This window comes from Janthinobacterium sp. BHSEK (assembly GCF_056174685.1).
On record NZ_JBWBYV010000096.1, the window covers coordinates 1 to 57433 of the forward strand.

The window sequence follows — 57433 nt, forward strand, 5'->3', positions numbered from 1 at the left end:
GAGGCAAGAGTTAGGGCTTACTCATCATATACACTTTTTTACACCTGCCCAAAATCATAGACACCAGCGTATCCACTTTTCCTTTGTAATGCATTGCAATCTTTCGCAACATCCAGAAATGAAAATGCCCTCATAACAGAGGGCACATGTGGCATTTCCGGGCGAATCAGCAACGTCCTGAAATCGCCGGCAATCGCTGAAACAGCTTAGACGTTGAACAGGAAGTTCAGCACGTCGCCATCCTTGACCACGTATTCCTTGCCCTCGGCGCGCATCTTGCCCGCTTCCTTCGCGCCCGCCTCGCCCTTGTAGGCGATGAAGTCGTCATAGGCGATGGTTTGGGCACGGATGAAGCCGCGTTCGAAGTCGGTGTGGATCACGCCGGCCGCCTGTGGCGCCGTGGCGCCCACGGGGATGGTCCAGGCGCGCACTTCCTTCACGCCCGCGGTGAAGTAGGTTTGCAGGCCCAGCAGCTTGTAGCCGGCGCGGATCAGACGGTCCAGGCCCGGCTCTTCCATGCCCATGTCGGCCAGGAAGGCGCCCTTGTCGGCGTCGTCCAGGTCGGCGATTTCCGCTTCCAGCGCCGCGCAGATGGCGACGATGGGGGCGTTCTGCGATTGCGCATAGGCCGTCAGCTGGTCCAGCAGCGGGTTATTCGTGAAGCCCGAGTCGGAGACGTTGGCCACGAACATGGCCGGCTTGGCCGTGATCAGGCACAAAGGCTTGATCAGTTCCATTTCGTCGGCGTCCAGGCCCATGGCGCGCACCGGCTTGGCGTCGTTCAGGTACGGCATCATGCGTTCCATGATGGCCAGCAGCTTGGCCGCATCCTTGTCGCCCGAGCGGGCTTTCTTGTTTTCGCGGTGGATGGCTTTTTCCACGGTGCCCATGTCGGCCAGCGCCAGTTCGGTCTGGATGACTTCGATATCGTCGAGCGGGTTGATCTTGCCGGCCACGTGGATGACGTTGTCATCTTCGAAGCAGCGCACGACGTTGACGATGGCGTCCGTTTCGCGGATGTGCGACAGGAACTGGTTGCCCAGGCCCTCGCCCTTCGATGCGCCAGCCACCAGACCGGCGATGTCGACGAATTCCACGATGGCGTTGACCATGCGTTCCGGTTTGACGATGGCGGCCAGCGCATCCATGCGCGGATCCGGCACTTCGACGACGCCGACGTTCGGCTCGATGGTGCAGAACGGATAGTTTTCAGCCGGGATGCCGGCTTTCGTCAGTGCATTGAACAGGGTGGACTTGCCGACGTTCGGCAAGCCGACGATACCGCATTGGAGACTCATGGAAAACCTTTAAATAATCAATATTGCCGGCAAGCGGCTGGTGCAAAACGGCCGTTGCGGGCGTTTTCTGGATAATCTTGCTGTATTCATGCTCTAAGGGTCAATTGTACCTCTATGCACCCTACTCTTCAAAAAAACCGCCCCGGCGACGCTAACTGTCGCCATCCCCGTCGTCCGGCTGCGACGCATCGAATTCCAGGATGTCGCCGGGCTGGCATTCGAGCATCTCGCAAATTTTCGACAAGGTATCGAAACGCACGCCGCGCACCTTGCCCGATTTTAAGAGGGACAGGTTCTGCTCCGTGATGCCGATAAAGGCGGCCAGTTCCTTGGATTTCACTTTTTTCCTGGCCAGTACCAGATCGAGGCGCACGACGATACCCATCAGATGAACCCGCTGTTTTCATCGGCCAATCTCTGGCCTTCATGCAGGATTTGCGCCAGCGCAAAGAAAACCGAGCACAGCAGCAAAGTCCACAGGTCGCCGCCCGTGATGTCGATAACCAGGCGCAACTGGCGCGTTCCCTCGTCCAGCAAGCCAAACAGCATGCCGCGCACTGTCGGTTCCAGCAAAGTCAGCACCGTTCCCAGCAGCAAGCCGCCGGCGAAGCGGCGAAAGTGCCGCGCCACCTGCGGCGTGAAATATACGCCCTGTTCGAACTGGCGCAAGACCAGGGCCAGCTGGCGCACGGCATCGCCCAGCACGCACAAGGCTGGCAAGGCCAGCGCCAGACCCAGTCCCCGCTGCCACAGGGGCATGGCGGCCAGGCGCTCGAATGGCTGGCTCTGCAATTGCAGCAACAGTTCATACATGCCAGCGCCGCCCAGGCTGCCTTGCGCGGCCGGCGCGGGCGCCAGCCAGCCCAGCACCGTCAGCAGCAGGTACAGCAAAAAGAATCCCGAAACGCCGTAGCGCACGCGCCGGCTCAGTAGGGCCGGTCCCGTCTGATTTTTTTTCATATTTAAAAGTATACGAAAGCGTCAAGTGTCGTTAGAATAAATTATCGTAAAACAATAATTAAATCATGTTTTGCGACCATTTTAACATGTTCGCCCTACCCTATCGACTGGAGACACCATGAAAACCCTGCTTGCCGCACTCGTTTGCAGCACCGCCTTTTTGCTCAGCGGCGCCGCCCGCGCCCATGACTTGAACGCCATGCTGCAACAGGCGCTGGCCGACAAGAGCGTGCCGGCCATGGCGATCCTTGTCATTCGCGACGGCAAGATCGAGGCGCAGGCGCAGGCGGGCGTACGGGCCAATGACGGCCACGACGCCGTGCGTGCCGACGACGTGTGGAATATCGGCTCCGACGGCAAGGCCATGACGGTGACCCTGATCGCGCGGCTGGTGGAACGGGGCCTGCTGGCGTGGGACGCGCCGCTGTCAAGCATGCTGCCCGCGCTGAGTGCCGGCATGCGCGCCGAGTACCGCGACGTCAACCTGATGGATCTGCTGTCGCACCGCGCCGGCCTGCCGCCCAATCCGGACGAGACATGGATCAATGCCACCTACACGGACACGCGCCCCTTGCCGCTGCTGCGGCTGGAGTACGCGCAGCGCGCGCTGGCGGACGCGCCCGTGGCCGCGCCGCGCGGCGAATCGCATTACTCGAACAGCGGCGCCATGATCGCCGCCGCCATCGCGGAGCGTGTCACGGGCAAGACGTACGAGGAGTTGATGCAGGCGGAAGTGTTCGGCCCGCTGGGCATGCGGGCCGCCTTCGGCCCCACCGTGCGCGGACAGAACCTGGGCCACAAGGAAGGCAAGCCGATCGCCGGCTTGATGGCCAGCAATCCGCTGATGATGGCGCCCGATGGAGAAATTCACCTGAGCATGCAAGACTGGGCCAAGTTTGCGCTCGATCAACTGCATGGCGAGCAGGGCAAGGGCAGGCTGCTGAAACAGGAAACGTATGTCTTGCTGCACACGGCGCAGGGCGACACGCATGCGGCCTTGGGCTGGGGCGTGATGCACTTTCCACCGCAAGCGCCGCAGCGAGTGCTCACTCACCTTGGCTCGAACGGCTACTGGCACGCACTGATCGCGCTGGCGCCCGGCAGCGGCGACGGCCTGCTGATCGCCGCCAACGCGGGCGACGGCAGCAGCGCCCAGGCCAGCCAGCAGCAGATGGCGAAAACCATCATGGCCGGCTTCGGCAAGGCGGGGAAATAATTACGCGGTGTGCAGCTTCATCGTCGCCGCCTCGAACTTGCCGTCGACGATCAGCGGCATGACCTGCAAGGATTTGTCGATCGCCTGCTCGATCAGTTCCTGGTCTTCGCGGCGCGGGCGGTGCAGCACGAAATCGGCCACCTGCTGCTGCAGGCTCAGGGTGCGCGGGTGGCCGATGCCCAGGCGCAAGCGCCAGTAATCCTGCGTGCCCAGCGCGGCCGTGATGTCTTTCAAGCCATTGTGGCCGCCGGCCGAGCCGCCCTTTTTCAGGCGCGCGATACCGGGCATCAAGTCGAGTTCGTCGTGCACGACGAGCACTTCATCGGCGGCGATCTTGAAAAAGCGCGCCAGCGCGCCCACGGACTGGCCCGAGCGGTTCATGAAGGTCAGCGGTTCAAGCAGCCAGACTTCGTTGCCGCCGATGGAGGTCTTGGCCAGCATGGCGTTGTAGCGCGAATCGCGCTGCAGGCGCGTGCCGGGCAAGCTGTTGGCAAGGTTGTCCACCAGCCAGAAGCCGGCATTGTGGCGGGTTTGTTCGTATTCGGGTCCCGGGTTGCCGAGGCCGACGATCAGGCGTATGGGCATGGCTGTGTCTGCAATGTAAAAGAAAGCATTATCGGTGAAAACAGGCGGAAAAAAACCCGCGCGGCGAACCTGGCGGGTTTTTCCTTGCGACTACCGCATTGCTGCGGCGGCAGAATTACTTCTTGTCAGCAACAACTTCAGCAGCAGCGGCTTCAGCAGCAACGTGGCCAGCCGGTACCGAAGCGGTAGCGATGGTCAGGTTGGCGCCGTGGGTGACAGCGGTCACGCCAGCTGGCAGGACCAGGTCGCCAACGTGCAGCGAGTGGCCGACGTCGATGTTCGACAGGTCAACGTTGATGAATTCTGGCAGTTGGCCTGGCAGGCACGAAACTTCGATTTCGTTGGCTACGTGGCTGATGGTCGCGCCGTGCAGTTTGACTGCCGGGGAAACGTCAGCGTTGATGAAGTGCAGCGCCACTTTCACGTGGATAGCTTGCTTAGCGTCAACGCGCTGGAAGTCAGCGTGCAGAACCAGTTGTTTGTATGCGTGGACTTGGAAGTCGCGCAGCAGAACTTGCTGGGAAACGCCGTCGATTTCCAGATCCAGGATCGACGAGTGGAACACTTCTTTTTTCAACGCGTGGTACAGGGCGTTGTGATCCAGCGAGATCAGCACAGGGGCTTCAGCGCCGCCGTAGACGATACCAGGGGTTTGGCCGGAAATGCGCAGGCGGCGGCTCGCTCCGGAACCTTGCAATTCGCGTTTAAATGCGATAACTTTCATGTGAAACTCCAAGAAGAACAAGGCTTGCGCCTTGTGTTATGAGGACTCCCGCGACCAGGAACCCTCGAAAATGGGTGCAAAACACCCCGAAAACTAAAACACTGCGGCGCAACAGGCAAAAGCCGGTCGCGCCGCAGGCATTACGTCTATTGCTGCTCTTGCCGAATTAATCGATGAACAGCGAGATGACCGAGTCACCCTTGATGATGCGTTTGAACGTCTCGGCCAGCAGCGGCGCGCACGTCAATTGACGGATCTTGCCGCAGGCCAGGGCCGCTTCGGACAGGGGGATCGTGTCGGTCACGACCAACTCATCGAGCGGCGAGGCCGAAATACGGTCGATCGCCGGGCCCGACAGCACCGCGTGCGTGCAATACGCCACGACTTTTTTCGCGCCGCGTTCCTTGAGCACTTCGGCGGCCTTGGTCAGGGTGCCTGCCGTGTCTACCATGTCATCCATGATCACGCAGTTGCGGCCTTCGACTTCACCGATGATGTTCATCACTTCGGACACGTTCGCTTTTGGACGACGTTTGTCGATGATGGCCAGGTCGCAGCCCAGGCGTTTTGCCAGGGCGCGCGCACGTACCACACCGCCGACGTCCGGCGACACCACCAGCAGATCCTGGTAGTTTTTCTTTTGCAGGTCGCCCAGCAAAATTGGCGAAGCGTAGATATTGTCGACTGGGATATCGAAGAAACCTTGAATCTGGTCAGCGTGCAAGTCCATGATCAGGACGCGCTCGACACCGGCTTCTTCCAACATGTTCGCCACCACCTTGGCCGAAATCGCCACACGCGCGGAGCGCGGACGACGGTCTTGGCGGGCGTAGCCGAAGTAAGGAATCGCGGCGGTGATGCGGCCAGCGGAAGCACGTTTCAAGGCATCAACCATCAGCATGATTTCCATCAGGCTGTCGTTGGTTGGAGCACAGGTGGATTGCAAAACAAAAACATCCTTGCCGCGTACGTTTTCGTTAATCTCGACCATTACTTCGCCGTCGGAGAATTTCGAAACGTTTGCTTTACCGAGAGGGATGCCGAGGTTTTTTGCGACCCCCTCTGCCAACGCTGGATTCGCGTTGCCGGTAAAAACCATCAGGTTTTCGTAAGCCATGGGAGTCCCAAGAGGTGATATAGAAGTCTTGAAAAGCACTAACCGGGCATAGGCCCGGTCAGTCATTGTTTAGAATATGCCGCGTGGCGGCACATCTGCTTTTTCCCGTACTGGACGCCAACTTCGCATCGACAGACTACGGTGAAATGGTGGCAGGGGAAGAAGGATTCGAACCTTCGCATGCTGGAATCAAAATCCAGTGCCTTAACCAGCTTGGCGATTCCCCTACGTTACTGACTGCTTGCCGTCATGTTGGCCAGTATTATACCGACTATTTGACGCTAAGCAAAATATTTTTTTGCTCTCTACAACATGGTGAGCATCGGGTGGCGATTCAGCGCTTTTGCCTTCCAGGCGTTCCAGACTGGTGGCACATTGCTGAGCACCGCATCCGCTTCTTCCTGACTGCCAAACGCACTAAACACACAAGCACCGGAACCAGTCATCCTGGCTTCACCGTAAGCACCCAGCCATTCTACCGCATCTGCTACCGGCTTGAAAAGACTGCATGCCACTTGCTGTAAATCATTCTTTCCAAACCCGCCCGCATCGTTTCCTTCTGCGAGGTACCTGGAAAAGTCCGCTATTGTGACGGGTTCGGTATTTCTCGTCAAGCCTTCCGCGCAAAAAATTGCGGCGGTCGGCACTTGCACGCCCGGCTCGATCACCACATACCAGCATGCGGGCGTGGCGACGGGCTGCAAGGCTTCGCCCACGCCTTCGGCAAAGGCGTTTTCGCCAAAGATGAAAAACGGGATATCGGCGCCCAGCGGCAAGCCCAGCGCCATCAATTCCTCGCGCGTCAAGCCGGCCTGCCACAGGCGATTGAGCGCCATCAGCGCCGTGGCCGCGTCGGACGAGCCGCCGCCGAGGCCGCCGCCCATGGGCAGCACCTTGTCGATGGCGATATCGACGCCGCGCGGCAAGGCGCCCGTGCGGCGCAGCACTTCGGCCTGCAGCAGCCTGGCGGCGCGGATGATCAAGTCCTGCTCCTGCGGCACGCCGGCCAGCTCCGTCACGCGGACAATCGCCGTGTCGTCGCGCAGCGCGAAGTGCAGGGTGTCGCCATGGTCGAGCAACTGGAACACCGTCTGCAGCAGATGGTAGCCATCGGCGCGGCGGCCGTTGACGTGCAAAAAGAGGTTCAGCTTGGCGGGAGCCGGGCAGTTATTCAGGGTCGTCAACGTCATTGTGCTTGAGCCGATTGGGCGGGATCGAGGACGATGCGCAGCGAGACGGCATCGGCCTGCGCGCTGGCATTGCGTTCGGCATCGATACGCCGCGGTTGGGGCAAGGCGCCCGGTGTGTTGTCGGCCGCATTTTGCCCTATTTCTTGCCACGACACATAGCGCAAGCGCCAGCCATCTTTGGTCGTCACGCTGTCGTTGGCCGGCGAAGCGATGAAACGCTTGCCGTCGGCGCCCACGGCATAGCCTTGCAGCCAGTCGCGCAAGCCCGACACGGGCAGGGACCAGCCCAGCAGCTGCGCGCTCAGGGTGTCGACGTCGGGCGCGCTGCGCGGCGCCTTGCCGCTTTGCGTCAACACGGCCTCTTGCGGCGTGACGGCGATCGTCGCCAGCGTGCTGCCGACGGGAGAATACAGGGTCACGTCCGTGCGCTGCGCCGTCTGCTGCCAGTTGAAATTGACGGTGGCCGATTCGGGCTTGTCATCCTTCTGGTACACGACGTTCAGGCGGCCCGTCAGCTCCACCTGTTCGCGGTAGGGCGCGACGGTGTTGGCGGATGGCGCGGCGCCGGACGAGAATGGGGAACTCAGGGTCGAGCAGGCCGAGAGGGACAGGCAGACGAGAGCGAGGGGAAGCAGTTTTTTTAACATGGGCACAAGGAAAAACCAGCGCCATGGCGCTGGTTTTTTATAGTTGAGTTAATCGATTCAATCACAGACTGACATTCAGGCGCGCCAGCGTGCTTTTCAGCGCATCGTTTTTCGGGTCCTTGCCTTGCGCCTCGCGCCACAGCTTCTGCGCTTCGGCCTTGTCGCCCTTCTGCCACAGCACTTCGCCCAGGTGGACGGCGATTTCCGGATCGCTGCGCACGGCATAGGCGCGGCGCAGCGCGTTTTCCGCGGCGGCCAGGTTGCCCATGCGGAATTGCACCCAGCCCATGCTGTCCATGATGAACGGGTCGCCCGGCGCCATCTGCAGGGCTTTGTCGATCAGCGCATGGGCTTCCTCGAGGCGCAGACCCCGTTCGGCCAGAGAATAACCGAGCGCGTTGTACGCATGCTGGTTGTCGGGCGCCAGCGCCATCACGCGGCGCAGGCTCGCTTCCATCAGCTCGAATTTGTCCAGGCGCTCGGCCAGCAAGGCGTAGTCGTACAGCAGTTCCGGATTGTCGGGGAAGCGCAGCAAGGCGTTTTCCAGCACCGTGTACGCGCTTTGCACATAGCCGGCGTCGCGCAGGAATTGCGCGTCGACCAGCAGCACCTGCGCCTGGCTTGCCGGATCGTCCGTTTCGATTTCCGTCAGCGCCTTGCGCGCCGCATCGAGATTGCCGCCGCGGGCGATCAGCTGGGCGCGGCGCAAGCGCGCCTCGACATAGCCGGCCGACGCGCTGTTGTCGACCTTGTCCAGCCAGGCGATGGCGCCCGCCGTGTCGCCGCGCGTCTCGGCGATCTGCGACAGGATCATCAGGGCCTTGAACGGATCGCGCGTGTCGCCGGGGGATTTTTCGAGCACGGCCAGGAAGCGCTTGAAGTACTGCTCCGCACCCTTGGTGTCTTCCAGCTGCAGCGCCACGATGCCAAGCGCATACAGGGCGCCCACGTTATCGGGCGCGCTTTTCAGCAGCAGCAGGAACTGCTCGCGCGCCGGTTCCAGCTGCTTCTGCTCGACCAGCAGGCGCGCGTATGCGCCGCGCACTTCGACGGCGTCCGGGTTCTTTTGCAGGAACGCGGCCAGCACCTTGCCCGCCGCCTCCGGTTCGCCCGTCACCTGCGCCAGGGTCAGCACGGCCAGCTCGGAATTCGGCTTGATGGCCAGCGCCTTGTTCGCTTCGCCGATGGCGCGCTCACGCTCGCCGATCGACAGGGCGCCCTGCGCCAGCACCAGGTGCGCTTCGAACATGTCCAGGTAGGGCTGCACCAGGCGCGTCACCATCGAATAGGCGTACAGCTTGTCATTCGAGCGCGACAAAATCTGCTGCATCTGGAACAGGGCCACGCCCCGTGCGCCTTGCGGCGCATTGGCCAGGCGTTCGGCGAAGATCGGTTCCGCTTCCTCGATCTTGTCCGTCAATACGACAAAGCCGAGGAAGAACTGCGTCGCCTCGTCCGAGTCGGGCGCCAGCTCGCGCCACAGCCGGATGGCCGCCAGCGCCTCGCTGCCCTGCTTGGCGGCCAGCGCCATTTCGGAAGCGCGGCGCGCCAGGCGCGGATCGCGCGTCTGCTGCGCCGCCACCATCATCGTCACGTACGGCCCCTGCCACTGGCCGCTCTTGAATTCCATTTCGGCCTTGGTCAGCTTGTACAGCAAATCGCTGCTCAACTCGACCTTGGGCAAACCGTCCGCCTTGGCGTCCGCGCCCTCTTCCTGCGGCGCGGGCGCGGACGCAGGGGGGCTGGCCGCGGCATCGGCGGGGACGGCAGGCGTCTGTGCCATGGCATGCGTGGCCATCAGGGCGGACAAGGTTACAATGGCGAAAGCGTTTTTCAAAGGCTGATCCTGGCTAAACGGCAAAGTTTGATTCTACGCCCAACGCGGCTATCGCGTACTTCACGTATGTAACGAAATATATACGTCGCGGCGGCGTGGCCTGCCAAAGCCAGCCCTCGGCCCGCAAGCCGCCTGTTTTTTACCCGGTTTTCAACCATTCGAGCCCTATGCCAGAATTGCCAGAAGTCGAAGTCACACGGCGCGGTGTCGCGCCCCACCTCGAAGGGCGCGCCGTGCGCTCCGTCGTGCTGCGCCGCGACGGCCTGCGCTGGCCCTTCCCCCCTGCCCTGGGCGAACAATTGTCGGGGCAAACCATCGGCCTGACGGGGCGGCGCGGCAAATACCTGCTGATCCACTTCCGCCACGGCACCCTGATCATCCACCTGGGCATGTCCGGCCATTTGCGCGTGCTGCCGACGGGGACGGAAGCGCAAAAGCACGACCATTTCGACCTCGTCGTGGAGGATGAGGACGGCGGCAGCCAGGTGCTGCGCATGACGGACCCGCGCCGCTTCGGCGCCGTGCTGTGGCACGACGAGGCCGACGGCCCGCTGGACGGCCACGCGCTGCTGCGCGGCCTGGGCACGGAGCCGCTCGAAGGCGGCTTCACGGGCCAGTTGCTGTTCGAGAAAACGCGCAACAAGGGCACCAATATCAAGCAGGTGCTGATGGCGGGCGACATCGTCGTCGGCGTGGGCAATATCTATTGTTCCGAAAGCCTGTTCCGCGCGGGGATCAACCCGAAGACGCCGGCCCGGCGCATCGGTCTGGCCCGCTATGAAAAACTGGCGCAGGCGATCCGCGACGTGCTGGCCGAAGCCATCGTGCAGGGCGGCAGCACCCTGCGCGACTTCATCGGAGTGAACGGTCAGTCCGGCTACTTCCAGCAGACGTATTTCACGTACAACCGCGCGGGCAAGCCCTGCCGCGTCTGCGGCGCGCCTATCCGGCAAATCGTGCAGGGACAGCGTTCCACGTTCTACTGCGTGCATTGTCAAAAGTAAGCACACTCACAGAGGGAGCCAGATGGTCAGAGACCTGGAACAATACAGCGCATGGCGCCAGGACGTGCAGGCCGCCTTGCAGGCATACCGGCAAGCCGCCGGCGCGGCGGGCCTGGTCGACGGCGCCTCCGCGCTGCGCCTGGCGCGCTGTGGCTCCCGTCTGCTCGATGACCGTCTATCCGTCGCCTTCGTGGCGGAATTCTCGCGCGGCAAATCCGAGCTGATCAACGCCATCTTCTTTGCCGGCTACGGCCAGCGCATCCTGCCCTCGGGCGCGGGCCGCACCACCATGTGCCCCACCGAACTGCTGTACGACGCGGCCTGGCCGCCATCGATCCGCCTGCTGCCCATCGAGACGCGCGCGCAGAACCTGTCGACCAGCGACTACCGCGAACTCCCCGCCGCCTGGACCGTCCTGCCCCTGAATATCGAGGCGGGCGGCGACATGCAGGAAGCCATCCGCCAGGTCAGCCTGACGAAAAAAGTCGGCGTGGAAGAAGCGGCGCGCTACGGCCTGTACGACGCTGAGGATGCGGACGCGCCCGCCATGCTCGACGAGCACGGCCAGGTGGAAATCTCGATGTGGCGCCACGCCATCATCAACTTCCCCCATCCGCTGCTGAAACAGGGCCTGGTCATCCTCGATACACCAGGGCTGAACGCCATCGGCACGGAGCCGGAACTGACCCTGAACCTGATCCCGAATGCGCACGCGGTGCTGTTCATCCTGGCGGCCGACACGGGCGTCACGCGCAGCGACATCGAGGTCTGGCGCAACCATATCGGCGCCGGCGCGGGACGCCTGGTGGTGCTCAACAAGATCGACAGCATGTGGGATGAATTGCGCGGCGATGCCGAGGTGGCGCAGGCGATCGAACGCCAGCAGGCCAGCGTGGCGCATCTGCTGACGCTGGATGCTGGCCAGGTGTTTCCCGTCTCGGCGCAGAAGGCCCTGGTGGGCAAGATCAACCACGATGCGGCGCTGCTGGAAAAGAGCCGCCTGCAGGCGCTGGAGACGGCCCTGTTCGAGGAGCTGATCCCCGCGCGCAAGGACATCATCCGGCGCCAGCTGGCGTTCGACCTGGACGCCATCGAAGCGGCGCAGCAGGTGCAGGCGGCGGCCCGCGCGCGCGGCATCGCCGAGCAGCTGCACGAACTGCACAGCCTGCGCGGCAAGAACCAGAGCGTGATCGCCCACATGATGCGGCGCGTCGACATCGAGAAGAAGGAATTCGACAGCAGCCTGTTCAAGCTGCAGGCCACGCGCGCCGTGTTTACCCGCCTGTCGACGGAACTGTACACAAGCCTGGGCATGGACATCGTGCGCGACGATATCGACGGCGTGCGCGCGGCCATGCAGCGCAGCCGCTTTTTCACGGGCCTGCGCGAAGCCGTGCGCCAGTATTTCGAGCGCATCGGCCAGAACCTCGACCGCTCGGAAGGCAAGACGGCCGAGATCACCGAAATGATGAACGTGATGTACCGCAAATTCGCTTCCGAACATGGCCTGGCGCTGGCCTTGCCGATGCCGTTTTCGCTGGCCCGCTACCGCCAGGAGATCGCCGACATCGAGGCCGTCTACCATAAGCAGTTCGGCACGGCGACCCTGCTGACCACCAGCCGCGTCGTGCTGATGGAAAAATTCTTCGACACCATCTCCTCGCGCGTGCGCCGCAGTTTCACCAACGCCAATGACGATGCCAGCGCCTGGCTGAAAGTTATCATGGCGCCCCTCGAAGCGCAGATCGTCGAGTACAAGGAACAGCTGAAACTGCGCTTTGCCTCGATCCAGCGCATCCACGACGCCACGGGCAGCCTGGAACAGAAAATCGCCGGCTTCGAGGCTAGCCTGGCGGCGCTCGAACGCGACAAGGCGCAACTGGCGCAATTGCTGGCGGCCTTGCGCGCAGCCAGCGCCGCATGAACCCTACGCACTGAATACAACACTGGAATCCTGCATGAAACGTCTGCTGCATCCGCTCTCGCCCGCCACGGGCGCGCCCCCCCTGGAAGACTATATCGACCCGACTTTTTCCGCCACCGTCATCGCCTGGCAAAAGCAGCATGGCCGCCACGCGCTGCCGTGGCAAAACACGCGCGACGCCTACCTGATCTGGCTGTCCGAAATCATGTTGCAGCAAACGCAGGTCACCGCCGTACTCGCTTACTACGCGCGCTTCCTCGAACGCTTTCCCACCCTGCGCGACCTCGCTAGCGCGCCCGTCGAAGACGTGATGGCGCAGTGGAGCGGCCTCGGTTACTACACGCGGGCGCGCAACCTGCACAAGTGCGCGCAGCGCGTGGTGGCCGAATACGACGGCGTGTTCCCCAGCGACCCGCTGCTACTGGCCGAGCTGCCCGGCATCGGCCGCTCGACGGCGGCCGCCATCTCCGCGTTTTCCAGCGGCACGCGCGCGGCCATCATGGACGGCAACGTCAAGCGCGTGTTTGCGCGCACCTTCGGCATCGACGCCTATCCCGGCGAAAAACGGGTCGAGGAAGCCATGTGGCGCCGCGCCGAGGCGCTGCTGCCTGAAACAGGTATCGAAGCCTACACGCAGGGCTTGATGGACTTCGGCGCCACCCTGTGCACGCGCAGCAGCCCCGATTGCGGCCGCTGCCCGCTGCAGCCGCGCTGCGTGGCATACGCCACCCATCGCGTCAAAGACTTACCTGTGCGCAAGCCGAAGAAAACCAGCCCGGAAAAACACGCCGTCATGCTGGCCATCATCGACGACGGCCAGGTGCTGCTGGAGCAGCGCCCCGGCTCCGGCATCTGGGGCGGCTTGCTGTCGCTGCCCGAACTCGACGGCCACGTGCTGGCCGATGCAGACGCACCGCGCGAGATAAGCCAGGAGGCGCTGGCGCGCGCCGTGGCGCCGTTCGGCGCCATCGAAACGCAGGAACGGCTGCTGCCCATCGTGCACGTGTTTACCCACTACAAGCTGCACATCGTCCCCTGCCGCATCACCCTGGCGCGCCGTTTGGCGCTGGCCGGGGAAGCGACGCACGTCTGGTACGACGGCGCGAAGATCGCCGACGCGCCGCTGCCCGCGCCGATCAAGAAACTGCTGCTCGACCTGTTCGGCGATGCGCGTTTGGCGCAGCGCAGCATGTTCTAGTGCGGCGTTTATTACTGTTCACGCTGGCGGCGCTGTGTTTGCACGGCACTCAAGCGGCTGACGCGCTGCCGGAGGTACGCATCGGCGTGCTGGCCTACAAGGGCGGCGACGCCGTGCAGCAGGACTGGTCGTACGTGACGCGCCACCTGCAGGCGAGCATTCCCGGCATCCGTTTTACATTGGCCGACTATGACCAGGCGGGATTGACGCGCGCCGTACAGGCGCAGGCCATCGCCTTTGCCATCACCAGCAGCGGCCACTACGTGGCGCTCGAACACAGCGACGGCGCCAGCCGCATCGCCACGCTCGAATCGCCGTGGACGGACTCGCCGCGCCAGGCCATCGGCTCGGCCATCGTCGTGCGCAGCGCGTCGCCGCTGCACGACCTGGCCGACCTGGCGGGCAGGAACGTGATGGCCGTGGCGCCCGACGCGTTTGGCGGCTACCAGATCGCCGCGCGCGAACTGCAGGAAGCGGGCATCGATCCCACGCACGATTTTGCCAGCCTGCGCTACAGCGGCTTTCCCTCGCAGCAGATCGTCGAGGCCGTGCGCGCGGGCCGCATGGATGCCGGCATCGTGCGCACCTGTCTGCTGGAACAGATGGTGGCAAGCGGCGAAGTACGGGCCGAGGAACTGCGCGTCATCACCACGCGTCCGATTCCCGGTTTTCGCTGCGCCAGCTCGTCGCGGCTGTATCCGGACTGGCCCTTCGTGGCCCTGCGCCAGACGCCGCCGGCGCTGGCGAAAAAAGTGGCGCAGGCCCTGCTGGCCATGCCGCGCACCGGCGAAGGCTACAGCTGGACGGTGCCCAGCGACTACCAGATCGTCGACGAACTGTTCCGCGAACTGCGCATCGGCCCCTACGCCTACCTGAACAAGCTGACGTTCGAGACGGCCCTGCGCCGCTACTGGGGCTGGATGCTGCTGGTGCTGGCCTTGCTGGTGGCCTGGGCCGTGCATACGGTGCGCGTGGAATACCTGGTCAGCCGGCGCACGGAACAATTGCGCGCGGCCCAGCACCAGCAGCGCGCGCTGGAAGAACAGGCGCGCCAGCGCCAGGCCACGCTCGACCACACGGCGCGCCTGGCCATCCTGGGCGAGATGGCCAGCGCCATCGCGCACGAATTGAACCAGCCGCTGGCGGCCATCGGCAATTTCGCGCGCGGCATGGCGCGCCGCATCACGGCGGGGCGGCTCGATGCGGCGCCGCTGCTCGATGGCGCGCAGGAAATCGCCACGCAAAGCGAACGCGCGGGCGCCATCATCCGGCACATCCGCGCGATGGCGCAAAAGCGTCCCGCGCACAGTACGGCCTTCGCCCTGGCCGACGCCGTGGAGCAAGCGGTATCGCTGTTCCGCGCGGCCCATCCGCAAGCCAATATCAGCTGGCGCCACGAGGCGGTCAGCGCTGCACCGCGCGTGCTGGCCGACCCGCAGCAAGTGCAGCAGGTGCTGCTCAATTTATTGAAAAATGCGCTCGACGCGCAGGTGGAAAACGACCATCCGCAGCATCCGATCGGCGTGCTGCTGCACCGGGAAAACGGCGCCTGCACGGTGGCCGTGCGCGACGCCGGCTGCGGCCTCGATGCGGCGCAGATGGCGCGCCTGTTCGAACCCTTCTTTACCACCAAGGCCGAAGGCCTGGGACTGGGCATGTCGCTCAGCAAAAGCATCATCGAGTCGTTCGGCGGCAGCCTGTCGGCCCATGCCAACGCCGATGCGCCAGGCTTGACGGTCTGGTTCCGCCTGCCCGAAGATACGCATATGGAAGCAGATAAGGAAACACCATGAACGAAAGCGATGCGATCATCTTTGTCGTCGACGACGACGCCGCCATGCGCCGCTCGCTGGCCTATCTGTTCGATTCGGCCGGCTGGCAAGTGCAGACGTTCGAATCGGCGCGCGACTTCCTGCAGCGCTACGAAGGCCATGTGCCGGGCTGCCTGCTGCTCGACGTGCGCATGCCGCTGATGAGCGGGCTGGAACTGCAGCAGGAGTTGAATAACAGGACCGGACACGCCATATCGCTGCCCGTGATTTTCCTCAGCGGCCACGGCGACCTGGCCATGGCCGTGCAGACGATGAAGGCGGGCGCCTGCGATTTTCTGGAAAAGCCGTGCAAGGACCAGGTGCTGCTCGATGCCGTCAGCCGGGCCGTGGCCCGCAGCGTGGAAGAAAGCCGTAGCGCCGCCAGCGCGACTACGGCGCAAACGGCGCTGGCCAGGCTCACCGCGCGCGAGCACGAAGTGGCGCTGCTGATGGCCGAAGGCAAGGCTTCGAAAGTCATCGCCCGCGAACTCGGTATCAGCGACAAGACGGTGCAGGTGCACCGCCATAACGCGATGGAAAAACTGGGCCTGCATTCAGCAGCCGAGGTGGCCCGGCTGCTGATGGCCGGCGGCGCAATTTAAGCCCGCACGATGCGCGCCGGCAGCCCCTGCCGCACCGACGTGCCCGAGACGGGATCGACGAACACGTTCTTGTCGCCGCGGCTCGGGTCCGTCAATCCCAGGTCGTTCAGGTTGATGCCCGCGCCGATGGCCGGTTCGTCGGGCTGGCGCAGCTTGCCGATGCGGTGGGCGCGCGCGCCGTGCTCCTTGTGGCCGAAACCGTGTTCGACGGCGATCACGCCGCGCTGCACGCCATGGCGCAGCATCACCGTGGCCCTGGCCCTGCCGCCCGGCGTCTCCAGATAAATCTGGTCGCCATTTTCCAGCTTCAGGCGTGCCGCATCGTCGGGATGCACGGCGATGGGGTTGTCCGGATGGATGCCGCGCAAGCGCCGCGCGCCGATGCTGTACGAGTTCTGCAGCGCCGATTTAAAGCTGATCAATTCGAACGGCCATTCGCTGGCAGGGTAGGTTTTGCGCACGGGCGTGCCGTCGGCAAACGCCGCCACCCTCCACGCGGGCGTGCCGGGGAAACGCTTGCCGCTCAAGCTGTTCTTGCTCACGCCCAGCCCCTCGTTGTACAGCATCATCGGTTTCAGGTAGCGGTGCGTGGACCAGTCCTGCGGATACGGCGCCTCGTCGGCCACCGGGACAGGCGCCGCGGGCGCCTTGGCATTCGCTGGCGGCGGCAGGCGCAAGCCGAACATCTCGCCATAGCTCTGGTAGCGCCCTCCCCGCGCCAGCATGAAGGCCACCTTGCGCCACTCTTCCGGCTTCAGGGTGCGCTCCAGTTCGGGGCGGATGCGCGCCACGCCGGACAGCGCGATGTCGTCGTCGCTCGCCTCCGGCACGGCCGTCTTGCCCTGCCAGGCGATGTTGGCGCCGCCGCGCAGATACCAGTCTTCCGCGCGCTGCAAGGGGAAGCGCTGGCCATCCATGTCCTGCAGGGCTTCCGGGCCGAAGCCGGGCAAGGCCATCGTTTTTGCCAGCGCGATGAAGAACGATTCCATGCAGATGGTCTGGCCGTCCGGCGTCTTTTGCACGCGCGGTTCGACCACGGGCCAGCGCGCCGTGCTCATTTTGACGGGCATGCCGCCCCAGGCGCCGGCCCAGCCCCAGCTTTCATACAGCAAGGTATCGGGCAGCAGGTAGTCGGCAAACGCGGAGCTTTCATTGATGAAGGGGTCGATGGCGACGATCAGGGGAATCTTCTTCGGATCGGCCAGCTCCTTGCCGATCTGCGCGCGCAGCCCCGTGATGCCGTACACGGGATTGCAGCTCCACAGGATCAGCGCCTTCAAGGTGTACGGATAGCCGTTCATGGCGCTGGTGAGCCACTCGGTCGCCAGCGCGGGCGCGTTCGGATACCACGGCGCCTTGGCCGGATACGCCTTGCCCGCTTCCTTCTTCAGCTTGAATTCCGAGGTTTTTTCATACGGTACGTTGCGCCCGATGGGCATGCCGGCAGCCTTGATCTCGCCGTCGAAACTCTCGAGGTTGTAGCGCGGGCCAGGGCCCGCATCCTTGAAGCTGCCGCCGTTGACGAGGGTGCCGCCCTTGCGGTTCAAGTTGCCGATCAGGGTATTGAGCATGACCAGCGCATACGCGTTATAAAAGCCGGCGCCCGACATCATGCCGCCGTGCGCATTGACGGCGGCGCGCTTGCCGTGGCTGGTCAGTTCCCGCGCCAGGCCTTCGATGATGTCAAGCGGGATGCCGCAGGCGCTGGAATAGTCCTCCATGCTGTGGCGCTGCGCTTCTTCGTTGAGCATCGTCATGGCCGTCTTCAGGTGCAGCGGCGCGCCGGCCACGTCCAGCGGGCCGTCGAAGAACAGGCGCGCTTCGCCCTTGGCGGCGTTGTGCGGCACGATCGCTTGCGTGGCCGCGTCGATCACGCAGAACGCGTCGCCATCCTTGTAGCGCTCCTCTTCCGCCAGTTCCACCGCGCCGATGTCGGACGCGCGCAGGTAACGGCCATCGCGCGGATGGCCCTTTTCGCTGATGATCAGATGCGTGGCATTGCACCAGGCGGCCTCGCCCGCCGCTTCCGCCACCTTCAGGTTCGGCTGCACGAGGAAGTTGCGGTCATAGCGTTCGTGCTCGATGATCCAGCGGATCATGGCCATGGCCAGCGCGCCATCCGTACCGGGCTTGATCGGCACCCAGCGGCTGCGGTCGCCCGCGGCCAGGCTGTCCGCGTTCGTCAGCACGGGGTCAACGACGACGTAGCTGAATGCGCGCTTGCCCGAGCGGGCCTTCGCGATCAAGGTGCCCTGGCGCTTGAACGGGTTGCCCGCATTGCCCGGTGCCGTGCCGACGAAAATACAGAACTCCGTGTTTTCCAGGTCCACTTTTGCGTGCGGCATTTTCTTCATGTCGCCGAACATGGCGCCCGAGCCGCTGCGATAGGCGCCGCCGCAATACGAACCGTGATTGACCAGGTTCAAACTGCCGTACGACTGCTTGAAAAAGCGCGTGCCGAACGCCAGACGGCCATCGTCGGTACTGCACATCAGGCCCACCTGGTTCACTTGCGGACCCAGTTCCGGCTGCGCCGGATCGATCGGTTTTTCCAGCTCGCGCAAGGCGCGCAAGCCCTGCACGTGGCCTTCGCCAAACAGGTCGCCGCCTTCCGTCACTTCCTTCACCAATTGGTCGAAGGCGATCGGCTCCCACTGGCCGCCGCCGCGCGGTCCCACGCGCTTCATGGGCGCCAGCACGCGGAAAGGCGACTCCATCTGTTCCAGCACGCCGTTGCCGCGGCCGCAAGCGGTGGAGCGCCCCTTCAAGCCCTTTTCCTCGAAACGCGACAGGGAAATGAAGCTGTCGCGTATCGGTGTCTGGTACGGCAGCGCCGGATCGGCCGACAGGGGGCTGTACGGATTGCCCGCCACGCGCAGCACCTTGCCGCTTTTTTTATCCAGGCGCACGCGCACGCCGCAAAACGTGGTGCAGCCCATGCACATGGTGTAGCTGACCTGCTGGTCGGGATTGACCGTCAGTTTGCCCGTGGCCGTGTCGACGGAAAACTCGGGCGCCAGCGAATTGCCGTGCAAGCGCTGTACGGGTTTGTCCTTGCCCAGCGCGTGGTCGACCATGCGGCCGGCCGTGGTGGAAAAGCTGGCGGCAAACGCGGCCAGCCCGCCGCCGATGGCGCCGTAGCGCAGCAGCTTGCGGCGTTTTTCTTTTTCGTCTTCAGGGACGTCGTTGCGGTCGTCGTTGTGTATTTGATCGTTCATTGTTGACTCCTCAGTGCGTGGCCATGGCGGGACGGCTGCGTGCAGCGACGACGCGTCCGGCCCATGGCAAAAATTCCAGCATCAGCAACAGCAGCGCGATCCACAGGCCCGCCGTGCCGATAATCCCCATCAAGCCGTCGTTCCCCATCGGCAGGTGGTAGTCGTACAGGCCCGCGCCCGTCTTCGGGATGTTCTGGCCGCCGATGAAGATCGTCCAGCGCATCATCCAGGCGCTGTGCAGCGCGATCAGGCCATTGACCAGGCCACTCGTGGCGGGACGCCAGATGGCCAGGGCCATCGGCACGATGGACGACAGAACGGCCCAGACGGCCGTGAACTGCCATTGCGGCATGCCCGCCACCTGGGTAAAGGCCATGCTGTGGCTGGCGCTCACACCGGACAGGCTGACGAACAGCCAGCCGCCGCCCAGGGCCAGCACCAGCGCCAGCGACAGGGCCAGCGCGCGGTTCAAGGACACTTCCAGCGCCTGGTCGCGGCCCGGCAGGAAGCGGTTGAACAGCAGCGCCAGGCCCACCGCCCCGACAAAGGCCGTGGCGGCAAATTGCGCCGGCAGGAAGGGCGTAAACCACAGGGGACGGGCACGCACCACCATCACTTCCATGCCCGTGTACAGGCCCACCACGAAGGCGGCCAGCAGGGTGAAGGCGGCGGCGGTGACGATGGCCTTGCGCGATGCGGCGCCGCCACGTCCCAGCAGGCGATAGGCAAAGGCCAGGCGGTCCTGACCCTGCCCCCGCGTGGCGAAGTCCACGCGCAGCGCCAGCCACGCGTACAGCATCAAGCAGCCCAGATACAGGGGAATGAAGAACGAGCCCCACGACATCCACGACTGCGGCTGGAAGTAAATATAGAAATGGTAGAAGCGGCCCGGCCCGTGCAAGTCGGCCAGCAGCGCCACGGGCGCCGTCATGCCGCAGACGAGGGACGCCAGCAGCGCGATGCGTCCCAGGCGTTCATACGCCTTGCGGCCGAAGACGAAGTACGGCAGGGTCAGCATGAAGCTGCCGTAACTGAGACCGATGAGGAAAAAATACTGCACCGCCCACGGCAGCCATGCCGCTTCGCGCGTGACGTTGACAATTTCGGTGATGTGGCTGTCCATGGTTTATTTCCCGTGTTTGCTCGGTTGCCAAAGAGTCGCTTCGCCCTCGACGTGGCCGGCGAAGCGCGTGTCCAGTCCCAGGTAAAACACGTGGGGCTGGGTGCCCTGCTCGGGTTTGAGCACCTTCACCTTGTTCTCGGTCAGCAGCTGGTGCACCATGCTGTCCGGATCATTCAGGTCGCCGAAGATGCGCGCGCCGCCCACGCAGGTTTCCACGCAGGCCGGCAGCAAGCCTTCGTCGACCCTGTGCGCGCAGAACGTGCACTTGTCGGCCTTGCCCGTCTCGTGGTTGATGAAGCGCGCATCGTAGGGACAAGCCTGCACGCAGTAGGCGCAGCCCACGCAACGGTCGCCGTCGACGACGACGACGCCATCCTTGCGCTGGAAGGTGGCGCCCACGGGACAGACGGGAATGCAGGGAGGATTGGCGCAGTGGTTGCACAGGCGCGGCAGCATATAGGTGCCGCAGCGGTTCTCTTCCTTGACTTCATAGGTCGAGACGACGGTGCGGAAGCTGTTTTCCGGCACGGCGTTTTCCATGATGCAGGAGACCGTGCACGCCTGGCAGCCGATGCATTTCTGCACGTCGACCACCATCGCCCAACGCTGCCCGCCCTCGCCCCTGGTGGCGGCCTTGCCGGGCAGCGGCGCGATGGCTGCCCCGACGGTAATGGCGGGCAAGGCGCGCAAGAAACTGCGGCGCGATTCGATCATGACACTCTCCTTGACTATGGGCGGCAAGCCCTTGTTGACTTGCTGCCATGATAGAAAAGAAGGGGCTACAGGGGTATTGGGGTGATCGTGCGGGAACCTAGATGATCATGCCGATTGACAGGATCGACAATGCGGAGTAGGCCGGATTAGCGGGGCCGCCGAGGCGCGCCAGCGCGTAATCCGACAACCTTGCTGGCATGAAGTGTCGTGGTATCGCGCAGACATGTCGGATTACGCTGCGCTAATCCGACCTACGTCAGATTCCCCATGACCGCTTGCATTGGTAGGTCGGGTTAGCCGGCACGGCGTAACCCGACATGAAGGCGGGGATGCAGTCCACGCAGTGACCGTTACAGCTCGTCGAGAGAATACAGCCGGCGGTGCTCGCGGATCGCGTAGCGGTCCGTCATGCCGGCGATGTAGTCGGCGATCTTGCGCGCCTGCTTTGTCACATCATCGCCGCTGACCTGATAATCGGGCGGCAGCAGCGCCGGTTCGGCCATGAAGCTGTCGTACAGTTCGCGCACGATGCGGCTCGCTTTGACGCGCATGCGGTTGACCTGGTAGTGGCGGTACAGGTTCGCGCGCAGGAAGCGCTTCAGCTCCGTCGCGTCCGTGCGCATGGCGTCCGAAAAACGGATCAGCGGCGGGCTGGCGCGCACTTCGCTGACATCGCGGGGAGCGGCGTCCGCAATCAGGGCCGTCGACGTGACGATCAGATCGTCGGCCAGGGCCGTGATCAGGCGGCGCAGGGTTTCGTAGATGGCGCGCCGGCCCGACAGGCCGGGAAACGCCTGCTGCACGTCGCGCCACAGGCGGCCGAAGAATGCCACTTCTTCCAGCTGGGCGATGCTGATCAGGCCCGAACGCAGGCCATCGTCGATATCGTGGCTGTTGTAGGCGATTTCATCGGCCAGGTTGGTCAGCTGCGCTTCCAGGGTCGGTTGCGTGCGGTCGATGAAGCGCTGGGCCACGGGCCCGAGTTCGCGCGCATGCGCCAGCGAGCAGTGCTTCAAGATGCCTTCGCGCGTCTCGAACATCAGGTTCAAGCCGTCGAAGGCGCCGTAGTGCTCTTCCAGCGTGTCGACCACGCGCAGGCTTTGCAGGTTGTGCTCGAAACCGCCGTGCTCCCGCATGCACTCGTTGAGCACGTCCTGGCCCACGTGGCCGAACGGCGTGTGGCCCAGGTCATGCGCGAGCGCGATGGCTTCGACCAGGTCTTCGTTCAGGCGCAGGTTGCGCGCGATGGAGCGGCCCACCTGTGCCACTTCCAGGCTGTGCGTGAGGCGCGTGCGGAACAGGTCTCCCTCGTGGTTGAGGAAAACCTGGGTCTTGTATTCGAGGCGGCGGAAAGCCGAGGAATGGATGATGCGGTCGCGGTCGCGCTGGAACTGGCTGCGCGAGGCGTGCGCCGCCTCGGAAAAGCGACGTCCCTGCCCCTGTGCCGAATGGGCCGCATAGGGAGCAAGGAAGTCTTCGGGCAGCATGTTATTGCACTCCGGCGGCCAGGGTGGCCAGCACAAGTTCGTGCGGCGCGGACGTGATGCACGGGCTGCCCAAGGGTTTCAACAGGATGAACTTGATGGCGCCGCCCTCGTTCTTCTTGTCCACTTCCATCAATTCCAGCCAACGGTCGACACCGAGGTCGGGCGCCTTGACCGGCAGACCGGCGGCGGCGACGAGCTTGCGCACGCGCTCCACTGCCGCCTGGTCGATATAGCCCATGCGGCACGACAGGTCGGCCGCCATCACCATGCCGCAGCCGACGGCTTCGCCGTGCAGCCAGTGGCCGTAGCCCAGGCCCGCCTCGATGGCGTGGCCGAAGGTGTGGCCGAAGTTCAGGATGGCGCGCAAGCCGCCTTCGCGCTCGTCCTGGCGCACCACGTCGGCCTTGATTTCGCACGAGCGGGCGATCGCATACGCGAGCGCGCCCTTGTCGCGCGCCATCAGCTTGGCCATGTTCGCCTCGATCCAGTCGAAAAACGCGGCATCGATGATGGCGCCATGCTTGATCACTTCGGCCAGGCCGGCCGACAGCTCGCGCGCCGGCAAGGTTTCCAGGGTCGAGGTGTCGGCGATCACGGCGCGCGGCTGGTAGAAGGCGCCGATCATGTTCTTGCCCAGCGGGTGGTTGATGCCCGTCTTGCCGCCGACGGAGGAATCGACCTGCGCCAGCAGGGTGGTCGGTACCTGCACGAAGCCGATGCCGCGCATGTAGCTCGCGGCCGCGTAGCCGGTCAGGTCGCCGATCACGCCGCCGCCCAGCGCCACCAGGGTGGTCTTGCGGTCGCATTTATTGGCCAGCAGCGCATCGAAGATCTGCATCAGGCTGGCCCAGTTTTTATATTCTTCGCCGTCCGGCAGGACGATGCTGATCACTTCACGGCCATCGCTGGCCAGCGCCGCCTGCAGGCGGCCCAGGTACAGCGGCGCGACGGTGGTATTGGTGACGATGGCCACCTTGTGGCCGCTGATATGGCGCAGCAGCGCATCGGCATCGGCCAGCAGGCCGGGACCGATGGCGATCGGATAACTGCGTTCGTCGAGGTCTACGCTCAACAACATTTTGGATTGCTCGTTCATCGAAGGCTCTGCATGAATGACGCAGTTGGGCGAGGCCTCGCATTCGAGGCTGGCCAGCTGCATCAGGATGGTCTGAACCATCGATTGTACGTTAGGACGGCCCGTGTCGATGACAATGTCGGCCACTTCCATGTAATGGGGCTCGCGCTGCGCCGTCAATTCTTCCAGCTTGCCGCGCGGGTCGGCCGTCTGCAGCAGGGGGCGGTTCTTGTCGTGGCTGGTGCGCGCGAGGATGTTGCTGACGCTGGCGCGCAGGTAGACGACCGTGCCCCGCTCCTTCAGGTAGGCGCGGCTGTCGGCGTTGAGGATGGCGCCGCCGCCCGTGGCCATGACGATGCCTTCCTGGGCGCTCAGGTCGCGGATGACCTCGGCCTCGCGCCGGCGAAAGCTGGCCTCACCCTCGATTTCGAAGATCCACGGGATGGTCGCTCCCGTGCGTGCCTCGATTTCGTGGTCGGAATCGACAAAGCGCAAGCCCAGCTTGCGGGCCAGGATGCGCCCGATCGTGGTCTTGCCTGCGCCCATGAGGCCTACTAAAAACAGATTTTGCATGTGCTGCGACAGTTAATTTGGATTACGACAATCAGTGGCTTGTCCATACGGACTAATGACGCCTGGAGGTGAAACATCCACGCGGTTAAAGTCCGTAGCCAGCCCCGGAAGCAAAGTGTAACCGACATAAGTTGCCTCCGTCCCGGAACTATTGCCGCGAATCGTCAATTCGACGTCCAGCCAGTTGGCTCTGTCGCGCGGATAAGTCAGGGTAACCATCGCCGTTCCCGAGCTGTCCGTCTTGCCGCCGGTCGACAGATTGAGCGGAATGCCCGGGTCGAGACGGCCATTCAGGTTAAGGTCGTTATTCGGATCGAAGGCGCCAGTGCGGTTTCGGTCTTCATTGTCACATGCGTTCGCTGTCCTGACGACTATCCACGACTGGGCAAGCAGGGAATATTGCAAATAACCCTTGTAATAATAGCGGGGCCAGGCAGCGGCCGTGATGATCACGTCTGGCACGGGATTACCGGCGGCATCCGTCACAAACACGCTATACGTCTTGCGGTAGGTGCTGCTGTCGGAGGCGTCGAGCGCGTTGCCGCTGCCGGCGCTGATGAACAGCGATTTTTTCGTCACCGTCAGCTTGACCGTGGCGGCATTGCTCGACACGCCCTGCAGTTGTGCCTTGACAACGACGCCATCGACGCCGGTGGTGCCCTGCCCCGCGATATAGCTGACCGTGGCCACGCCATCGCTGTCAGTGGCAACCAGCGAAGGGGAACTCAGGGAGCCATTGCTGGCATCGGCCTGGATCGAGAAGCTCACCTGCGCATTCTTGACCAGGTTGTTTTCCGCCGTGCCATCGCGCACGATGGCACGCAAGGCGCTGCGCTGCGCCGTGCTGCCGGCCGTGTTGGCGCCGATGACCGCCGGGTCGGCTTGCAGGCTGATCGTGGCCTGGGCCGTCAGTGGCGCAACGAACTCCACTTCCGACTGCACCAAGACGCCGCTGTCTTCGTACTTCGCCGTCAGGGCGGTCAGGCCGGCGCCGCTGGCTTTCACGTAGGCTATGGCATTGCCGCCCACCAGCGCCAGCGGCGCCTGCAATGGTGTGCCGCAGGCGGCATCCTGGTAGATGGCGCCGCGCGACGTGCTGAAACGCACATTGCCCGTTTGTGGCACGCCAGCCACATCGCTATGCACCGTCACCGCATAACAGGTATTCGTGTTCAGGGTCGCTAACACAACATTGCTGCCCGATACGGCATTGATCGTGAAGTTCGATGCATTAATTGCAATTGGCAACACGACGCTGTCACCCTGCGCCTTGACGCTGATGCTGTCGCTGCTGCCCGTCTGGGCGTTATAGCTCAACACCAGCTGGCCGTTGTTGTCGGTCAGCGCTGGACTGCCGCCGCCGCCCTTGACCGTGATGGCATTGCTGCGGGCGCTGAATGTCACCGGCTTGCCAACGAGGGGATTGCCGCTCGAATCGACCAGCTTGACCACCATGTCGGTGCTCGTCTTCAGGTTGACCGTCGAAAAGGCACTGATGACCAGCCGGGTGCCGCTGACGCCGATGTCCGTGCTGGCCGTCTGTGCGCCGGCGCTGGCCGTGACCTTGATCGTGCGCAAGCTGGCGTCGCCACCCGTATTCAGGCTGACCAGCGCCTGTCCCTGGGCATTGGTATTGACCTTCGTCGCACCCAGCGCGCCCGAATCGGCGCTGAACGTCACGCTGGCATTAGGCACGACGGCATTGTTGGCGTCTTTGACAAAAGCGATCATGTTGACGGCGGTACCGCCCGAGGAAGCGAGGGTGCCGCCGGAAGACGTCAGCAGCAAGCTGGCAATGCCGGAGGTGACGGGCACGACTTTGACCACCACGGGGGCCGATTCGATGCCGCCGCTGCTGGCCTTGATGGTGATGTCGCGCAAGCTCGCATCGCCTTTCACGCTGAGTTTTTCCGTCACCGTGCCATTCGCGTCCGTCACGCGGTTGGTGTTGCTGATGGTGCCGGAACTGGCCGTGAAGGTCACCGTCTGGCCTGCCATGGCATTATTGCCGGGATTTTTCACCACTGCCGTCAGCACGACTTCCGTGCCGTCCGCGCCCGAAGCCACAATCGTCGTTGCGCCAGCCACCAGTACCACACTGCCGACACCGGCATTCGCGCCATCCTTGACGCCCAGGGTCGGATCACCGCCACCGCCGCCACACGCGGCCAGTACAGTGCCAATGACCAGCAAAGCCAGCCAGTTCGATACCCTACTCCAAGAAGTATTGCCAAAAGAAAAATTCCGCATAGTCGCCATCAGTCCGCTTTCGTTTGCATTGTTACTTAAACGTAAAGATGTGACATTAACGTGTTGCTGGCCGATCTGCCACTATTTTCGGCGTAATAAACACCATCAGTTCCGTTTTTTCTTGACTGCGGCCCCTGCTGCGGAAAAAAACACCGAGCACGGGGATGTCGCCCAGCAGCGGCACCTTGCTGTCCGTGCCCCGTTCCGACTGTTGGTAGATGCCGCCCAGCACCACCGTGCCGCCGTCTTCCACCATCACCTGCGTGCGCACGTGCTTGGTGTCGATGGCGAAGCCGGAACGGGTTTCCTGGCCCACGCTATCCTTGTTGACGTCCACTTCCAGCACCACGTTGCCGTCCGGCGTGATCTGCGGCGTCACTTCCAGGCGCAAATTCGCCTTGCGAAACGTGATCGACGTGGCGCCGCTGCTGGTGGCCACCTGGTACGGCAGCTCGATGCCCTGCTCGATCAGCGCCAGCACCTTGTCCGCCGTTACCACGCGGGGGCTGGAAATGATCTTGCCCCTGCCGTCCGCTTCCAGCGCGGACAGTTCCAGGTTCAAAAAACGGTTGGCAGCCGCCGAAAACAGGCTCAGGGCGAAGCTGGCCGGCTGCAAGCCATTGATGCTGGCGGCCGGCAAGTTGACGAACTGCGTGTTCGGCACGAAAGCGCCGGCGCCCGCCACCGTTTGCCCCGTCGTCTCGCCCACGCCCTGATACGTGCCGCCGATGGCCGCCCGTCGCCCGCTGCCGCCCAATGAAAAACCGGGTACCTGCCCCGCCGCCAGGCGCTGGTCCGTAAAACCCAGACGGGCGCCCAGGTTGCGGCTGAAACTGTCGTTCGCCTCGACGATGCGCGCCTCGATCATCACTTGTCGCGTGGCGATATCCGTCTTGTCGATCAGCTGGCGGATCTGTTCCAGGCGCGCCGGCACGTCGGTGACGAACAGCTGATTCGTGCGCGGCTCGATCAGCACGCTTCCACGGCGCGACAGCAGGCGGCTGCGCCCTTCCCCCGCGTCCAGGCCGAACACGGTGCGGAACGCTTCGGCCTTCTGGTAGTTGAGCTGAAAGATGGCCGACTGCAAGGGTTCCAGTTCGGCGATCTGCGCGCGCGTTTCGAGCTCCAGTTTTTCGCGCGCGAGGATTTCCTCGCGCGGCGCGATCCACAGCACGTTGCCATTGCGCCGCATGTCCAGGCCCTTGGCCTGCAGCAGCACGTCGAGCGCCTGGTCCCACGGCAAATCGCGCAGGCGCAGGGTCACATTGCCCGCCACGCTGTCGCTGGCGATGATGTTTTGCCCGGACGCGTCGGCCAGGATGTGCAGGGCCGCGCGCACGCCCACGTTCTGGAAATCGACGGATATCTTCTCGCCCGCGTAAGGGCGCGGGGCCGACACGTGCACCACCGCCTCCTGGGCAAGGCCGCAGGCATGCAGACACAGCATGGCGGCCAGGAGCATGCGGCGCGGCCTCATGGCGCCGCCTCCGGCAGGCCGGCCTTCGCCCCCGCCACCTGCAAGGTCAGGCTGCCGCGCCGCTCGCGCCAGGGGCCGTCCGCCTCGCGCAGCAATTCACGGTACTGCACGGCCTGTTCACTGATGTCCGTCACCACGCCGTGGTCTTGCCCCAGATGCTGGCCCACCGCCACCCGGTACACGCGCTGGCCCGCCAGCAGCAGCGCGTTCAGGCGCCCGTCCTGCTGCACGCTGCCGACCATGCGGATGGCCGGCAAGGCGACGCTTTCCAGCGGTTCGCGCACACGGCGGGGGTCGGGCCCCGCCACACCGCCCCGCTGTCCCGGCGCGGGCGCGGGCGTCAAGGCATCAAATGGATCGGCCTGGGCGGCAGCATCGTAGGGCTGCGGCGCGACAGCGGCAAGCGGACGCCATGCCGGCACAGCCACGGGCGCGTCCGCCTTGAGCGGCAATGCCGCTTGCGCCGCCCGCTCCCCCGCTTCCGGCAGGCGATACGCCTGCAGCACGGCATCGAGGGTCAGCAAGCGATCCTTGCCGAGGGTCAAGGCCAGTTCATGCACAGTGACGATGCGCGGCAGGCGCGCCAGGTCCGCCAGCAGTGCGCCCATGGCGTGATAGCCGCCGCGCAACTGGATGGCGATCGGCAAGGCGACATACGGCGCTTGCGGCCGCGCCACGCCCGGCTTGAACAGTGAAAATTGCAGACCGCGCGACTGGCCGGCGGCGTTAATGTCCGTCAACAGCACCGCCATCGCTTGCTGGTCGGGCAATTGCTGTTCCAGCAGCGCCAGCTCGGCGCCCGCCTGGCGCTGCTGCGCGCGCCACTGCGGCAACTGGCTGGCCCTGGTCTGCGCCGCCAGATAGGCGGCGCGCAGGCGGCCCTCCTCTCCGTGCGCCAGACGCACGGCAGCCATCAGTCCATCGAGCCACGCAAGGTGCAGCAGGGCGGCCACCAGCGTACAGGCCAGGGCAGCGCAAGCGAGGCGCGCCGGTAACGGCCACAGCGACGCGATCTTCAAGCTCAGCATGATCAACCTCCACGACTAAGATTGCTCAGCGGGTGACAAAGCCAGCCGTATCGTCCAGTCCACGGCGCCATCGGCCGCGCCGCGCACTTCCATCACTTCCGGCCTGGACCAGGGCGCGGCCTGCGCCAGCGCCAGCAGCAATGCCGCGACCTTTTCCTGTGAAGCGGCCTGCCCTTGCAGGCGCACCATCGCCGTTTCCTGGCGCACGCTATGCAAGGCCACGCCGGCCGGCATCGCCTGGGCCAAGGCTTGCAGCATGCGCACCCAGGCATTGCGCTGTTCTTGCAAACGGGCAATAGCCTGCTGGCGCAGCAGCAGGGCCGCCGTTTCACCCTGCACCCGCTTGCCGGTGGCGAGAACGGTATTGACTTGCTGCATGGCATTGCGCCAGCCCTCCTGGCGGTGCAGCTGCGCGTCGAGCTGATGCTGCAGCCAGGCGCCTGCCGCCAAGGCCAGCAGCAATCCCAGCAGCGCCCCGCCGGCCAGTTGCCACAGCAGCAGCTGAATACGCCTGCGGCGTGCCGCCTGGCGATACGGCAAAAGGTTGATGCATGGCACTTCCACCACGGCCTTCATCGGGCGTACCGGTGCATGGCCAGGCCCCAGGCCAGCTGATAGCTGAGGCCGCCATCGGGCAGCGCTTGCCATCCCCCTTGTGCAACGGCCGCCTGGCACGCCAGCGCCTCGCTATCCATGATGACTGGCGTCAACCCGGCCGCCTTGGCCGCATCCAGACGGCGCTGCACGCTGGCACGCCGCGCCGCCACCAGCAGCACGTCGATCTCGCTGCCTGTCTGGCCGGCAAGCGGCGGCGCGGGGCCGAGAATGAAAAAATCCAGGCTGGCGTCTTCCAGCGCAAACGGCATGTATTGTCCCGCTTCCAGTTCCACGAGGATTTCCAGCTGTTCCTCCGGCAGCCCGGCGGGCAGGCGGATCGCGTGCGTGATCAGTGCCGTGGCCGGCATGGCCAGCGCCACGCGCGTGCAGCCACTGCCGCTGTCGCGGCATGCCAGGCGCAGGCCGGCAGCCAGACCTGGCAAATCTTCGACATTGCCGTCAAGCATCATTCCGGCAGCCAGCGCGGCGCTGCCGTAATGCCGGCACGACAGTGTTCCCCGCCGGCGTCTCAGCTCGACCACGCGCACGGCATCGTCCGCGATGTCGACGCCCAGCAAGCCGACGCCAAGAAAACTGCTGATGGACATGTTTTTCATAGAGAAACGTCAGCGTGGAAGGAGGTCCTGCCATCCGAAAGCCTAGTCCCGGCGGCACTGGCTTGTAAATGGATTTCACGCCGGGGTCTGCGGCGCGCGGCGCCTATCTGGCGGGGCCGTGATCTGGCGCAGGATAATTGTTACCAAATCCTGGTTGCCAGCGGGCCGATACACGCTTATATAGAGTATCGGCAAGTTTCAACACTCCCCCGGCAAGCGCCACGGCGCGCTGCCACCCCGGCAAGCTCGCTTATAATTGGCCGGCATAATTAACCGAAAGACATACGACGCATGACATCTTCAAAATCTGCTGGCCCCGCTGGCTCGAAGCCGCCCACCAAGGGCAGCAAACCCAAACGTTTTCTGCTGATGGCCCTGGCATCGCTGCTGGGCCTGGGCATCGTCGGCGTCTTGCTGGTGGTCTTCGGCCTGGCCATGGCCTATCCGAACCTGCCGGCGCTCGATACCTTGACCGATTACAAGCCCAAGATGCCGCTGCGCGTGTTCACGTCCGACAGTGTGCTGATCGGCGAGTTCGGCGAGGAACGGCGCAACATGGTGCACATCAAGGATATTCCCGATGTCATGAAGAAAGCCGTGCTGGCCATCGAAGATGACCGCTTCTATGAACACGGCGGCGTCGATTACCTGGGCATCACGCGCGCGGCCCTGCACAACCTGACCGGCGGCGCCAAGCAAGGCGCATCGACCATCACGCAGCAGGTGGCGCGCAATTTCTTCCTGTCCAGCGAACAGACCTTGAAACGCAAGGCGTATGAAGTCTTGCTGGCCTGGAAGATCGAGAAAAACCTCAGCAAGGACCAGATCCTCGAGGTGTATATGAACCAGATCTATCTGGGACAGCGCGCCTACGGCTTCGCCTCGGCCGCGCAAATCTATTTCGGCAAGAATATCCAGGACCTGACCGTGGCCGAAGCGGCCATGCTGGCCGGCTTGCCGAAGGCGCCGTCCGCCTACAACCCCGTCGTCAATCCGAAACGCGCGCGCATGCGCCAGCAATACATCCTGCAACGCATGGCGCAGCTGGGCTATATCACGCCAGAGCAATACACGGAAGCCAAGAATGAAGAGCTGAAAGTGAAGACCGACAGCAGCGCCTTCGGCGTGCACGCGGAATACGTGTCGGAAATGGCGCGCCAGCTGGTCTACGAGCAATTCAAGGAAGACACCTACACGCGCGGCCTGAACGTCTACACCACCATTACCAAGGCCGACCAGGACGCCGCCTACATCGCCTTGCGCAAGGGCGTGATGGATTACGAAAAACGCCACGGCTACCGCGGCCCGGAAGCGTATATCGAGATTCCGAAAACCAAGTCCGAAGCCGATGACGCGATCGAGACGGAACTGGCCGACCACCCGGACAGCGACGACATCATCGCCGCCATGGTGCTGCAAGCCTCGCCCAAATCGCTGCAGGCTGTCACCTCGGCCGGCGAGGAAATCACCATTACCGGCCCCGGCCTGACCTTCGGCGCGGCCTGGCTGTCGGAAAAAGCGGCGCCGAACCGCCGCATCAAGCGCGGCGCCGTGATCCGCGTCATGCAGGAAAACAACGCCTGGGTCCTGACGCAGATGCCGGAAGTGCAATCGGCGTTCGTCTCGGCCAGCACCACGGACGGCGCCATCCGCGCCATGGTGGGCGGCTTCGATTACAACCGCAACAAGTTCAACCACGTCACGCAGGCGTGGCGCCAGCCCGGTTCGGCCTTCAAGCCCTTCATCTATTCCGCTTCGCTGGAACGGGGCCTGTCGCCGGCCACCATCATCAACGATGCGCCGATCTCGTTCGACGCGGGCCAGACGGGCGGCCAGGCGTGGGAACCGAAGAACTACGACAGCAAATACGACGGCCCGATGACCATGCGCAAGGGCTTGATGAAATCGAAGAACATGATTTCCATCCGCATCCTGCACAAGATCGGCGCCAAGTATGGCCAGGAATACGCGACGCGCTTCGGCTTTGACGCGGACAAGAACCCGCCGTACCTGACCCTGGCCCTGGGCGCCGGCAACGTCACGCCGCTGCAGATGGCGGGTGCGTACGCCGTGTTCGCCAACGGCGGCTACAAGATCAACCCGTACCTGATCGCCAAGGTGACCGATAGCGACGGCAATATCCTGTCGCAAGCCAAGCCGGACCTGGCCGGCGAGGAAGCCAACCGCGTCATCGACGAGCGCAATGCCTTCATGATGAACAGCATGCTCAACGACGTCGTACGCTTCGGCACGGCAAATAAGGCCATGGCCTTGAAGCGCCCTGACCTGGCAGGCAAGACGGGCACGACCAACGATTCCATCGACGCGTGGTTCGCCGGCTATCAGGCCAAGCTGGTGGGCATCGCCTGGATCGGCTACGACCAGCCGCGCAACCTGGGCAACCGGGAAACGGGCGGCGGCCTGGCCTTGCCGATCTGGATCAGCTACATGGCGAAAGCCCTGAAAAGTATTCCCGTCGAGGAACGCGCCGTGCCGGAAGGCCTGATCCACGTGGGCGACGAGTACTACTATGCGGAAAATCCGCCGGGCACGGGCGTGGGCAGCCTGGAAGGCGCGGCGCGCGGCACGCCGGAGGAAGAAAAAGCCAAGGAAGCCGTCAAGAACGAGTTATTCTGACGGCAGCGCATGGAGTAGGTCGGGTTAGGCCGCAGGCCGTAACCCGACACCACGCCGGCGCCACATGTTGTCGGATTACGCGTGGCATTGCCCCGCTCATCCGACCTACGCAAGCAAAAAGGGCAGCCCATGCAGGCTGCCCTTTTTTATTGCCGCGGCGAAAGTTACTTCAGCACCACGGGCGCGCCGGCCTGCTCGCTGGCCATGCTGGACAAGGCCGCAAACAGTTCCGAGCCGTCGCGCGTGTTGATCCACTCGTCGCCCACGCGCTTGTAGTGGAAACCGCCGGAACGGGCGGCCACCCACATTTCACGCATGGGAGCCTGGCTGTTGACGATGATTTTCGTGCCGTTATCGATGAACTCGATTTCCAGCACATTGCCGCTGCGGCTGCATTCGACGTCGAGCACGTCTTCATCGTTCAGCCGGTCCAGCGCCGCCTCGATCTGGGTCAGGGTGGCTTCGGCCAGGGCCAGGAATTCCGATTCGCTCATGCTACACTCCAAAGATCTTAATCAAACCGTGATTCTAATCGTGAAGTCATCCTCAGCGTTTTATATCGGCATCGCCATTGTGGTTTCTAGCGTTCTGGCCGGCTGCGGCCAGCCCGGCCCCCTGTACCTGCCCAAGCCGCCAGCGGCCAAGGGCGCACCGGCGAAAGGCCCCGTCGAACCGGCCCCCGTGCCGCCGCCACCGGTGATCGTGCCGGCGACCTAAACGGAACGCACCGGGGTGGCGGCATGCGCAGCCCTGGCAGTTTTGACGCGCTTATTCCAGGCAAAATATACGCGAATTAACAGCAGTAGCGCGACGATACACCCGAACAGGATCGGTTGCGCGAAATTGTGCTTGCCCGCCTTCATCCACCAGAAGTGCAAAATGCCGAGCGGCGCGATCACATAGATCAGCCGGTGCAGCCACTGCCAGCGCTTGCCGCCCAGGCGCTTGACCATGCCGTTCGTGCTCGTCACGGCGAGCGGAATCAGCAACACAAAGGCAATGAAGCCCACCGTGATGAACGGCCGCTTGAGCACATCCTTCCACATTTCCTGCAGATCGAAAAAGTGATCGAACCATAAAAACGTGGTGAAGTGCAGCGCCGCGTAGAAAAACGCGAACAGGCCCAGCATGCGCCGCAGCTTGATCAGCCAATTCCATTGGGTGAAGCGGCGCAAGGGCGTCACCGCCAGGCTGATGCACAGGAAATACAGGGTCCAGTCGCCCGTGCCGCGCGTGATGAATTCCAGCGGCTCCACCAGTTGGCCCGTGTACGTCAGCCAGACCATGCGCGCGAATGGCAGCAGCGCCAGCAAAAAGATCAGGCTTTTCAACAGCGACAACTGCCTGGTCGAGGGATTGATGGCCATGGTCTTTCCTTAAAAGAACTTCTTCAGATCCATGCCCGCGTACAAGGAAGCGACATCGTTGTAGCCGTTGAACATCAGGGTCTTGCGCTTGCGCGCGAGAAAACCGTCTTCGCCGATGCGCCGTTCGGACGCCTGCGACCAGCGCGGATGATCGACGTTCGGGTTCACGTTGGAATAAAAACCGTATTCGGACGGCGCCGACAGGTTCCAGGACGTGCGCGGCTGTTCCTTGACGAAACGGATCTTGACGATGGATTTGGCCGATTTAAAGCCATATTTCCACGGCAACACCATGCGCACGGGCGCGCCGCTCTGGTTCGGCAAGGTTTCGCCATACATGCCCAGGGTCAGCAGCGCCAGTGGATGGTTCGCTTCGTCGATGCGCAAGCCTTCCGTATAGGGCCACTGCAGCACGCGGCTGCCCACGCCCGGCATCTGCTTCTTGTCGGCCAGGGTGATGAATTCCACGTACTTGGCATTGCCCGTCGGTTCGACCTTCTTGATGATTTCCGAAAAGGAATAACCGACCCAGGGAATCACCATCGACCAGCCTTCCACGCAGCGCAGCCGGTAGACGCGCTCTTCCAGCGGCGCCAGCTTCAGCAGCGCGTCGAGGTCCAGGGTCATCGGTTTCTTGACTTCGCCTTCGATGCTGACCGTCCACGGCCGCGTGCGCAGGGTGCCCGCGTTTTGCGCCGGGTCGCTCTTGTCCGTGCCGAATTCGTAGAAATTGTTGTAGCTGGTAGCGTCTTTATAGGCCGTCTGCTTGTCCAGCGCCGAATAGGCGGAATTGAGCTTGGCTGCCAGTTTGGGATTCGTGCCTTGCGCGAACGCTTCGCGGCTGGCCATTTCCAGCAAGGCCGCGCTGGAGATCGAGCCCAGCGCCACTTGCTTGATGAAGCTGCGGCGCGATTCAAACACGGCGCGCGGCGTGATTTCGGAAGAATACGGCAACTCGATGCCGTTGGGACTGCGCTGGATCAACATGGCGGCTCCGGAAAAAGGTGATTGGATATACCTTACACCAGTTTTTCCGGGCCGTTCATGACGCTTCTGTCATGCAGAAAACCGTTACAGCTTGCCGTAAGAGTGCAAACCTGAAAGGAACATATTCACGCCCAGGAAGGCAAACGTCGTCACCAGCAAGCCCACCAGCGCCCACCACGAGGCGACGCGGCCGCGCAAGCCCGTCATCAAGCGCATGTGCAGCCAGGCTGCATAGTTGAGCCAGACGATCAGCGCCCACGTTTCCTTCGGGTCCCACGACCAGTAGCCGCCCCACGCTTCGGCCGCCCACAGGGCGCCCAGGATGGTCGCCACCGTGAAGAAAGCGAAGCCCACGGAAATAGCCTTGTACATGACGTCGTCGAGCACTTCCAGCGACGGCAGGCGGTCGACCAGATAGCCGCTCGATTTGAGCAGGTAGGCCGCCGCCACCATGGCCGACAGGGCGAACGTGCCGTAGCCGATGAAGTTGGCAGGCACGTGGATCTTCATCCACCAGCTTTGCAGTGCCGGCACCAGCGGCTGGATTTCCGCCGCGTCGCGCGTGACCGTGTACCACATCAGGAACACGACGGCCGCCGAAATGACCAGCATGACGAAGGCGCCCAGCTGGCGCGTCGCATAGTGCTGCTCGTAATACAGGTAGAACATGGCCGTGATCAGGGAAAACAGGATGAACACTTCATACAGGTTCGACACGGGGATGTGGCCCACGTCGGCACCGATCAGGTAAGACTCGTACCAGCGCACCAGCATGCCCGTCAGGCCCAGCACCACGCCGGCCCAGCACAGCAGGGAGCCGACGGAGGAGCCGAATTCCGAACGCGCCACCAGGCCGATCCAGTAGAACAAGGTCGACAGCACGAACAGGGTGCCCATCCACAGGATGGCGGACTGGCTCGACAAGATGTACTTCAGGAAGAATTTCTGGTTCGCCATGTCCAGGTGGCCCGCGTACAGCTCGATGGCGAACAGCGACAGCACGGCCGCCAGCGGGATCAGCCAGCGCACGGGCTTCCAGTACCAGCCCAGCCACGCGAACGTGGGCGCCGCGGCCAGCAGGATGACCTTTTCATAGATATCCATGAAGGCGCCAAAACGCATCAGGCCGAACAGCGAGGCGGCCAGCAAGCCGGCGCCATACAGCCAATCGATCAGGCTCAGGCGCTTGAAAAATCCTGGTTCCTGCGTATATATTTGCTTGTTTGCCAATTCCATCATTTTCTCCATTCCCGGCAACGCGCAAGCGTCCCGAAACTCAGCCAATCCAACTCAGCGCAGCTTACGCCGATTGCGGCAGCTTTGCCTTCAAAGTCTCAAATTCTTTTTCAAAATCCAGCGTCTTGCGTTGCGTGCTCATGGCCATCATGGCCTCGCTGCCGCCCTCGCCATCCTTGATCCACACCCACAGGCGGCGCTCGCGGATATAAAACATGGAAAATACGCCGATCACGAGGAACAGGCAACCGAGGTAGACCACGCTCTTGCCCGGCGAACGCGTCACCTGCAGCACGGACGCCTTGATTTCCGTAAAGTCGTCAAGCTGCAGGTACACGGGCGCGCCATAGAAGAAGCTGTCGGACAGCGCATTCGTGGCCAGTTGCAGGAAGCGGCCGTGCTTGTCATCGGCCTCGATGGCTTTCAAGCCATCCTGGGCGCGTGCCGCCTGCCACAAGTCCCACAGGCTGCCGTTGAGGATTTTCATGAAAATATCGGCCGCTTTTTCTTGCTCGGCGGCAGGAATTTTCTCCAAGAAACGCGAAATGGCGAGGAAACCGCCCTCTTGTCCATTGCCGGCAAAGATGCCCAGGCTTTTCGCCGCCGATTCCTGCAACTGGCCGCGCAAGGCTTCCGCGTTCGCCTGCGGCATGGCGCGCGCCGCATAGCGGGCGGCCGCCTGCTGGCGCAGCGCGGGATCTTGCAGCGCGGCACGCAAACGCATCCATTCGTTCACGCTGACATTGTCATCGGCGGGAATGCGCAGATAGCTGAACGGGTCGCTGGGGTTGACGCGCATGCCGGCCAGGAACACCGTCGTGCCATCGACCGTGACGGGCTGCATATAGTTCTGGTACTCGCGCGCCTGGCCCGTCTTGTCGCGCAATTTGTATTGCACCGACGGCCCCACGTTCTTGAGATCCTTGTTGTTGGCGTTTTTCGCCGCCGATCCCAGGCGTTTATCGAGGCCCACGGAGAATTTCTCGTTGAAACTTTCCGTCTTGTTGACGGCGCGCACGTCCTGGCCGGCGCTGAGGTTTTCCACGTTAAAGGGACGGAAACCCGACCATTCCACCGTGTAGGAATTGCCGTCGCTGCGCTCGAGCGGCGTGCTGCCGCCCACTTCGCCGCCGATATCGAAGCGTTTCGTCGTCTTGCCCGTCATGGGAAAACCAGTCAACTTGAGCTTGCTGCCGCCATCCTCAAAGCTCGACTGGTACAGGGCCAGGCCCTTGTACAGCAGCGGCTGATTGACTTTGATGGTTGCCGGGAACGTCTCGCCCGTTGCATGGTCGGTGATGACGACATCGCTGGCGAACAGCTTGGGCATGCCCGTGCTGTAGAAATCGATGTGGAATTTCTTCAACAAAATTGTGATGGGCAGATCCTGGATCAGCACGCCATCGGCCTGGGGAATGATGGCCGTGTTGCTCGACGAGCCTTCCGGGATCATGGTATTGCCGCGGAAAGTAGGATTCGACAGGCTCAAGCGGTGCTGGGCGGGAATATCGGCGATCACGCCGCTGCCGGAAAACGGCGTCTTGCCAAAGAACCATTGCTGTACGCGGATCGGCATTTCCGAATCGAGCAAGCCGCCCACGCAAATGATGACGATGGCGCCATGGGCAAAGATATAGCCCCATTTATTCGCCGCGCCCCGCTTGGCCGCCACCAGGGTGGCGTTGTCCTTCTCGATCACCTTGGCCCCGTAGCCGGCGTCTTTCAGGCGCATCACCATCAGCTGCGCCAGCACGGCGCGCGGCAGCGGTGCCTGCCATTCCAGCTTGTGGTGAAAATTGCGCAGCGATTGCTCGCGCACGGTTTCGCGCCAGCTGCGCATGTCCTTGAGCATCTTCGGCGCATTGCGCACGATGCACAGCGAGGTCGAGGCGACGAGGAAGCCCATGATGACGAGGAACCACCAGGCCGAATACACGGAATACAGGCTCAGCTTGTCGAACACGGCGAACCAGAACGGGCCGAACTGGTTGACATAATTGGGCATGGGCTCGTTTTGCTTGAGCACGGTGCCGATGATGGACGCGACGGCGATCAGGGTCAGCAGGCTGATGGCAAAGCGCATCGACGAGACCAGCTCGACGAATTCAGCCAGGCTGCGGCGTTGGGTCTTTAACTCGATTCCGGTCGTGCCAGTGCTCATACGTGGATACTCATACGGGATATGCAATCTTCAAGAAAATGTAGGCATGGAGCAGAGTGTTTCTCCGCGCAAGGCGGCAGCATACTCCTGTTTGGCCCCTGCCATGAAAAAGGGCAGCCTGTGGAAACGGCCGCCCTTGTTCACGCGCGCTGCTGCGCCTGGCAATCTCTTGCCACTATGAAAACTTACTTCAGGCCGGCGATATAGTCGGCCACGGCGGCGATCTCGTCATCCGACATGCGGGCGGCGATGGTGTGCATTTGCGCGCTGTTCTTGCGGGCGTCCGCCTTGGTGCTGCGGAACATCGTCAGCTGGGCCACCGTGTAATCCTGGTGCTGGCCGGCGATGCGCGGATACTGGACGGGAATGCCATTGCCCGTCGCGCCATGACAGCTGGCGCAGGCGGCAACTTGCTTGGAAGCAATGCCACCACGGTAGATTTTCTTGCCCAGGTCGATCGTATCCTTGTTTTTCGCGGCGCCCGGCTTGGACAGCTGCGCGCCCAGGTAGGCGGCGATATTCTTCTTGTCGGCGTCGCTGAGCATCTTCGCGTACGTCGTCATGACGGGCTGGTTGCGCTCCGGCGTAGTGAAGTCGACCAGTTGCTTGTAGATATAGCTTTCGTGCTGACCGGCCAGCTTCGGATTGACCGTGATGGTCGAATTGCCGGCCGCGCCATGGCAGGAGACGCAGGCAGGCAGGCCGCGCGCCGCATCGCCATCGGCGTACAGGGTAGCGCCCTTGGCAGCGTCAGCCTTGACGGCCGGTTTCGGTGCTTCGACCGCGGAGGCAGTTGCCGATACAGCCAGCAAAGCGAGCAGCATGGATTTGATAAACGGTGAAAACGCACGATTCATTCAGGCACCCTGAGACAGTGAGAAATTAGTGGTGGACATTGCCGCGCCCTGGGGATTTTTGCTTTATTTTCAGGGCCGCAAGCCGCATCGCTGCTACGCCGGCAACAATAAACAACCCCTTATTGTACAATAGCTTCTTGGCGTTATCGCTCCCTTATCGCTCCCTTTTGTTGCTTTACTACTCCCATGTCAAAACTCTGGCAAGCCCGCTTCTTTACGACCGTCAACCAATTGCGTGACCTGCCCGATACCACGGTGCCGGAAATCGCCTTTGCCGGCCGCTCCAATGCCGGTAAATCGACCGCCATCAATATCTTGTGTAATCAGAAAGGCTTGGCGTTCGCCTCCAAGACACCTGGCCGTACCCAGCACATCAACTACTTCTCCATCGGCGGCGCCCACGTGGCGCAGCACCGCAAGGATGCCACCATCGTCGAAGAGATCGAATGCCTGCTGGTCGACTTGCCGGGCTACGGCTACGCGGAAGTATCGGGCTCGGCGAAATTGCACTGGCAGCGCCTGCTGGGCGATTACGTGCAGCGCCGCGAGCAATTGGCCGGCTTGATCCTGATCATGGATTCGCGCCGTCCCTTCACCGACCTGGACATCCAGATGCTGGAATGGTTCGCCCCGACGGGCAAACCGATCCACTGCATCCTGACGAAAGTCGATAAGCTGAACCGCAATGAATCGGTCAACGCACTGCGCCAGGCGAAAGCCAAGCTCGACAGCTATGTGGATGAAGACGGCGTCGGCTTCCCGTTCACCGTGCAACTGTTCTCGGCCTTGAAAAGAGTCGGCATCGACGAAGCCAACGACAAGATCATGGAACTGGCCGGCATCAGCGAAGACGGCGCGGCCCAGATGGTTGACCTGATCGACATGGAAGACGACGTCGAGCCGGAGTCGGACAAGCCGGCTTGATCGAGATCAACGCTGCGTAAAAAAAGGCTGCCCGTTCACACGGTGCAGCCTTTTTTATTGCGCGGGTGCCGAACGCCTAGCGCCGTCCCGGGCCTGGCCGCTTCTCGGAAAAGAATTCCTGGCGCAGGAAGGCAGTCAACTCGGCCGTGTCTTCCACCCTGGCGCTGAGGTTGACGTTGCGTCCCAGGCGCCGCGATTCCCAGACGAAATCGCCGGGCTTTTCGGCACGGATCAGCTGGATCATCTTCTTGATGATGGCCGTCTCGATATCGGGTTCATTGCCCAGTTCCACTTTTTCCTGCTTCAGCCAGTTGCGCTTGAAATTGCCGTTCCAGCCCTTGAACTTGACTTCCGCGCTGAACGAGGTCTGGTTGACGATGGAAAACACGCCGCCCGAATCCTCGCGGTCGCTGCCGGAATTACGTCCCTGCGCGCCGGCGATATTCGCCTTGGCCACGCGCATGGCGCGGTCGTTTTCGCTTTCCTCGGCCGGCGGCGCGGGGTTCTGCGCCTCGCGCTGCTTGCGGCGCTGCTCGATCATCGAGCTCATGTCTTCAGCGGGCGGCGGCGGCAGCGGCACTTTCGATACCAGCGGCGGCGTGAATGTTTCCAGTTTCGGCTTGTCGCGCGGCACATCTTTTGTGACCACGCGCTTGCTCGGGGCCGGCGGCGGTTTCACCTTGGCCACTTTCGTGTCCTTCGGCTTGGGCGTGGGTTTCGGCTGCGGCTTCGGTTGCGGCTTGTCTTTCAGCGGCGCGATGTAGACCATCGCGCTTTCCTTCTTCGGCGGCGGAATCTTTTCAATGGTGTCGCTGCGCAGCAGCACATACGCCGCCAGCAGCACGTGCAGCAAAACGGACACGCCGAGCGCAACCTTGCGCGTGGTGCTGGTCCTGGACCCGTAGGCCGGTGGCGGCTGGATCACTTGCCCGCAGGTGGGGCAAACATCGGAATCGGCAGCCATCAAATGGGTCGTGTCATGCAAAATGAATCGTGCTTTCTGTGTAGCGAAGAAATAACATTACAGGGCAGCCATAGTGCCAGAGTCCCTTGCTTTTGGGAACACTTCCTCGGCCTTTCCAACCCGAAGCGTACAGGATAGCGACATTCCTTGCAGCGCTGACCAGAGTACCCGAGCCGTCCCTTGACGGTTGTTACCGTATGTATCACCGCCCATACAAAACCGGCGCCGCATTCACTGAGGAACGGGGCGCCGGTAGGGGCCGTGTGGCGGCTCAGGCCTGGTTGTCGAGCGCCACCAGTTGCTCGTCCGTCATCGGCCCCGTGCCGCTGTACTTGTCCAGGAACAAATAGATGACGGGGGTGATGAACAGGGTAATCACTTGCGAAAACAGCAACCCGCCGACCACGGCCAGGCCCAGCGGCTGGCGCAGCTCGGCGCCGGCGCCCAGGCCCAGGGCGATCGGCAAGGCGCCCATCAGGGCCGCCGCCGTCGTCATCATGATGGGACGAAAACGCAGGATGCAGGCCTGGCGGATGGCTTCAGACGGGCTCATGCCTTCATTGCGCTGCGCATGCAGGGCGAAGTCGATCATCATGATGGCGTTTTTCTTGACGATGCCGATCAGCATCAAAATGCCGATGATGGCGATCATGGTCAGGTCCATGCCGAACAGGCGCAGGGTCAGCAGCGCCCCCACGGCCGCCGACGGCAAGCCGGCCAGGATGGTCAGCGGGTGGATATAGCTTTCATACAGCACGCCGAGCAGCACATAGATCACGCCCAGCGCGGCAATGATGAGGATGATCTGGCTCGATTGCGAGCTCTGGAACACGGCCGCGTCGCCGCCATAGCGTGTGATGATGGAGGCCGGCAAGCTCATGTCCTTGGCCATCGCGTCGATCTTGCCTGTGGCGATGCCCAGCGGCACGTCCGGCGCCAGGTTGAAGGCGATGGTCACGGCTTGCAGCTGCCCCTGGTGATTGACGGAGGTGGGACCGATCGTGCGTTCCACATAAGCAATACTCGACAGTTTCACCAGCTCGCCCGACTTGCTGCGCACGGAGACGCGCGTGAGCGCATCGTCATACTGGCGGTCCGCCGTGGCCGCTTCCAGGATCACGTAATAGCTGGCCGCCGAGGAATAGATGGTCGATACTTGCCGCTCGCCAAAGGCGCTGTACAGGGCCGTGCGGATGTCGGACATCTGCACACCCAGCAGATTGGCCTTGTCGCGGTCGATCCGGAGCGACGCCTGCAAGCCCTTGATCTGCGAATCGCTGGTGACGTCGCGGAAGGCCGGGTCGGCGCGCATGCCTGCAATAAACTTTTCCGCCCAGTCATTCAAGGCGTCGGGACTGACGCTTTGCAAAGTGTACTGGTAGCGGCTCTTGCTCTGGCGTCCGCCCAGCTGCAAGTTTTGCACGGGACGGAAATACACGGCCATGCCGGGCACGGCGCTCGTCGCGCGGCGCAGGTTTTCCAGCACCACGGGCATTTTCGGCCGTTCGTTGCGCGGTTTCAGCACCATGAACATGCGGCCCGTGTTGCCGCCGCCGACGAACGACGTGACGTCCTGCACGCTCGGGTCCGCCTTGAGCACGGCCGCCACGCGCGCTTGCAAGTCCTGCAATGCCGCAGATGAGATGTCTTCCGACGCTTCCGTATTCACCTGGATCTGGCCCAGGTCCTCCTCGGGGAAGAAACCTTTGGGAATGGTCGCGTACAGCAGCACCGTCAGCGCAAAGGTGCATACGGCAACGAACAGCACCACGTTGCGGTGCGCCAGGGCCTTGTCGAGCAGATGCACATAGCCGTTGCGCAATTTCGTGAAACCGGCTTCGAAATGGCGGCCGATGAAGGTTTTCTCGCCATGGCTGGGGTCGCTGTCATTGTGCTCGCGCGAATCGGCCGGCAGGAAGCGGCTGGCCAGCATCGGCACCAGGGTCAGCGACACGACGGCGGACACCAGCACGGCCAGCGAGACGACGACGGCAAACTCGTGGAACAGCAAGCCGATCACGCCCGGCATGAAGAAGATGGGGATGAACACGGCCACCAGCGAAACGGAAATCGAGATGATGGTAAAGCCCATCTCTTTCGCCCCTTCCAGGGCTGCGCGTATCGGTTTCTTGCCCATCTCGATATGGCGCACGATGTTTTCCAGCACCACGATGGCATCGTCGACGACGAGACCGACGGCCAGGGTGATGCCCAGCAGGGACACGTTGTCGAGGCTGTAGCCGAGCCAGTACAGCAGAGCCAGCGCGCCGAGCAGCGAGATCGGCATGGTGACGGCCGGAATGAAGGTCGCTGCCGCGCGGTGCAGGAACAAAAAGATCACCAGCACCACCAGCACCACCGTCAGGGCCAGGGTCAGATTGACGTCGTGGATGGCTTCGCGGATCGACAGCGAACGGTCGTTGACCAGGCTGATCTGTATCGACTGCGGCAATTGCTCCTTGAAACCGGGCAACAGACGGCGCACGCCGTCGACCACTTGCACGGTGTTGGCGTCCGGCTGGCGCTGCACCATCAGACTGATCGAGCGCTCGCCATTGAAACTGCCGACGGACTTGATCGATTGAAAGCTGTCTTCCACCTCGGCCACGTCTTTCAGACGCACGGGCTGGCCATTGCGGCTGGCAACGATCAATTCGGCAAAATCGGCCGCTTTCATCATTTGCGGATTGCCCTGGATGGTCAGGGTCTGGCTGGGGCCGTCAAGGATGCCCAGCGGAGAATTCGTGTTCGAGGTGCGCAAGGCAACAGCCAGCTCGTCCATCGTCAGGTTGCGCGCATTCATCAGGTCGGCACGGGCCCGCACGCGCACGGCGAAGCGTTTCTGGCCATTGACGATGACCTGGGCTACGCCGGGCAAGGTCGACAGGCTGGGCGCGATCAGGTTTTCCGCATAATCGTTGAGGTCCGACAAGTTCAGCGAGGGCGACGTCATCTGGATGAACAGCACCGGCGCATCGGCCGGATTGACCTTGCGGTAAGACGGCAAGTCCGTCATTTCCGTCGGCAACTGGCGCTGCGCGCGCAGCAGGGCCGCCTGCACGTCGACGGCCGCCTCGTTGACATTGATGCTGGCGTCAAACTCCAGGGTCAGCGAGGTATTGCCCAGGGTACTCGTGGAGGTAATCAGGCTCAAGCCTGAAATGGTGGAAAACTGCTTTTCCAGCGGCAAGGCCACCGAGGACGCCATGGTTTCCGGGCTGGCACCAGCCAGGTCGGCGCTGACGTTGATGACGGGCGTGTTGTAGCTCGGCAAGGCCGCCACGGGAATTTGCAGGTAGGCCAGCACGCCGGCCAGGATGATGGAGAGGGATAGCAGCACCACCATGACGGGGCGGCGGATGCTCAGTTCGGACAGGTTCATGCTGGCTTGCCCTGCGGTGCGGCGGCGCCGTCGGCGGCCTTGTGTTTTTCCGCCAGGCGCACCTTGCTACCCGGGCGCAAGTTCTGCTTGCCGTCGACGATGACTTTTTCATCGCCCGCCAAGCCGGTGACGACGGCGCTCGGTCCGAATGCATACACGCGGGCAATCTTGCGCATCCTGGCTGTGTTGTCCGCCTCCATCGCGTACACAAAGGTGCCGGTGGTACTCGTGATGATGGCGTTTTGCGGAATGACGAGCGCATCCTTGAGGGTGCGCACGGTCAGCTGCGTATTCACGTACTGGCCTGGCCACAGGTCGGTGCCGCCATTGTTGAAGCGGGCCTTGACCTTGATCACGCCGGTGGCGGGATCGACGGCATTGTCGATAAAGTTCAGTCTACCTTCCAACTGCTTGCCGCCCGCGTCCGACAGCAGCGCCTTGACAGGCACCTCGCCCGCCTTCTGCGCCGCCAGCAAGCCCGACAGACTGCTTTCCGGCAAGGTAAAGACCACGTCGATCGGGTCAAGCTGGGTGATGCTGGTCAGCGACGTGGCCGGCTGCACCAGGCTGCCCGGATACACATTGATGGCGCCCACGCGGCCGCTCTGCGGCGCGCGCAAGACGGTGTAGCTGGAGTCGACCTGGGCGGCGCGCAAGGCGGCCTGGTCAGCGGCCAGCAAGGCGCGTGCCGCGTCGAGCTGGCTTTGCAGGGTGTCCACGGCGCCCTGGGCGATGAAATTCTTGCTCAGCAAATCCTGGTTGCGCTTAAGCTGGCGTTCGAGATCGGCTACCGAGGCGCGGTCACGCAGCACCTGCGCCTGCGCCTTATCGACATTCGCGTGCTCGCTGCGGGCGTCCAGCGTGAACATCAGCTCGCCCTGCTTGACGAACTGGCCTTCGCGGATGTGCACCTTGGTAATCGTGCTGGTCGTCTGCGGATGCAGGTCGACGCTGCTGATCGGCGTCACGCTGCCATTGGCTTGCAGCAGCATCGGCACGTCCTGGCGCACGGGCGCGACCACGCTCACCGTCGTCGGCGCCTGCCCGCCCTTGCCCCCTTTGCCATCCTGCCCAGCGGCTGCTTTGCCTGGCTGATGATTGAAATACCAGATGCCGCCACCGATACACAGGGCAGCACCCACGAGGATTGCCAGACTAGTCTTTTTCATTGTTCTGTCACGCTGTCGCAGCGCAGGGCTGCAGGTTGAATGTAGTTGCCAGGGAGGCCTAACGCGCAATATTGTCGCATGGAAATGCTCACTTTCCTGCGTAATACTCTGGCACGATGAGGGTGACTTCCAGTCCACCGTCGACATGATTGGCCAGCAAGACCGTGGCGCCATGCTGCTCGGCGATATTGCGCGCGATGGTCAGGCCCAGGCCCGTGCCGCCCGATTCGCGCGAGCGCGAGGTTTCTATCCGGTAAAACGGTTCGAACACCTTGGCCAGTTGATCGGGCGCAATACCCGGCCCGCCATCGCGGATGCGGATGCGTGCGGCACCGGCGATGCGCTCGACGGTCACCTGCGCGTACTGGCCGTATTTGACGGCATTGTCGATCAAGTTCACCAGGCAGCGCCGCATGGCGATCGGGCGCGCCATCAAGGCCATGCCTGCCTGTCCACTGAGGGTGACCTTCTGGCCGGCATCGGCCGCGTCGGAGCAGACGCTATCCAACAGGGAATCGAGATCGAGCGCCTGCATCGCTTCCGTGCTATCCATCGAGCGGGCCAGGTCCAGCCCTTCCTTGACCATGCTCTGCATGGCCGACAGGTCGCCCACCAGGCGGTCATGCAGTTCCGTATCCGCCACTTTTTCCAAGCGCAGGCGCAAGCGCGTCAGCGGCGTCTGCAAATCGTGCGTGATGGCGGCCAGCATTTGCGTGCGCTGGGAAATGTGCTGGCGGATGCGCGCCTGCATGGCATTGAAGGCGGCGCTGGCCTGGCGGATCTCGCTGGCCCCGGACAAGGTCAGCGGCGGGTGGTTGATGTCATTGCCCAGGTCTTTCGCCGCCTGCGCCAGCTGCTTGAGCGGGCGCATGGTCATGCGCGTGACGAGGTAGGCCAGGATGGCGATGCTGATCAGGAAAGGCAGCAGGGTCATCCAGTCGTTGTGTTCATTGAACGGCGGCTGCTGGCGCGGCGGCAAGACCATCAGGCGCAGCACGTGGCCATCCTGCATGCGCACGTCGAGGTTTTCGCAGGTACCGCCCCATGGCTTGGCGCCGAACTTGCCCGGCGACTGGCGCGGCTTGACGCAGGCGTCCGGGCGTTCGGCCAGCGCGCTGACCTTGAAACCCTCGCCCAGCTTGGCTTGCAGGGCGGTGGAAAATTCCGTCGGCGCGCCGGGCGTATGTTCCGTGTCGGGACGCAATTCCAGACGCACGCTGCCCTTGTTGGCCACCTTCAGGTAGGCGGCGCGCGAGGCCAGCGGCACCACGTCGGCCGCCATCACCAGCTGCTCGGCCCGCTCGACGGCGTGGTAATCGCGGTATTGTTCGATGGCGCGCTGGCGTTCGCCCACGGCCAGCCACTGCGTCAGCGCGGCCGAAGCGACGATGCCGATCAGCAAAAACATGAAGACACGGCCCGTCATCGATCCCAGGAAGGCCTTCACGCGTGCGGCTCCACATTGACCTGGCCGGCCAGCACGTAGCCGCCGTTGCGCACGGTCTTGATGATCTGCGGCAAACGGGCATCTTCACCGAGCTTTTGCCGCAGGCGGCTGATCTGGATATCGATCGAGCGGTCGAACGGGTCGGCGTCGCGGCCCTGCGTCAGGTTCAGCAGCTGATCGCGGTTCAGCACGCGGTTCGGGTGTTCCAGGAAGACGCGCAGCAAGCGGAACTCCGCGCCCGACAGCATGATCACCAGGCCGCTGGGATTGAGCAGGTGGCGCGCCGTGAGGTCCAGCGTCCAACCGGAAAAACGGATTTGCTGGGCCTTGTCCGACGGCACGTTCGACGGCATGGCGTGGCTGCGGCGCAGCACGCTGCGTATGCGCGCCAACAATTCACGGGGCTCGAACGGTTTCGGCAGATAATCGTCGGCGCCCATTTCCAGGCCCAGGATGCGGTCCAGCGGCTCATTGCGCGCCGTCAACATGATCACCGGCACCGTCGATTGGGCGCGCAGCTTGCGGCACAAGGTCAGGCCGTCGTCGCCTGGCAGGTTCAAATCGAGCACGATCAGATCGGGCCGCGTTTCATCGAGGATTTTCCACATGGCCGTGCCATCTGCCGCGCCCAGGGTGCGGTAGGCATTCGTTTCCAGGTAGTCCGCCAGCAAGCTGCGGATATCGCGGTCGTCGTCGACGATGAGAATTGTAGAAGTGGGTTCCATGGTACGAATTATCCCCACTTCCCCTGCCCTTGCACAACGCATTTGTATCGTCTTGTATATAGAAGACCCGAAGAAACATATAGATACAAACTGTCTGGCAGCGGACACTTCGGGGAAACATGGCGCGTCCAACATGGCTTCATGTGCAGCAGCATGCACATCCCTCACTTTTACAAAGGAATCCAGATGAACGCCTCAATGACAACCTTGCGCAAGAATTTGATCATCGCCATGAGCGTACTCGGCATGGGTGCGGCATCGCTGACCGTTCACGCCCAGGAAGCGGCCGCCAGCGCGCCTGCCGCCGGCACCAAGATGCAACATGAAGGCCAGCGCGGCCAGCACCGCGCAAGCAACCCGGCCGAACGCATGGCCAAGTACCAGGCCCGCCTGCACGACAAGCTGAAGCTGACGGCCGCGCAGGAACCGGCCTGGGCCACGTTCACGGCCGCCAGCGCGCCGAAAAAACCGATGGGCGACTGGAAAGCCAAGCGCGAAGCGATGGCCAAGCTGTCGGCGCCGGAGCGCATGGAGCAATGGATCGCCATGTCGAAGGAACGCATCGCCAGCCAGGAAAGCCGCCTGGCCTCGCTGAAAACCTTCTATGCCGTGCTGACGCCGGAGCAAAAGAAAGTGTTTGATGACAGCGTGCCGGGCGGCAAGCATGGTGGCATGCGCGGCGGCCATCGTGGTCATGGCGCGCACCATAAAGCAGGCTGAACGTAGGTCGGATGAGCGGCAACGCCGCGTCATCCGACAACATCGTCGACGTATGCGGTGGCGTCGGGTTACGCCCTGACGGGCTAACCCGACCTGCCCGTCCTACTCGTCGAGCTTGCGCAAGGAAGTCAGGAAGGTGGCAGCGTTCTGGAAGCCGATCACACGCGACTGGGCGATCTCCTGCCCCTGCGGGTTGAACATGATGATGCCCGGCGGGCCGAACAGCTGAAAACGTTTCAGCATGGCTTTGTCATCCGCATCATTGGCCGTCACGTCCACCTGCAGCAGCACGGCTTGTCCCATCTTCGCGCGCACGGCGGGATCGACGAAGGTCAGTTTTTCCATCTCGATGCACGACACGCACCAGTCCGCATAAAAGTCCAGCAAGGCCGGCTTGCCGTTCAACTGGGCCAGCGCCGCATCGAGCTGCGCCACGGTCTTCACGCGCGTAAACGGTTGCGCGTGGGCCTGGCCGCCACCGAGGTGCGCCAGCGGCGCCAGCGGGTCGCGGCCGCCGCTGGCCACGCCCACCAGCTGCATCGCGCCCAGCACGGCAAACACGAGGCCGAAGGCCTTGGCCACCCAGGCGTGTTGCGCGCCGCTCTTACCCACCAGCAAATACATGCCATAGCCGACGAACAAGACCGTCCAGCCCAGCATCTGCACGGCGCCCGGCAGCACGGGCGAGACCAGCCACCAGGCCACGCCCAGCTGCAGTACGCCAAAGAAGCGCTTGACGGCGTCCATCCACGCGCCGGCGCGGGGCAGCAAGGTACCGGCCGACACGCCGACCAGCAGCAGAGGCACGCTCATGCCCACCGCCATGGCAAACAAGGCGCTGCCGCCGATGACGACGTCGCGCGTCTGGCTGATGTACAGCAAGGCGCCGGCCAGCGGCGCGGCCACGCAGGGTCCCACGATCAGGGCGGAAATGGCGCCCATCACGAACACGCCCGCCAGGCGGCCCGACGATTGCTGGTTCGATACGCTCGTCAGCTTGCCTTGCAGGAAAGCCGGCACTTGCAGCTCATACAAACCGAACATCGACAGCGCCAGGCCCGCCATCAACAGGGCAAAGAAGCCCAGTACCCACGGGTTTTGCAGTTGCGCCGCCAAGCCTTCGCCCGCCAGGCCGGCCGCCACGCCCAGTGCCGTGTAGACGATGGCCATGCCCAGCGCGTACGTCAGCGACAGCAGCAAGCCGCGCGAGCGGCTGACCTTGGCGCCATCGCCGATGATGATCGACGACAAAATCGGCACCATCGGCAGCACGCACGGCGTAAACGCCAGGCCCAGGCCCAGCAGCATGAACAGGGGCACGATGACGAGCAACTTGCCACCCTTTAAGGCCGCTTCGATCTTGCCCATCTCGCTTTGCGCGGGCGCGGCGCTTGCCGCCACGGGGGCCGCCGCGACCGGCTCGGGCGTGCTGGTGATATCGGCCTGGGGAATGCTCAGCACGGACACGCCGGGCGACGCCTGCGCCTGCGGGCCGTTGACGGCCGCCGTGTCGACTGCCGGCGCGGCCGGCAGGGCGAATTTCGACGGCAGGCCCGCGCCGGGCGCCACGCTCTGGCCGCCGCCCCCGCCCACCAGCTGGGCTGTCGCATCCTGCGGCGCATAGCACAGGCCCTTGTCGGAGCAGCCCTGTCCCGTCGCTTTCAGGGTGAACGCGCCGGCCGCCTCGACGGGAATGGTGATGGTCAGGGTCTTGCGGAAGGTTTCCACGTTCTTCTGGAAGGTGTCGTCGAACTTGACCTTGCCGGCGGGATACACGGGTGTGCCCAGTTTGGCGCCCACGGCCTCGAACTTGAAGCGCTCGTGGTACATATAGTAGCCATCGGCGATCACGTAGGTGACGGCAATGGTGGACGGATCCTGCATGCGGGCGGAAAACTTGAAAGCCAGTTCCGGATCGAGGAATTCATCGTCGGCGCGGGCATGACTGGCGCCGAAGACGGCCATGGCCAGCAGCAAACAGGCGGCAAGCCAGATCAGCAGTTGATGTAATGGAGCGGCGCGCGCGGAGGCGCTGGAGGGGAAACGGGACATGAACTACCTTTTCGACCATTCGACGGAGGACGCGCGGAGCAGGCAGCGCTTGTGCCGGGCCGGCGCGAAAGAAGAATAGTACACCGCAGCAAGGATAGCTGCAGCAGAAAACAAAAAAGCCAGGCTAGGCCTGGCTTTCTCAGATGCAATTACCGGGATTACTCGCCAGCAACTTCAACTGCTTCGGTCGTATCTGGACGATCCATCAGTTCAACGAACGCCATAGGAGCGTTATCGCCGACGCGGAAACCCATTTTCAGGATACGCACATAACCACCGTTACGGTTGGCAAAACGTGGGCCCAGTTCAGCGAACAGCTTGACGACCATTTCGCGGTCGCGCAGGCGGTTGAAGGCCAGACGCTTGTTTGCCAGGGAGTCGGTTTTGCCCAGGGTCAGAATTGGCTCGACAACGCGGCGCAGTTCTTTTGCTTTTGGCAGGGTGGTTTTGATCGCTTCGTGACGCAGCAGCGATACTGTCATGTTGCGCAGCATTGCCAGACGGTGGGACGAGGTACGATTCAGTTTACGGAGGCCGTGACCGTGACGCATGATAAATCCTTTCGGTGAGTGTTTAAATCCAGTTCTTCGATCGGCTGGGCGGGAAACCCCGACTAGCCGCGGACCGGTTTGGTACTACAAAATAAAAGCCTGGGACACCTGTCCCAGGCAGTTTGCTACGACTACGAATTACTTTTCCAGGCCGGCAGGCGGCCAGTTTTCCAGCTTCATGCCCAAGGTCAAGCCGCGCGATGCCAGCACTTCCTTGATTTCGTTCAGGGACTTGCGGCCCAGGTTTGGCGTTTTCAGCAGTTCGTTTTCCGAACGTTGGATCAGGTCGCCGATGTAGTAGATGTTTTCCGCTTTCAGGCAGTTCGCCGAACGCACGGTCAACTCCAGGTCGTCGACTGGACGCAACAGGATAGGATCGACCAGCGGAGCGCGCGATGGCGCTTCGGCGGCAGCTTCCGTGCCTTCCAGGGCAGCGAACACATTCAACTGGTCCACCAGGACGCGGGCCGACTGGCGGATCGCTTCTTCCGGCGAGATGACGCCGTTGGTTTCGATGTTGATGATCAGCTTGTCCAGGTCAGTACGCTGTTCAACGCGGGCCGATTCAACGAAGTACGATACGCGGCGCACTGGCGAGAACGATGCATCGAGGATGATGCGGCCGATGGTCTTGTTCGTGTCTTCCGACAGGCGACGCACGTTACCAGGAACGTAGCCGCGGCCTTTTTCAACCTTGATCTGCATGTCCAGCTTGCCACCAGCGGTCAGGTGGGCGATCACGTGGTCAGGGTTGATCAGTTCGACGTCATGCGGCAGGTCGATGTCGGAGGCCAGGATCGCGCCTTCGCCTTCTTTTTTCAGGGTCAGGGTTACCGAATCGCGGTTGTGGACCTTGAAAACCACACCCTTCAAGTTCAGCAACAGATCGACGACGTCTTCTTGCACGCCATCGAGGGAGGAATATTCGTGGACGACGCCGGCGATCGTCACTTCGGTCGGCGCGTAGCCCACCATCGACGACAGCAGAACGCGGCGCAACGCGTTACCCAATGTGTGGCCATAGCCGCGCTCGAACGGTTCCATCACGACCTTGGCGTGACCTGCACCGAGAGCTTCAACATCGATAATACGTGGCTTCAACAAACTGTTTTGCATGAAATGTCCTTTTCAATACCCTCGGCTCATTACACCGATAAGGCTGATGGCATTAGTGAAACGCCCACTTTACAAAAGCAAAGTGGGCGGAGATCTTGCTACTGACTACTATTAACGCGAGTACAGCTCGACGATCAGCGATTCGTTGACGTCGTTAGCGATTTCGTTACGCTCTGGCAGGGACTTGAAGGTACCTTCCATTTTCTTGGCATCAACCGAAACCCAGCTAGGCATGCCAACTTGTTCAGCCAGCGACAGTGCTTCAACGATACGCACTTGCTTTTTCGATTTTTCACGAACAGCGATGATGTCGCCAACTTTGACCGAGTACGAAGCGATGTTCACAACGATACCGTTCACGGTGAACGCTTTGTGGCTGACCAATTGACGCGCTTCAGCGCGGGTCGAGCCAAAGCCCATGCGGTAGCAAACGTTGTCCAGACGCGTTTCCAGCAACTTCAACAGCGTTTCGCCGGTGTTGCCTTTACGACGGTCTGCTTCAGCGAAGTAGCGGCGGAATTGACGTTCCAGCACGCCGTACATGCGCTTGACTTTTTGCTTTTCGCGCAGTTGGTTACCGTAGTCCGAGGTGCGGGCGCCGGATTTGACACCGTGCTGGCCTGGCTTGACGTCCAGTTTGCACTTGCTGTCCAGCGAGCGACGGGCGCTCTTCAGGAACAGGTCTGTACCTTCACGGCGGGAAAGTTTTGCTTTAGGTCCGATATAACGTGCCACGATACTTCCTTTTTTTAAATGATAACGCCCCAGCCACATGCATGATCAAACACACTGATGCGGTTAGGCGCTAGTCTGATTTGGTTTCAATCAGACGGTGGCTGAAAACGAAAAACCCGTCAAACAGGATTTGACAGGCAAGAACAGCCGGGCAGTATAACCGTTTCCGGCTCCCTGCTCCAGCGTTTTCACACAACTGTACTGAGTTACAACAGACAGCAAAGCAGCTGGCGCCGAAGCGCCCTCTGCAACACTATCTTAGATACGACGACGTTTCGGTGGACGGCAACCGTTGTGCGGTACCGGCGTCACGTCCTGGATCTCGGTGATCTTGATACCCAGGTTGTTCAGCGCGCGAACGGCGGATTCACGACCAGGACCTGGGCCCTTGATACGCACTTCCAGGTTCTTCACGCCACACTCAACAGCCACTTTACCAGCGGCTTCCGCGGCGACCTGCGCTGCGAACGGGGTCGATTTACGCGAACCCTTGAAGCCTGCACCGCCGGAGGTAGCCCACGACAAGGCATTGCCTTGACGATCGGTGATGGTAATGATGGTGTTATTGAACGAAGCGTGGACATGCGCGATGCCTTCAGCGACGTTCTTTTTAACTTTTTTACGCACGCGTGCTGATGCGGCGTTATTTTGCGACTTAGCCATAATTATTCCCTAGCGGATTATTTTTTCAGCGATTGAGCGGCTTTACGCGGTCCCTTGCGGGTACGTGCGTTCGTACGCGTACGCTGGCCACGGCAAGGCAGACCCTTACGATGACGCATGCCGCGGTAGCAACCCAGATCCATCAAACGCTTGATGTTCATGGACAGTTCACGACGCAGATCGCCTTCGACGATGAATTTACCTACTTCATCGCGCAGTTTTTCCAGTTCGCTGTCATCCAGATCTTTGATCTTTTTGTTGGTTGCTACACCGGTCGATGCACAGATTTTCTCTGCGCGTGGACGGCCCACACCGTAGATGGCCGTCAGGCCGATAACGGTATGCTGATGATTTGGGATATTAACCCCTGCAATACGTGCCATTTGTTATTCCTCGATTAACCTTGACGCTGCTTGTGACGTGGTTCCACGCAGATAACGCGGACTACGCCTTTGCGCTTGATGATCTTGCAGTTGCGGCAGATCCGCTTGACTGATGCGAGAACTTTCATTTTTGGGCTCTTTCTTTCGCTTCTTTGGTTTGATTCAGTGTGTTACTTGGTACGGAACACAATGCGGGCTCGGCTCAGGTCGTACGGCGTTAACTCCACCGTCACCTTGTCTCCAGGGAGAATGCGAATATAATTCATCCGCATTTTACCTGAAATATGCCCGAGCACCACGTGTCCGTTCTCCAGCTTCACTCGAAATGTTGCATTTGGGAGATTCTCAAGAATCTCGCCCTGCATCTGTATGACGTCGTCTTTTGCCATTCGGTATGTTTACCGCGCTTAACGCGTCGGAATTCCGCCCTTGAAATTTGCTTTGCGCAGCAGCGAATCATATTGCTGCGACATCACGTAGTTCTGTACTTGCGCCATGAAATCCATGGTGACAACTACAATAATCAATAAAGAAGTACCGCCGAAATAGAATGGTACTTTCCACTGGGCTTGCATAAATTCCGGCAATAAACACACCAGGGTGATGTAGACTGCGCCGGCAAGTGTCAAGCGTGTCAGGATCTTGTCGATGTAACGGGCTGTCTGCTCGCCTGGACGGATCCCGGGAATGAACGCACCGCTTTTCTTCAAGTTATCCGCTGTTTCCTTGCTGTTAAATACCAGCGCTGTATAGAAGAAACAGAAAAACACGATCGCCACTGCGTACAACAGCGCATGGATAGGCTCACCAGGCCCCATCGATGCTGCCAAATCTTTCAAGAACCGCACCGCAGGGTTAGCGTTGTCGGCGCCCTTTGAAAACCAGTCCACGATAGTGGCCGGGAACAAGATGATCGAAGAAGCAAAGATCGGCGGGATCACGCCGGCCATGTTCAGCTTCAACGGCAAATGGCTGGTTTGACCGCCATAAATCTTGTTGCCTACCTGGCGCTTCGCGTAATTGACCAATATTTTGCGCTGACCACGTTCGACGAATACGACGAAGTACGTTACCAGTGCTACCAGGATCACGATGAAAATCGCGCTGAAGCTGCCGATCGAACCATTCGACACCTGGGTGAACAAGCCACCCAACGCCGACGGCAGACCTGCTGCAATCCCGGCAAAAATGATGATCGAGATGCCATTCCCCAAGCCACGCTCGGTAATTTGCTCACCCAACCACATCAAAAACATTGTTCCGGTCAACAAAGTGACGACCGTCACGAAGCGGAATGCAAGACCAGGTTCCAACACCAGACCAGCTTGCGACTCCAGTGCGACTGCAATGCCTAACGCTTGGAACAGTGCCAGGGCAACCGTGAAATACCGGGTGTACTGGGTGATCTTGCGACGACCTGCTTCGCCTTCTTTTTTCAACGCTTCCATCTGCGGTGACACGATCGACAGCAATTGCATGATGATCGAGGCCGAGATATAAGGCATGATACCCAGCGCAAACACTGTAAAACGAGACAAGGCACCGCCCGAGAACATGTTGAACATGCCCAGGACGCCGCCTTCGTGCTCCTTGAACAGCGAGGCTAATTGTGTCGGGTCAATCCCGGGAACCGGGACGTGAGCACCGATACGATAAACCACCAATGCGCCAAGCAAAAACCAGAGCCGTCCCCAAGGGAAACCGGCCGCTGCACTTTTAGCAAGTTGTGGATTAGTCGCCAATTTTCGCTCCGATCAAGCTGTTAGCGGTCAACTCAGGCTACCGAGCCGCCGGCTGCTTCGATGGCGGCTTTCGCGCCAGCGGACACTTTCAAGCCCTTCAAATTCACCGCTTTGGTGATTTCGCCGGACAAGATCACGCGCACGTCACGGGCCAACACGCCCAGAACGCCAGCTTGCTTCAAGACCAGAATGTCGACATCGCCAACAGCCAGGTTGTTCAGATCGGACAGACGCACTTCAGCTTTGAAGGTGGCGTGCATCGATTTGAAACCGCGCTTAGGCAGACGGCGTTGCAGAGGCATCTGACCGCCTTCGAAACCGACTTTATGAAAGCCGCCCGAACGCGATTTCTGACCTTTGTGACCACGACCCGAGGTTTTACCCAGGCCGGAGCCGATACCGCGACCGACGCGACGCTTGTAGTGCTTAGCGCCTTCGGCTGGTGCAATAGTATTCAATTCCATGATTTGCTCCGTTCGTGTAAGCCCGAAGGCTTACCCGACAACTTTAACGAGATACGATACTTTATTGATCATGCCGCGTACGGATGGGGTGTCTTGCAATTCGGAAACCGAATTTACACGACGCAGACCCAGACCGCGCACGGTAGCGCGATGCGATTCGCGCGTACCGATCAAGCCCTTGACCAATTGCACTTTGACTGTGTTTGTCATTTTGTCCACCTTAAGCCAGAATGTCTTCGACCGACTTGCCGCGCTTGGCAGCGATATCGGAAGCAGTGCTCATTTTCGACAGGCCGTCCAGCGTAGCGCGTACCAGGTTGTATGGGTTGTTCGAACCGGTGGATTTCGCCACCACGTCCGTCACGCCCATCACTTCGAAGATAGCGCGCATTGCGCCACCAGCGATAACGCCAGTACCCGGCTTGGCTGGGTTCATCAGGACCTTGGAGGCGCCGTGACGACCAACAACCGTGTGATGCAAGGTACCGTTTTTGAGCGGCACTTTGATCAGGTTGCGACGGGCTTCTTCCATTGCCTTCTGCACGCCCACTGGCACTTCTTTCGATTTGCCCTTGCCCATGCCGACGCGGCCATCGCCATCACCAACTACGGTCAGCGCGGCGAAACCCATGATACGACCACCCTTGACCACTTTGGTCACGCGGTTGATCGCGATCATTTTTTCGCGCATGCCATCATCCGGCTTGTCGCTTTGCATTTTTGCTTGCATTTTTGCCATGATTGATCCTTAGAACTTCAGACCGGCTTCGCGTGCGGCTTCTGCCAACGCTTTCACACGGCCGTGGTAACGGAAACCGGAGCGGTCGAACGCAACTTCGGTAATTCCTGCTTTCAACGCTTTTTCAGCGACGCGCTTGC

52 protein-coding genes, 1 tRNA gene and 1 pseudogene (1 of these 54 cut by a window edge) are annotated in these 57433 nt (G+C 62.2%); 10 read left to right on the plus strand and 44 right to left on the minus strand.

Annotation, left to right across the window (positions count from 1 at the left end):
• Nucleotides 1-206 precede the first annotated feature (206 nt).
• From ychF to AC0V2Y_RS25840, 3 genes are all read right to left on the minus strand, one after another.
• Entirely contained in the window at nt 207-1298 is a 1092-nt protein-coding gene (gene ychF / locus AC0V2Y_RS25830; protein ID WP_086145737.1) for a redox-regulated ATPase YchF, read from the minus strand.
• A 151-nt stretch (nt 1299-1449) separates the two neighbouring features.
• Nucleotides 1450-1683, minus strand: coding sequence for a helix-turn-helix domain-containing protein (locus AC0V2Y_RS25835; protein ID WP_034778346.1), 234 nt, complete (start codon nt 1681-1683; stop codon nt 1450-1452).
• Nucleotides 1683-2258: a hypothetical protein gene (locus AC0V2Y_RS25840; RefSeq protein ID WP_475413770.1), complete on the minus strand. Its 576-nt coding sequence runs from the start codon at nt 2256-2258 to the stop codon at nt 1683-1685. The genes AC0V2Y_RS25835 and AC0V2Y_RS25840 overlap by 1 nt, the downstream gene beginning before the upstream one ends.
• Before the next feature lie 118 nt (nt 2259-2376).
• Here AC0V2Y_RS25840 and AC0V2Y_RS25845 point away from each other — a divergent pair, with 118 nt between their 5' ends.
• On the plus strand, nt 2377-3474 hold the full coding sequence (locus tag AC0V2Y_RS25845) for a serine hydrolase domain-containing protein (RefSeq protein WP_475413769.1): 1098 nt from the start codon (nt 2377-2379) through the stop codon (nt 3472-3474).
• On the opposite strand, the gene pth is transcribed toward AC0V2Y_RS25845, so the two are convergent.
• From pth to AC0V2Y_RS25880, 7 genes are all read right to left on the minus strand, one after another.
• Complete coding sequence (gene pth / locus AC0V2Y_RS25850; RefSeq protein WP_475413768.1) at nt 3475-4059, minus strand: aminoacyl-tRNA hydrolase; 585 nt, start codon at nt 4057-4059, stop codon at nt 3475-3477.
• A gap of 115 nt (nt 4060-4174) precedes the next feature.
• Nucleotides 4175-4783: a 50S ribosomal protein L25/general stress protein Ctc gene (locus AC0V2Y_RS25855; protein ID WP_034753273.1), complete on the minus strand. Its 609-nt coding sequence runs from the start codon at nt 4781-4783 to the stop codon at nt 4175-4177.
• Nucleotides 4784-4949: 166 nt separating this feature from the next.
• Nucleotides 4950-5900, minus strand: a complete 951-nt coding sequence (locus tag AC0V2Y_RS25860; RefSeq protein WP_034753270.1) for a ribose-phosphate pyrophosphokinase — start codon at nt 5898-5900, stop codon at nt 4950-4952.
• 150 nt (nt 5901-6050) lie between these two features.
• Nucleotides 6051-6127, minus strand: a tRNA-Gln gene (locus tag AC0V2Y_RS25865).
• Between the two features lie 78 nt (nt 6128-6205).
• A complete protein-coding gene (gene ispE, locus AC0V2Y_RS25870; RefSeq protein ID WP_475413767.1) occupies nt 6206-7090 on the minus strand; it encodes a 4-(cytidine 5'-diphospho)-2-C-methyl-D-erythritol kinase in 885 nt (294 codons plus the stop codon).
• Entirely contained in the window at nt 7087-7737 is a 651-nt protein-coding gene (locus AC0V2Y_RS25875) for an outer membrane lipoprotein LolB (protein ID WP_475413766.1), read from the minus strand. Before AC0V2Y_RS25875 ends, ispE begins: the two co-directional genes overlap by 4 nt.
• A gap of 61 nt (nt 7738-7798) precedes the next feature.
• A complete protein-coding gene (locus tag AC0V2Y_RS25880) occupies nt 7799-9574 on the minus strand; it encodes a tetratricopeptide repeat protein (protein ID WP_475413765.1) in 1776 nt (591 codons plus the stop codon).
• Nucleotides 9575-9741: 167 nt separating this feature from the next.
• On the opposite strand from AC0V2Y_RS25880, the gene mutM reads away from it, so the two are divergent.
• Genes mutM through AC0V2Y_RS25905 form a run of 5 tightly spaced genes read left to right on the plus strand, consistent with a single transcriptional unit; the run spans nt 9742 to nt 16113 of the window.
• Nucleotides 9742-10578: a bifunctional DNA-formamidopyrimidine glycosylase/DNA-(apurinic or apyrimidinic site) lyase gene (gene mutM, locus AC0V2Y_RS25885; protein WP_475413764.1), complete on the plus strand. Its 837-nt coding sequence runs from the start codon at nt 9742-9744 to the stop codon at nt 10576-10578.
• A 22-nt stretch (nt 10579-10600) separates the two neighbouring features.
• Nucleotides 10601-12502, plus strand: coding sequence for a dynamin family protein (locus AC0V2Y_RS25890; RefSeq protein WP_475413763.1), 1902 nt, complete (start codon nt 10601-10603; stop codon nt 12500-12502).
• A gap of 34 nt (nt 12503-12536) precedes the next feature.
• The gene (mutY, locus tag AC0V2Y_RS25895) at nt 12537-13700 is read left to right on the plus strand and encodes an A/G-specific adenine glycosylase (protein ID WP_475413762.1); all 1164 of its coding nucleotides are present in this window, start codon (nt 12537-12539) and stop codon (nt 13698-13700) included.
• Nucleotides 13700-15493 (plus strand): sensor histidine kinase, encoded by a 1794-nt coding sequence (locus tag AC0V2Y_RS25900; protein ID WP_475413761.1) that lies wholly within the window; start codon nt 13700-13702, stop codon nt 15491-15493. Before mutY ends, AC0V2Y_RS25900 begins: the two co-directional genes overlap by 1 nt.
• Nucleotides 15490-16113, plus strand: a complete 624-nt coding sequence (locus AC0V2Y_RS25905) for a response regulator transcription factor (protein ID WP_475413760.1) — start codon at nt 15490-15492, stop codon at nt 16111-16113. Before AC0V2Y_RS25900 ends, AC0V2Y_RS25905 begins: the two co-directional genes overlap by 4 nt.
• On the opposite strand, the gene AC0V2Y_RS25910 is transcribed toward AC0V2Y_RS25905, so the two are convergent.
• The 10 genes and pseudogenes from AC0V2Y_RS25910 to pilM form a co-directional block, all read right to left on the minus strand.
• The gene (locus AC0V2Y_RS25910; protein ID WP_475413759.1) at nt 16110-19331 is read right to left on the minus strand and encodes a molybdopterin dinucleotide binding domain-containing protein; all 3222 of its coding nucleotides are present in this window, start codon (nt 19329-19331) and stop codon (nt 16110-16112) included. The genes AC0V2Y_RS25905 and AC0V2Y_RS25910 overlap by 4 nt on opposite strands.
• A 10-nt stretch (nt 19332-19341) precedes the next feature.
• Nucleotides 19342-20454: an NrfD/PsrC family molybdoenzyme membrane anchor subunit gene (gene nrfD, locus AC0V2Y_RS25915; protein WP_475413758.1), complete on the minus strand. Its 1113-nt coding sequence runs from the start codon at nt 20452-20454 to the stop codon at nt 19342-19344.
• A gap of 3 nt (nt 20455-20457) precedes the next feature.
• Nucleotides 20458-21168 (minus strand): sulfate reduction electron transfer complex DsrMKJOP subunit DsrO, encoded by a 711-nt coding sequence (gene dsrO / locus AC0V2Y_RS25920; protein WP_475413757.1) that lies wholly within the window; start codon nt 21166-21168, stop codon nt 20458-20460.
• A gap of 350 nt (nt 21169-21518) precedes the next feature.
• Nucleotides 21519-22655: a deoxyguanosinetriphosphate triphosphohydrolase gene (locus AC0V2Y_RS25925; protein ID WP_475413756.1), complete on the minus strand. Its 1137-nt coding sequence runs from the start codon at nt 22653-22655 to the stop codon at nt 21519-21521.
• A 1-nt stretch (nt 22656) separates the two neighbouring features.
• Nucleotides 22657-24276, minus strand: coding sequence for a bifunctional shikimate kinase/3-dehydroquinate synthase AroKB (gene aroKB, locus AC0V2Y_RS25930; RefSeq protein WP_475413755.1), 1620 nt, complete (start codon nt 24274-24276; stop codon nt 22657-22659).
• A 39-nt stretch (nt 24277-24315) separates the two neighbouring features.
• The gene (locus AC0V2Y_RS25935; protein WP_475413754.1) at nt 24316-26496 is read right to left on the minus strand and encodes an Ig-like domain-containing protein; all 2181 of its coding nucleotides are present in this window, start codon (nt 26494-26496) and stop codon (nt 24316-24318) included.
• Nucleotides 26497-26608: 112 nt separating this feature from the next.
• Nucleotides 26609-27934: pseudogene (locus AC0V2Y_RS25940) on the minus strand (type IV pilus secretin PilQ); the annotation flags it as partial.
• Between the two features lie 92 nt (nt 27935-28026).
• A complete protein-coding gene (locus AC0V2Y_RS25945; RefSeq protein WP_475413753.1) occupies nt 28027-29058 on the minus strand; it encodes a pilus assembly protein PilP in 1032 nt (343 codons plus the stop codon).
• A gap of 15 nt (nt 29059-29073) precedes the next feature.
• The gene (locus tag AC0V2Y_RS25950) at nt 29074-29634 is read right to left on the minus strand and encodes a PilN domain-containing protein (protein ID WP_475413752.1); all 561 of its coding nucleotides are present in this window, start codon (nt 29632-29634) and stop codon (nt 29074-29076) included.
• On the minus strand, nt 29631-30263 hold the full coding sequence (gene pilM, locus AC0V2Y_RS25955) for a pilus assembly protein PilM (RefSeq protein WP_475413751.1): 633 nt from the start codon (nt 30261-30263) through the stop codon (nt 29631-29633). Before pilM ends, AC0V2Y_RS25950 begins: the two co-directional genes overlap by 4 nt.
• Before the next feature lie 300 nt (nt 30264-30563).
• On the opposite strand from pilM, the gene AC0V2Y_RS25960 reads away from it, so the two are divergent.
• Entirely contained in the window at nt 30564-32909 is a 2346-nt protein-coding gene (locus AC0V2Y_RS25960) for a penicillin-binding protein 1A (protein ID WP_475413750.1), read from the plus strand.
• Between the two features lie 164 nt (nt 32910-33073).
• On the opposite strand, the gene cyaY is transcribed toward AC0V2Y_RS25960, so the two are convergent.
• Nucleotides 33074-33403, minus strand: coding sequence for an iron donor protein CyaY (gene cyaY, locus AC0V2Y_RS25965; protein WP_092802037.1), 330 nt, complete (start codon nt 33401-33403; stop codon nt 33074-33076).
• Nucleotides 33404-33443: 40 nt separating this feature from the next.
• Here cyaY and lptM point away from each other — a divergent pair, with 40 nt between their 5' ends.
• Nucleotides 33444-33626 carry an LPS translocon maturation chaperone LptM gene (gene lptM / locus AC0V2Y_RS25970; RefSeq protein WP_070221692.1) on the plus strand — a complete coding sequence of 61 codons (183 nt, stop codon included), beginning with the start codon at nt 33444-33446 and terminating at the stop codon, nt 33624-33626.
• Here the strand turns inward: lptM and AC0V2Y_RS25975 are convergent.
• From AC0V2Y_RS25975 to AC0V2Y_RS25995, 5 genes are all read right to left on the minus strand, one after another.
• The gene (locus AC0V2Y_RS25975; RefSeq protein WP_475413749.1) at nt 33623-34276 is read right to left on the minus strand and encodes a protein-methionine-sulfoxide reductase heme-binding subunit MsrQ; all 654 of its coding nucleotides are present in this window, start codon (nt 34274-34276) and stop codon (nt 33623-33625) included. The two genes, lptM and AC0V2Y_RS25975, sit on opposite strands and share 4 nt — an antisense overlap.
• Before the next feature lie 9 nt (nt 34277-34285).
• Complete coding sequence (gene msrP, locus AC0V2Y_RS25980; RefSeq protein ID WP_475413748.1) at nt 34286-35263, minus strand: protein-methionine-sulfoxide reductase catalytic subunit MsrP; 978 nt, start codon at nt 35261-35263, stop codon at nt 34286-34288.
• Between the two features lie 84 nt (nt 35264-35347).
• Entirely contained in the window at nt 35348-36499 is a 1152-nt protein-coding gene (gene ccsB, locus AC0V2Y_RS25985; RefSeq protein WP_475413771.1) for a c-type cytochrome biogenesis protein CcsB, read from the minus strand.
• A gap of 64 nt (nt 36500-36563) precedes the next feature.
• Nucleotides 36564-38660, minus strand: a complete 2097-nt coding sequence (locus tag AC0V2Y_RS25990) for a cytochrome c biogenesis protein ResB (protein ID WP_475413747.1) — start codon at nt 38658-38660, stop codon at nt 36564-36566.
• Nucleotides 38661-38845: 185 nt separating this feature from the next.
• Complete coding sequence (locus AC0V2Y_RS25995) at nt 38846-39517, minus strand: c-type cytochrome (RefSeq protein ID WP_152252303.1); 672 nt, start codon at nt 39515-39517, stop codon at nt 38846-38848.
• A gap of 186 nt (nt 39518-39703) precedes the next feature.
• Between AC0V2Y_RS25995 and yihA the strand changes: the two genes are divergently transcribed.
• Nucleotides 39704-40441, plus strand: coding sequence for a ribosome biogenesis GTP-binding protein YihA/YsxC (gene yihA / locus AC0V2Y_RS26000; protein WP_070221698.1), 738 nt, complete (start codon nt 39704-39706; stop codon nt 40439-40441).
• Nucleotides 40442-40517: 76 nt separating this feature from the next.
• Here yihA and AC0V2Y_RS26005 read toward each other — a convergent pair whose 3' ends face one another.
• From AC0V2Y_RS26005 to AC0V2Y_RS26025, 5 genes are all read right to left on the minus strand, one after another.
• Nucleotides 40518-41405: a hypothetical protein gene (locus tag AC0V2Y_RS26005; RefSeq protein WP_475413746.1), complete on the minus strand. Its 888-nt coding sequence runs from the start codon at nt 41403-41405 to the stop codon at nt 40518-40520.
• A gap of 271 nt (nt 41406-41676) precedes the next feature.
• A complete protein-coding gene (locus AC0V2Y_RS26010) occupies nt 41677-44787 on the minus strand; it encodes an efflux RND transporter permease subunit (protein WP_475413745.1) in 3111 nt (1036 codons plus the stop codon).
• Nucleotides 44784-45956 (minus strand): efflux RND transporter periplasmic adaptor subunit, encoded by a 1173-nt coding sequence (locus AC0V2Y_RS26015; protein WP_475413744.1) that lies wholly within the window; start codon nt 45954-45956, stop codon nt 44784-44786. The genes AC0V2Y_RS26010 and AC0V2Y_RS26015 overlap by 4 nt, the downstream gene beginning before the upstream one ends.
• An 88-nt stretch (nt 45957-46044) precedes the next feature.
• Nucleotides 46045-47403: an ATP-binding protein gene (locus AC0V2Y_RS26020; protein ID WP_475413743.1), complete on the minus strand. Its 1359-nt coding sequence runs from the start codon at nt 47401-47403 to the stop codon at nt 46045-46047.
• Nucleotides 47400-48128, minus strand: a complete 729-nt coding sequence (locus tag AC0V2Y_RS26025) for a response regulator (protein ID WP_034753223.1) — start codon at nt 48126-48128, stop codon at nt 47400-47402. Before AC0V2Y_RS26025 ends, AC0V2Y_RS26020 begins: the two co-directional genes overlap by 4 nt.
• A gap of 186 nt (nt 48129-48314) precedes the next feature.
• Between AC0V2Y_RS26025 and AC0V2Y_RS26030 the strand changes: the two genes are divergently transcribed.
• A complete protein-coding gene (locus AC0V2Y_RS26030) occupies nt 48315-48848 on the plus strand; it encodes a Spy/CpxP family protein refolding chaperone (protein WP_475413742.1) in 534 nt (177 codons plus the stop codon).
• Between the two features lie 102 nt (nt 48849-48950).
• Here AC0V2Y_RS26030 and dsbD read toward each other — a convergent pair whose 3' ends face one another.
• From dsbD to rplR, 13 genes are all read right to left on the minus strand, one after another.
• On the minus strand, nt 48951-50900 hold the full coding sequence (gene dsbD, locus AC0V2Y_RS26035; protein WP_475413741.1) for a protein-disulfide reductase DsbD: 1950 nt from the start codon (nt 50898-50900) through the stop codon (nt 48951-48953).
• Nucleotides 50901-51058: 158 nt separating this feature from the next.
• On the minus strand, nt 51059-51451 hold the full coding sequence (rplQ, locus tag AC0V2Y_RS26040) for a 50S ribosomal protein L17 (protein WP_034753219.1): 393 nt from the start codon (nt 51449-51451) through the stop codon (nt 51059-51061).
• A 138-nt stretch (nt 51452-51589) separates the two neighbouring features.
• The gene (locus tag AC0V2Y_RS26045) at nt 51590-52567 is read right to left on the minus strand and encodes a DNA-directed RNA polymerase subunit alpha (RefSeq protein WP_008444343.1); all 978 of its coding nucleotides are present in this window, start codon (nt 52565-52567) and stop codon (nt 51590-51592) included.
• 111 nt (nt 52568-52678) lie between these two features.
• On the minus strand, nt 52679-53302 hold the full coding sequence (gene rpsD, locus AC0V2Y_RS26050; RefSeq protein WP_038496998.1) for a 30S ribosomal protein S4: 624 nt from the start codon (nt 53300-53302) through the stop codon (nt 52679-52681).
• 258 nt (nt 53303-53560) lie between these two features.
• On the minus strand, nt 53561-53965 hold the full coding sequence (gene rpsK, locus AC0V2Y_RS26055) for a 30S ribosomal protein S11 (RefSeq protein ID WP_010394475.1): 405 nt from the start codon (nt 53963-53965) through the stop codon (nt 53561-53563).
• Between the two features lie 17 nt (nt 53966-53982).
• On the minus strand, nt 53983-54348 hold the full coding sequence (gene rpsM / locus AC0V2Y_RS26060; protein ID WP_046681666.1) for a 30S ribosomal protein S13: 366 nt from the start codon (nt 54346-54348) through the stop codon (nt 53983-53985).
• 14 nt (nt 54349-54362) lie between these two features.
• Nucleotides 54363-54476, minus strand: a complete 114-nt coding sequence (gene rpmJ / locus AC0V2Y_RS26065) for a 50S ribosomal protein L36 (protein ID WP_010394471.1) — start codon at nt 54474-54476, stop codon at nt 54363-54365.
• 42 nt (nt 54477-54518) lie between these two features.
• Complete coding sequence (infA, locus tag AC0V2Y_RS26070) at nt 54519-54737, minus strand: translation initiation factor IF-1 (RefSeq protein ID WP_005663428.1); 219 nt, start codon at nt 54735-54737, stop codon at nt 54519-54521.
• Between the two features lie 18 nt (nt 54738-54755).
• On the minus strand, nt 54756-56090 hold the full coding sequence (gene secY / locus AC0V2Y_RS26075) for a preprotein translocase subunit SecY (protein WP_010394438.1): 1335 nt from the start codon (nt 56088-56090) through the stop codon (nt 54756-54758).
• Between the two features lie 32 nt (nt 56091-56122).
• On the minus strand, nt 56123-56554 hold the full coding sequence (gene rplO, locus AC0V2Y_RS26080) for a 50S ribosomal protein L15 (RefSeq protein WP_034753211.1): 432 nt from the start codon (nt 56552-56554) through the stop codon (nt 56123-56125).
• 30 nt (nt 56555-56584) lie between these two features.
• Nucleotides 56585-56764, minus strand: a complete 180-nt coding sequence (gene rpmD / locus AC0V2Y_RS26085) for a 50S ribosomal protein L30 (protein ID WP_010394435.1) — start codon at nt 56762-56764, stop codon at nt 56585-56587.
• A gap of 10 nt (nt 56765-56774) precedes the next feature.
• Entirely contained in the window at nt 56775-57293 is a 519-nt protein-coding gene (gene rpsE, locus AC0V2Y_RS26090) for a 30S ribosomal protein S5 (protein ID WP_010394433.1), read from the minus strand.
• 9 nt (nt 57294-57302) lie between these two features.
• Nucleotides 57303-57433, minus strand: the final stretch of a protein-coding gene (rplR, locus tag AC0V2Y_RS26095) for a 50S ribosomal protein L18 (RefSeq protein WP_010394431.1). It continues 232 nt past the right edge of the window; 131 of the gene's 363 nt are visible here — the last part of the coding sequence; its start codon lies off the right edge, out of view — the gene reads right to left on this strand; it ends in the stop codon at nt 57303-57305.

Coding starts and splice junctions, on each gene's coding strand:
- AC0V2Y_RS25890 (WP_475413763.1), top strand. CDS start 10,601: ATGGTCAGAGACCTGGAACAATACAGCGCATGGCGCCAGGACGTGCAG.
- pilM (WP_475413751.1), bottom strand. CDS start 30,263: ATGTCCATCAGCAGTTTTCTTGGCGTCGGCTTGCTGGGCGTCGACATC.
- AC0V2Y_RS25860 (WP_034753270.1), bottom strand. CDS start 5,900: ATGGCTTACGAAAACCTGATGGTTTTTACCGGCAACGCGAATCCAGCG.
- AC0V2Y_RS25975 (WP_475413749.1), bottom strand. CDS start 34,276: ATGGCCATCAATCCCTCGACCAGGCAGTTGTCGCTGTTGAAAAGCCTG.
- AC0V2Y_RS25855 (WP_034753273.1), bottom strand. CDS start 4,783: ATGAAAGTTATCGCATTTAAACGCGAATTGCAAGGTTCCGGAGCGAGC.
- rpsM (WP_046681666.1), bottom strand. CDS start 54,348: ATGGCACGTATTGCAGGGGTTAATATCCCAAATCATCAGCATACCGTT.
- rpsK (WP_010394475.1), bottom strand. CDS start 53,965: ATGGCTAAGTCGCAAAATAACGCCGCATCAGCACGCGTGCGTAAAAAA.
- AC0V2Y_RS25845 (WP_475413769.1), top strand. CDS start 2,377: ATGAAAACCCTGCTTGCCGCACTCGTTTGCAGCACCGCCTTTTTGCTC.
- ispE (WP_475413767.1), bottom strand. CDS start 7,090: ATGACGTTGACGACCCTGAATAACTGCCCGGCTCCCGCCAAGCTGAAC.
- ccsB (WP_475413771.1), bottom strand. CDS start 36,499: ATGGAATTGGCAAACAAGCAAATATATACGCAGGAACCAGGATTTTTC.
- pth (WP_475413768.1), bottom strand. CDS start 4,059: ATGCCCATACGCCTGATCGTCGGCCTCGGCAACCCGGGACCCGAATAC.
- AC0V2Y_RS25945 (WP_475413753.1), bottom strand. CDS start 29,058: ATGCTGAGCTTGAAGATCGCGTCGCTGTGGCCGTTACCGGCGCGCCTC.
- cyaY (WP_092802037.1), bottom strand. CDS start 33,403: ATGAGCGAATCGGAATTCCTGGCCCTGGCCGAAGCCACCCTGACCCAG.
- AC0V2Y_RS26005 (WP_475413746.1), bottom strand. CDS start 41,405: ATGGCTGCCGATTCCGATGTTTGCCCCACCTGCGGGCAAGTGATCCAG.
- AC0V2Y_RS25840 (WP_475413770.1), bottom strand. CDS start 2,258: ATGAAAAAAAATCAGACGGGACCGGCCCTACTGAGCCGGCGCGTGCGC.
- AC0V2Y_RS26010 (WP_475413745.1), bottom strand. CDS start 44,787: ATGAACCTGTCCGAACTGAGCATCCGCCGCCCCGTCATGGTGGTGCTG.
- AC0V2Y_RS26025 (WP_034753223.1), bottom strand. CDS start 48,128: ATGGAACCCACTTCTACAATTCTCATCGTCGACGACGACCGCGATATC.
- rplQ (WP_034753219.1), bottom strand. CDS start 51,451: ATGCGTCACGGTCACGGCCTCCGTAAACTGAATCGTACCTCGTCCCAC.
- dsbD (WP_475413741.1), bottom strand. CDS start 50,900: ATGTCCCGTTTCCCCTCCAGCGCCTCCGCGCGCGCCGCTCCATTACAT.
- AC0V2Y_RS25925 (WP_475413756.1), bottom strand. CDS start 22,655: ATGCTGCCCGAAGACTTCCTTGCTCCCTATGCGGCCCATTCGGCACAG.
- rpsE (WP_010394433.1), bottom strand. CDS start 57,293: ATGGCAAAAATGCAAGCAAAAATGCAAAGCGACAAGCCGGATGATGGC.
- rpmJ (WP_010394471.1), bottom strand. CDS start 54,476: ATGAAAGTTCTCGCATCAGTCAAGCGGATCTGCCGCAACTGCAAGATC.
- dsrO (WP_475413757.1), bottom strand. CDS start 21,168: ATGATCGAATCGCGCCGCAGTTTCTTGCGCGCCTTGCCCGCCATTACC.
- msrP (WP_475413748.1), bottom strand. CDS start 35,263: ATGTTGATCCAGCGCAGTCCCAACGGCATCGAGTTGCCGTATTCTTCC.
- AC0V2Y_RS25950 (WP_475413752.1), bottom strand. CDS start 29,634: ATGAAGGCCGTGGTGGAAGTGCCATGCATCAACCTTTTGCCGTATCGC.
- AC0V2Y_RS25990 (WP_475413747.1), bottom strand. CDS start 38,660: ATGAGCACTGGCACGACCGGAATCGAGTTAAAGACCCAACGCCGCAGC.
- infA (WP_005663428.1), bottom strand. CDS start 54,737: ATGGCAAAAGACGACGTCATACAGATGCAGGGCGAGATTCTTGAGAAT.
- mutM (WP_475413764.1), top strand. CDS start 9,742: ATGCCAGAATTGCCAGAAGTCGAAGTCACACGGCGCGGTGTCGCGCCC.
- rplO (WP_034753211.1), bottom strand. CDS start 56,554: ATGGAATTGAATACTATTGCACCAGCCGAAGGCGCTAAGCACTACAAG.
- rpmD (WP_010394435.1), bottom strand. CDS start 56,764: ATGACAAACACAGTCAAAGTGCAATTGGTCAAGGGCTTGATCGGTACG.
- AC0V2Y_RS25875 (WP_475413766.1), bottom strand. CDS start 7,737: ATGTTAAAAAAACTGCTTCCCCTCGCTCTCGTCTGCCTGTCCCTCTCG.
- AC0V2Y_RS26030 (WP_475413742.1), top strand. CDS start 48,315: ATGAACGCCTCAATGACAACCTTGCGCAAGAATTTGATCATCGCCATG.
- AC0V2Y_RS25960 (WP_475413750.1), top strand. CDS start 30,564: ATGACATCTTCAAAATCTGCTGGCCCCGCTGGCTCGAAGCCGCCCACC.
- AC0V2Y_RS26045 (WP_008444343.1), bottom strand. CDS start 52,567: ATGCAAAACAGTTTGTTGAAGCCACGTATTATCGATGTTGAAGCTCTC.
- AC0V2Y_RS25995 (WP_152252303.1), bottom strand. CDS start 39,517: ATGAATCGTGCGTTTTCACCGTTTATCAAATCCATGCTGCTCGCTTTG.
- yihA (WP_070221698.1), top strand. CDS start 39,704: ATGTCAAAACTCTGGCAAGCCCGCTTCTTTACGACCGTCAACCAATTG.
- nrfD (WP_475413758.1), bottom strand. CDS start 20,454: ATGGACAGCCACATCACCGAAATTGTCAACGTCACGCGCGAAGCGGCA.
- AC0V2Y_RS25905 (WP_475413760.1), top strand. CDS start 15,490: ATGAACGAAAGCGATGCGATCATCTTTGTCGTCGACGACGACGCCGCC.
- ychF (WP_086145737.1), bottom strand. CDS start 1,298: ATGAGTCTCCAATGCGGTATCGTCGGCTTGCCGAACGTCGGCAAGTCC.
- AC0V2Y_RS25835 (WP_034778346.1), bottom strand. CDS start 1,683: ATGGGTATCGTCGTGCGCCTCGATCTGGTACTGGCCAGGAAAAAAGTG.
- AC0V2Y_RS25910 (WP_475413759.1), bottom strand. CDS start 19,331: ATGAACGATCAAATACACAACGACGACCGCAACGACGTCCCTGAAGAC.
- mutY (WP_475413762.1), top strand. CDS start 12,537: ATGAAACGTCTGCTGCATCCGCTCTCGCCCGCCACGGGCGCGCCCCCC.
- AC0V2Y_RS26015 (WP_475413744.1), bottom strand. CDS start 45,956: ATGAAAAAGACTAGTCTGGCAATCCTCGTGGGTGCTGCCCTGTGTATC.
- aroKB (WP_475413755.1), bottom strand. CDS start 24,276: ATGGGCGCAGGCAAGACCACGATCGGGCGCATCCTGGCCCGCAAGCTG.